The sequence below is a fragment of the Onishia taeanensis genome, from assembly GCF_013349955.1.
GTDB classification, from domain to species: Bacteria; Pseudomonadota; Gammaproteobacteria; order Pseudomonadales; family Halomonadaceae; genus Onishia; species Onishia taeanensis_B.
In genome coordinates this window covers 115343-155738 of record NZ_JABVXC010000010.1, presented here as the reverse complement: position 1 = coordinate 155738, position 40396 = coordinate 115343, and the positions used below count along the sequence as shown (strand labels likewise).

The following is a 40396-nucleotide window of genomic DNA, read 5'->3' as shown; positions in this document are numbered from 1 at the left end:
GTCAAGGAACAGTGTGGTTCGATGAGGCGAAAGACAGGATTCGACGACAGCTACCGCGAAGCGGTTTAGTTCAACAGTGATTATACAGAACACTCGTTTATTAACTTGAACGACCTGGCGCGTTCAAGTCAATAAACGAGCGCGCTACAAGCCATGTAACCCCTTGAAAGCAAAGGTTTCCATAAATTGCTTGGCTACCTATGCAGAATTCGCGCGCCTGCGCGTTTTGCCGGATTCAATAATACTCTGCATCCATCCATGATTCGAGTTGGCCGCATGTGCGTGCGCAATGCACACCACCGTCGGAGATAGGCTTGGTGGGGCGGATGTGCATCTGAAGTGCCGCAGACATTGTCCGTGAGGTTTGAGTTCTGTGGCAGGAGGCTTGGTAAGCCACCAGGCACGCTACCGCCCCTACCTGGGCATATCGTGATGGCGTCCTGCCATCCATGCAGTAGTCCTTTCCCTGGTGCGATGCTGTCGGTCATTTCTGGGCTGTTACTGACCGTGAACAGTCAGCCTATTCATTAGTGGCCTTGGATGCAAAAGACGGCAGGTAAAAGGAGCTGCTTTATCCCGCAGCGGGGGAGTGGGCCGGTCGATTTCAGCTTTCTCATATAAAAACACCCCGAAAGTTGGGGGTACGGCTTTCGGGGTGTGATTGAGGCCTTGCGGGCTAGCAGGAATTGCTGGTTGCCCATAGGAAGCGGCGTTACAGTCCCAGTTCGTGGGTGGCTTCTTCGCGCATCTTGAACTTCTGTATCTTGCCGGTAACGGTCATCGGGAAGGCGTCGACGAACTTCACGTAGCGGGGAATCTTGAAGTGGGCGATCTTGCCCTGGCAGAAGTCTCTCAGGCCTTCTTCATCCAGCTCTTCGCCCTCGATCAGCTTGACCCAGGCCATCACTTCTTCGCCGTACTTGGCATCGGGTACGCCGATCACCTGAACATCCGAGATGGCGGGGTGGGTGTAGAGGAAGTCTTCGATCTCGCGGGGATAGATGTTCTCGCCGCCGCGGATGATCATGTCCTTGATGCGCCCGACAATGGCCACGTAGCCGTCTTCGTCCATGGTGGCGAGGTCGCCGGTATGCATCCAGCGGCTGGCGTCGATGGATTTAGCCGTCGCTTCGGGGTTGTCCCAGTAGCCGAGCATCACGCTATAGCCGCGGGTGCAAAGCTCGTCGCGCTCGCCTCTGGGCACCACAGCGCCGGTGGCCGGGTCGATCAGCTTGACCTCCAGGTGCGGGTGAATGGTGCCCACGGTGGTCACGCGCTTGTCGAGCGGGGCATCGGGCAGGGTCTGGAAGCTGACCGGGCTGGTCTCGGTCATGCCGTAGCAGATGGTCACGCCTTCCATGTGCATCTTGTCGATGACCTGGCGCATCACTTCGATGGGGCAGATGGAGCCGGCCATGACGCCGGTACGCAGCGTCGAAAGGTCGAACTCTGAAAAGCGCGGGTGCTCCAGTTCGGCGATGAACATGGTCGGTACGCCGAAGAGGGCGGTGGCGCGTTCGTTTTCCACGGCAGTAAGCGTCGCTTCGGCGTCGAAGCCGTCGCCGGGGTAGATCATGGTCGCGCCGTGGGTCATGCAGCCCAGGTTGCCCATCACCATGCCGAAGCAGTGATAGAGCGGCACTGGAATCACCAGCCGGTCGCGCTCCGAGAAGCCCATGGCGCGGGCGACGAAGAAGCCGTTATTGAGAATGTTGTGGTGGGAAAGCGTCGCCCCCTTGGGCGCGCCGGTGGTCCCGGAGGTGTACTGGATATTGATCGGTTCATCGAATTGCAGCGCCCCCTGAACCTCGGCGAGCCGGGCCTGGCTGATCGTCTTGGCGCCTTCCAGTAGGCCTTGCCAGGTGAGCATGCCGGGCAGGGCATCGGCGCTATCGAGACAGACCACCCGCTTGAGCGCCGGCAGCTGAGGGCAGTTCAGGCCGCCTTCTTGCGCTTCGGCGAGCTCCGGGGCCAGCTCGGCGATCATCTGTACGTAGTTCGAGGCCTTGAAGCGCCCCTGCAGAATCAGGGTCGCGGTGGCGGACTGGGTGAGGGCGTATTCCAGCTCGTGGGTGCGGTAGCTCGGGTTCAGGTTGACCAGGATGGCGCCGATCTTGGCGGTGGCGAACTGGGTGATGGTCCATTCGGCCCGGTTGGGTGCCCAGATACCGACGCGCTCACCCTGAACGACACCAGCGGCGAGCAGGGCACGGGCGGCCTTGTCGACTTCGGCCTGCAGTTCCCGCCAGCTATAGCGCAACCCCTGGTGCAGGCTTAGCAGGGCATCACGGTCGGGCACCCGCGCGACGGTAGCATCGAAACAGTCGCCGATGGTCTGGCCCTTGAGGGGTGTGTCGCTGGTGCCACTGACATAGCTTGCTACAGGCGGGGTGGTGGGCGAATCCGGGGTGAGGCGTTGGGGTGTCATGCTGGCTCCTGTGGTTATTGTGCTTTTAGAACCGGAGCGCTGCGCCCGCCACGGGGCGCGTGTTGCTGGTATACCAGGCCTAGGCCTGGCTCAAGGTTCCAGCCGCTCCAGTACCGCTCGGCAGCGGGTCTCGACGTCATCGAGCTCATGCTGCATCAGGCGGATATCCTCGAGGCGCTGCTCCATATCGGCCCGTTTCTCGGCAAGAATTTCGAGCATGCGATGAAGCTGGCGGGTGTTGCCGCCGGGCATGGCATCGTAGAGCTCGACGACCTCACGAATCTCGGCGAGGGTGAAGCCGAGCCGCTTGCCACGCAGCGTTAGCTTCAGCCGCACCCGGTCCTTGTCGTGATAGATGCGTCGTTGCCCCTTGCGCTCAGGCGACAGCAATCCCTCCTGCTCGTAGAAGCGGATGGTACGGGGCGTTACCTCGAACATCTCGGCCAGCTCACCGATCGCGAAAGTTCGCTTGCGCTTCAGGGTTCCCGCGGCGCTGTCGGCCGGGGTTGCCTGTGACTCGGTCTGGCTGGGCTTGGGCATAGTGGCGTTCCTTGGCGTTAGCGATGCTGTTGCGATGCATGGGTCAGTACCGGAATGATCGCATGAACGCCGTGGCGCTTCGACTCTCCCAGACTAGTTATGCTTGACGTTAACGTAAAGGGAATATAATGCTGTTGGCCTTAGACCAAGGGGTGGCTTGCGCCCGACCAAGCAAATGCTAGGTTGGTGACATTGCCCGTCGAGGCCGCGGCCCCCGCCATTCTTGCTGTTACTCATGCTATGGAAAGCGTTATGGCCGGGCCGACGCGAGTACCGACAGTCTTAAGGCGCCTGACGTTAACGCCCAGTGCTAACGCCTTGGCGCTTCAGAGGATGTCGATAGGTCTGCCGGCCGGTGACGTCAGAGGAGATCACCATGGATTTTGCACTCACCGAGGACCAGTACGCCCTGCAGCAGGCGGCGGCGGACTTCTGCCGCGCCGAGCTCAGCGACCATGCTGCCGACTGGGATGCCCGTTCGTACTTTCCGGTGGATGTCATCAAGCGCGCTGGTGAAGCCGGCTTTCTGGGCATCTATATCGATGAGGCGCGGGGCGGGCTGGGGCTCTCGCGGCTCGAGGCCTCGCTGATCTTCGAGCAGCTCGCCCAGGGCTGCATTTCGACCACGGCCTATCTGACCATTCACAACATGGCCAGTTGGATGATTGCCAACTGGGGCAGCGAGGCGCTGCGCGAGACCTGGTTGGAGCGGCTGATCAGCGGCGAGCTGCTGGCCTCCTACTGCCTGACCGAGCCAGGCGCCGGTTCTGATGCGGCCAACCTGCGCAGCAAGGCAGTACGCGAAGGCGACGAGTACCGGATCAGCGGCTCGAAGATGTTCATTTCCGGGGCCGGGGCCACCGACGTGCTGGTGGTCATGGCCCGCACCGGCGCACCTGATTCCGGCGCTGGGGGTATTTCCGCCTTTCTGGTGCCCGCCGACAGTGCCGGTATCGAATACGGCAAGAACGAAGAGAAGATGGGCTGGAAGAGTCAGCCAACGCGGCTGGTCAGCTTCGATGATGTGCGGGTGCCGGTCGGTAACCGTCTCGGTGAAGAAGGCGAGGGCTTCCGCCTGGCCATGAAGGGCCTCGACGGTGGGCGGCTCAACATCGCCAGTTGCTCGTTGGGCGCCGCCCAGCAGGCGCTGACGCTGTCGCGTGACTATCTGGGCCAGCGCAAGCAGTTTGGCCGCGAGCTCTCGAGTTTCCAGGCCTTGCAGTTCAAGCTTGCCGACATGGCAAGCGACTTGGTGGCATCGCGGCTGATGGTGCGCCATGCGGCCTGGCGTCTCGACCAAGGCGACCCGGAGGCCACCGCCCACTGCGCCATGGCCAAGCGGGTCGCCACCGACATGGGCTTCAACGTCTGCAACGAGGCCCTGCAGCTGCACGGCGGCTATGGCTATATCAAGGAATATCCGCTGGAGCGGCTGGTGCGTGATACCCGCGTGCACCAGATCCTCGAGGGCACTAACGAGATCATGCGCCTGATCAGCGCCCGGCGCCTGCTCGCCGATGGCGTGATCGAGTCGCTGCAGTGAGGCCTCGCTTGGCAATTGAGCTCTTTATGCCTCACCGATCCTGAGATACGAAGACCGACAAGGAGCCCGACCGATGACCGATGCACCCGTGCTGTTCGAGGAGCGCCCCACCCGCGAAGGGCAGTTTATTGGGGTGGCGACCCTCAATGCCCCTAAGGCACTGAATGCCCTGTCGCTCGCCATGATCGAACAGCTCTCGGCCCGCCTGAGCCAGTGGGCAGAAGACGAGCGGGTCGTCGCCGTCTGGCTGGAAGGTGCCGGCGAGAAGGCATTCTGCGCCGGCGGTGACATCGTCGCGCTGTACAAGGCGATTGAGTCTGGGGAGGGCGGCGCCTTCGCTGAGACCTACTTCACCGGCGAATACGCCCTCGATTACCAGATCCATTGCTACGAGAAGCCGCTGCTGGTGTGGGGCGATGGCATCGTGATGGGCGGCGGCATGGGGCTGATGGCCGGTGCCGGTTATCGGCTGGTCACCGAGACCTCTCTGCTGGCGATGCCGGAGATCAGCATCGGCCTGTATCCGGACATCGGTGCCAGTTGGTTCCTCAACCGTATGCCGCCGGGCATCGGCGCCTACCTGGGCCTGACCGGCGCTCAACTCAATGCGCGGGATGCCCTGGACCTGGGCCTGGCCGACCGCTTCGTGCCTCGGGCGAGCCGCGAGGCCCTGTTCGAGGCGCTGCTATCGGCCGACTTCGACGAGGCCGACGACACCCAGGCGCTGCAGGCGGTGGTGGGGCGTGTGCTCGACCGCTTCGAGGATCGGAGCCAGGCGCCGGCTGCCCAGCTGTGGCCGCATCGCGATCACCTGCAGCGTCTCACCGCCTGCGCATCGGCCACAGATGCCGTCGCGCGCATCCTCGGCGATGATCACCAGGATGACTGGCTCGCCGCCAATCGGGCGCGGCTCGCCGCCGGCTGCCCGCTAAGTGCCCAGCTGGTCTGGCAGATGATCCGGCGTCATTCTCGCACCGGCCTTGCCGAGGCCTTCCGTGAAGAGCTCAACCTCTCGGTGCAGTGCTGTCTGAAAGGCGACCTCGCCGAGGGCGTGCGGGCGTTGTTGATCGACAAGGACAAGACCCCGCGCTGGTCGCATGCAAGCGTCGGCGCTGTGCCCAAGGCCGATGTCGAGGCCCTGCTGCGCCCGCTGTGGAATCCCGAGACGCACCCGCTGCGCGAGCTTTAATACAGCCACGCAGCAGCGACAACAGTAGCGAAGAACAGCCAACAAGCGCGGTACAAAAAACCGGAAGCGCAATAAACGCAATAACAACAATGCATTAATAGCAACGCGTAACAACAACGCATAACAACAACGGTCATATAACAAACCAACAAGGAGCCACGCCATGCGTATCGCCTTTATCGGTCTTGGCAACATGGGAGGCCCCATGGCCACCAATCTGGTCAAGGCCGGCCATGACGTCTGCGTCTTCGATCTTTCGGATCAAGCCATGCAAACCCTCGAGGACGCCGGTGCCCGCCGTGCCGCCAGCGCCGAGGCGGTGACCCAGGAGGCCGAGGTGGTGGTCTCGATGCTGCCGGCAGGCGCCCATGTGAAGGGGCTTTACCTTGGCAATGGCGATGCCCAGGGGCTGCTGGACACTCTCGCCGGTAACCCGCTGATCATCGATGCCTCGACCATCGCTCCGGATGATTCCCGCACCGTGGGCGCCGCCGCCGCCGAACGCGGGTTTGCCTTCGTTGATGCTCCCGTGTCGGGCGGGGTGGGCGGTGCCGTGGCCGGCACTTTGTCTTTCATCGTCGGTGGCAGCGACGAAGGCTTCGAGCGGGCCAAGCCGGTTCTCGAGGCCATGGGTAAGAACATCTTCCACGCCGGCGAAACCGGTGCCGGCCAGGTGGCCAAGATCTGCAACAACATGCTGCTGGGTATCCTCATGAGCGGCACGGCAGAGGCGCTGGCACTAGGCGTCGAGAATGGCCTCGACCCGGCGGTACTCTCCGAGATCATGAAGCAGAGCAGCGGCGGTAACTGGGCGCTCAACGGCTACAACCCCTGGCCCGGGGTGATGGAGAAAGCGCCGGCGTCGAACGGCTACCGGGGCGGTTTTCATACCGACCTGATGGCCAAGGATCTCGGCCTCGCCTGGGAGCTGGCGCTGGGCTCGAAGTCGACGGTGCCGATGGGCTCTCAGGCGCGTAACCTCTTTGCCCTGCATGCGGCCAATGGCAACGGCGGGCTCGATTTTTCGAGCATTCAGCGCCTGTATCGCCGCGACGAAGACTGAGATGAGAGGCGGCGAGGAATCAGAGGTAGAAAGCTAGAAAGGTAGAGAAGTAGAAAGATACACAGCTAAAGAGCGAGAGAGGGCCGGGGCGTCAGACGCTACCGGCCCTTGCGCACATTGGGGCCTTGGCCGGAGTGGGGCACAATGACGTCCCTTTTCGACCGAGGTTGCCATGTCGTCGACACCTTCTTCCCAGCCACCCGCCCGGCGTGGCTCGATGCTCGAAGCGCCCATCGCCCGCACCCTGGTGCGCAAGACGCTGCCGGTGATCGGCGGCATGCTGGCGATGATGACCTTCAACCTGGTCGATGCCTGGTATATCGCCAAGCTCGGCACCGTGCCGCTGGCGGCGGTGTCCTTTACCTTTCCGGTGGTCTTTGCGGTGATCAGCCTGGCGATCGGGCTCGGCATCGGCACCTCGGCGGTGGTGGGGCGCTTACTCGGCCAGGGGCGTCACGACCTCGTGGCGCGCCGCGCCACGGATGCGGTGCTGTTGTCGCTGCTCGTCGGGGCGCTGGTGACGCTTGCCGGGCTGCCCAGCATCGAGGCGCTGTTCTCGCTACTGGGGGCCGACGCCACCCTGATGCCCTATCTCGAGGCCTACATGGGCGTGTGGTACTGGGGAGCCGCCCTGGTGATCGCGCCGCGTATCATCAACAGCGTGCTACGTGCCCATGGCAATACCCTGGCGGCGGGGCTGTCGATGGGCGTTGCCGCGATTCTCAATTTGCTGCTCGACCCACTGCTGATCTTCGGCGCCGGGCCGGTGCCGGCGATGGGCGTGGCCGGGGCGGCCCTGGCCACGGTGCTGAGCTGGGGGCTGATGACGCTTGGCCTGATCTGTCAGCCGCGGTTGCGCGGCCTGATTGCCCTGCGAGGGCTTAGCCTCAGGGCGCTGGTGGAGTCCTGGCGTGTGCTTGGGCGCATTGCCTTGCCGGCGGCGGTAACCAGCCTGTTCACGCCGGTGGCCATGGCACTGGTGACCCGCATCGTCGCCGATCATGGCCATGCGGCGGTGGCGGCTTTCGGGGTCGGCTCGCGGCTGGATGCCATCGCTCAGATCGTGGTGCTGGCGCTTTCCATGACCCTTTCGCCGCTGGTCAGCCAGAACCTGGGCGCCGGCCAACTCGCACGGGTGCGCCGGGCCATCGGCGGCTGCCTGGGCTTCGTGCTGGTCTGGCAACTGGCGATCTGGGCGGGACTTCAGGGCCTGGCGCCCTGGTTGACCGAGCGCTATGCCGAGGGGCCGGAGGTCGGCGAGGTGCTGCGCGCCTTTATCTGGCTGGTACCGCTGGGGCTTGGCGCTCAGGGAGTGGTGATCCTCTCGGTGTCGTCGCTCAATGCCTTGCATCGGCCTCGGGATGCCATGGCGCTTTCCGTGGTGCGCCTCTTCGTGCTGTTCGTGCCGCTGGCCTGGCTGGGCAGCTGGCTAGCGGGTCCGCAGGGCATCTTCGCCGGCATGCTGGCGGCCAATCTGATCATAGCGGGCATCGCCTGGTGGCGGCTGAAGGCGGTGCTGGACCGACAGCGTCAGCCCCAGGGCTGAAAAGTACTGCGCTCGTCCATACGGCGTTAAAAATCGTCTGGAGCGCCAGCCCGGTCAAGATGCTCATTTACTCCAGTAAACTGGTACGCCAGCCCGGTCCGCTCTTTCGCCGATTTTTGCCTTAGCTACGCGCCCCGGTCTTGCCTTCGCTCGTCGACTTTTCAGGCACAGCCTAGAGCCAGTAAGCGGTCGCGACCAAGGTCGGCTTGGCAGGGTAGGATGCTTAATCTACATTATATTTAAATGTCGATATTATTCAGGAGCTCCCCATGAGCCAGATCACGCCGATTACCTGGGACGACCCCTTCCGCCTCATCGACCAGCTCGACGAGGATGAGGGCATGGTGCAGCGCACCGCCCACGACTACTGCCAGGACAAGCTGCTGCCGCGGGTGCTCGAGGCCAACCGCCATGAGCATTTCGATCGCGAGATCATGAACGAGATGGGGGAGCTGGGCTTGCTCGGGGCGACACTCGACGGCTACGGGGGGGCTGGCCTCAACTATGTGAGCTACGGCCTGATCGCCCGGGAAGTGGAGAGGGTCGATTCCGGCTATCGCTCGGCGATGAGTGTGCAATCGAGTCTGGTCATGTACCCGATCCACGCCTTCGGCAGCGAGGCTCAGCGCGAGAAGTACTTGCCCAAGTTGGCCAGCGGTGAGTGGGTCGGCTGCTTCGGTCTCACCGAGCCGGACCATGGCTCCGATCCGGGCGGCATGAGCACCCGGGCGGTGCGCACGGAAAATGGCTGGCGCCTCAACGGTAGCAAGACCTGGATCACCAATTCGCCGATCGCCGATGTCTTTGTCGTCTGGGCGAAGGACGAAGAGGGCATTCTGCACGGCTTCATCCTCGAGAAGGGCACGCCCGGCCTCACCGCCCCCAAGATCGAGGGCAAGTTCAGCCTGCGCGCCTCGATCACCGGCCAGATCATGCTGAGCGATGTCGAGGTCGGCGAAGAGGCCTGCCTGCCCAACGTTACCGGCCTGAAGGGGCCGTTCTCGTGCCTCAATCGCGCCCGCTACGGCATCGCCTGGGGCGCCATGGGCGCCGCCGAGGCCTGCTGGCACGCCGGTCGCCAATACACCCTGGATCGCAAGCAGTTCGATCGCCCTCTGGCCGCCAATCAACTGATCCAGAAGAAGCTCGCCGACATGCAGACCGAAATTGCCCTTGGCTTGCAGGCGGCGCTGCGGGTCGGGCGGATGATCGATGACGGCCAGTTGGTGCCCGAGGCCATCTCGCTGATCAAGCGCAACAACGCCGGCAAGGCGCTGGATATTGCCCGCGTCGCCCGGGACATGCATGGCGGCAACGGCATCAGCGATGAGTATCACGTTATCCGCCACGTGATGAACCTCGAGGCGGTCAACACCTACGAGGGCACCCACGATATCCACGCCTTGATTCTTGGCCGTGCCCAGACCGGTATCCAGGCGTTTTCCGGCTAACGACTAGATACCAGAAAAGACCAAGCGGGGCGTCGGGAACAGGCCGAAGAGGAGGTCCTGCGCCAAGGGTGAGGAGCACCGCTCCGAACGGGCTGGCCATGGATGGCCAGCACCGGCCCTGCAAGCGGCGCAGGATGCGAGAGCGCCGCAGGGCGCAGGTAGCGTACAGGGAGGTGTTCATAGCGCCTCCTCTTAGGCTTGTTGCTGAATCAGCCTGAACGAGCAAGGAGCTCAAGATGACCGGACCCCTGGAAGGGCGCGTCGTGCTGGATATGTCGCGGGTGCTGGCCGGCCCCTGGGCCGGGCAGTTGCTGGCTGACCTGGGCGCCCGGGTGATCAAGATCGAGCATCCCGGCCGCGGCGACGATACCCGCGCCTGGGGGCCGCCCTGGCTCGAGGACGTCGCCGGCGATCCGCTCGAAGCGGCCTACTATCTGTGCGCCAATCGCGGCAAGCAGTCGCTGGCCGTGGATATCGCGAGGCCCGAAGGCCAGGCGCTGATTCGTGCGTTGGCGGGCCGCGCCGATATCCTGATCGAGAACTTCAAGGTCGGTGGGCTCAAGCGCTATGGCCTCGACCACGAGAGCCTCAAGGCCGAGAACCCGGGGCTGATCGGCTGTTCGATCACCGGTTTCGGCCAGGATGGCCCCTATGCCGGGCGACCCGGCTACGACTTCATGATTCAGGCCATGGGCGGGCTGATGAGCCTCACCGGCGAGCCGGATGGCATGCCGATGAAGACCGGCGTGGCGATCACCGACGTGATGACCGGGCTCTATGCCACGGTGGGGGTGCTGGCGGCGCTGGACGAGCGCTCTCGTACCGGTCGTGGGCGCTACATCGATGTGGCGCTACTCGACGTGCAACTGGCTACCCTGGCCAATCAGGCGCTGAATACCCTGGTCAGCGGCCGGGCGCCCGAGCGTCACGGCAACGCCCATCCCAATATCGTGCCCTATCAGGCCTTTGCCTGTGCCGACGGCCATCTGGTGCTGACGGTGGGCAACGATGCCCAGTTCGCGCGGCTCGCCGCACTGCTGGATTATCCGGAATGGGCCGAGGACCCGACTTACGCCACCAATGCCGCCCGAGTTGCCCACCGCGACTGTCTGGTGGCGACGATCGCCGAGTGCCTGGCCGCGCGGCCCCGCGACGCCTGGCTGGCCGACTTCGAGGCCCACGGCATCCCGGCCGGGCCGATCCACAGCGTGGCCGAGGCCCTCGAGGATGCCCAGGTGCGTCATCGCGGCCTGGTCAGAACCCTCGAGCGAGCCGATCAGGACGTGCCCCAGGTGGCCAATCCGCTGCGCTTCGATGGCGTCTCCTGCACCAGCGAGGTGGCGCCGCCGGCGCTGGGGGCCGACAGCGATGCGGTGCTCGCGGACATGGGGCTGTCGGCTGATGATATCGCCAAGCTGCGCGACCTGGGCGTGGTGCGCTGAAGCGACGACACCCGGCTGAGTGAAACCCACACCTCAGCGCGGGCTGAAGCGACGGTGCAGACCGGCCTCGGCGATCATCCGGGTGGAGATCTCCTCGATCGAGAAGCGCGTGGTATCGATATAGGGGATATGCATCTGGCGATATAGCCCCTCGGCCTGGGCCACTTCCTGCATGCACTGATCCATCGAGCAGTAGCGGCTGTTGGGGCGGCGTTCGCTGCGAATCGCCGCCAGGCGGGGAGCGGCGATGGTCAGGCCGAACAGCTTATGGCGGTAGGGCGCCAGGGCACGGGGCAGCTTGAGGGTGCCGTCCTCATCGTAGTCGTCTTCGGTGAGCGGGTAGTTGGCGGCGCGGATGCCGAACTGCAGCGCCAGATACAGCGAGGTGGGCGTCTTGCCGCAGCGCGAAACGCCGATCAGGATGACGTCGGCCTTGTCATACTGGTTGAGCCGCGCGCCGTCGTCGTTGTCCAGGGCGAAGTGAACGGAGTCGATGCGGTTCATGTAGACATCGTCCTGGCCGATCGAGTGAGTGCGGCCCACGGTATAAGTGGAGTGGGTGGCAAGCTCTTCTTCCAGCGGCTTCAGGAAGGTCGAGAAGATGTCGACCTTGAAGCCGGGGGCCGTGGAGACGATGCGCCGCACGTCCTCGTCGACGATGGTGTCGATGATGATCGGCTGTTCGCCGTCTCGGGCGGCGGTGGCACTGATGCTGTTCACCAGTGCCTGTGCCTTCTCGGTGTCATCGATGTAGGGCTTGGTGATCATGCGGATCTCGACGCTCTCGAACTGTGCCAGCAGGCTGCGGCCCAGCGTTTCGGCGGTGATGCCGGTGCCATCGGAGATGAAAAAGGCGGTACGTGGCATGAGGGAACCTTAGATTCTTGCCGTGACGGCGGGTTGGCGGCGACGATTGGGTAGTGGCGTCAGAATCGCTCGATTGTCTCGGTTGATGTCCGCCGCGGCAAGCGCCATGCGGCCCAGCGTCGTTCTCGGCCGGCAGGTTTGCGGTGGAGCGGAGTCAGCGGACTACAAAAAGGCAGCCAAAAGCCGCTGTGTTGTAAAAATCCTCCAGCGACTTCGCTATTAGACCAATGGCGAACATCCCCGGGCCTTGATAGGGTGCTTAGCATTCAGCCATGGCGGCCGTTGATCGCGATGCGGCGATCGTTGCCAGTGAGTGTCACCAGTCGAAAGGGGGTCGCGTGAAAGAGTCCGTGAATCAGTACATTGAGTGGTTCGACCAGCTCGGTATGAATGACGTCGAGCGTGTGGGCGGCAAGAACGCCTCGCTTGGCGAGATGATCTCCAATCTGGCTAATGCTGGCGTCAGCGTACCTGGCGGCTTTGCTACCACCGCTCATGCCTATCGCGAATTCCTCGCCCACGACGGCCTCAACGAGCGTATCAACCAGGCGCTGGCGCGGCTCGATGTCGATGACGTCGAGGCCTTGGCCAAGACCGGTGCCGAGATCCGCCAGTGGGTGATCGACACGCCGCTGCCACCGGCCTTCGAAGCGGCACTTGGCGAGGCCTACGATGCCATGGTCGCCAAGCACCCTAACCTTAAGGCCGCGGTGAGAAGCTCCGCTACCGCCGAAGACCTGCCGGATGCCTCCTTTGCCGGCCAGCAGGAAACCTTCCTCAACATCGAAGGTTTCGCCAACATCAAGCGTGCCGTGCATGAGGTGTTCGCTTCGCTGTTCAACGATCGAGCGATTTCCTACCGGGTACACCGCGGCTATGCCCACGAGAACGTGGCGCTGTCTGCCGGCATCCAGAAGATGGTGCGCTCCGAGACCGGCGCTTCCGGGGTGATGTTTACCCTCGACACCGAATCCGGCTTTCGCGACGCCGTCTTCGTCACGGCTTCCTGGGGGCTGGGTGAGACGGTGGTGCAGGGCGCGGTCAACCCCGATGAGTTCTACGTCCACAAGCCGACCCTGGACGCCGGTCGCCCGGCGGTGCTGCGTCGTAACCTGGGCTCCAAGCTGATCAAGATGATCTACACCGGCGATGCCAGCGCCGGCAAGTCGGTGGAAACCGTGGACGTGCCGCTGTCCGATCGCGGCCGCTTCTGCGTCAACGATGAGCAGGTCATGGAGCTTGCGCGTCAGGCGATGATCATCGAGCGCCACTACCAGCGGCCGATGGACATCGAGTGGGCCCTGGACGGTGACGATGGTCAGGTCTACATCGTTCAGGCCCGCCCCGAGACGGTGGTCTCCCAAGTCGAGGGCGGCAAGCTCGAGCGCTTCCACCTGCGCGAAAAGGGACGCAACCTGATCTCCGGCCGTGCCATCGGTCAGCGCATTGGCAGTGGCGAGGTCAAGGTGATCATGACCCCGGACGAGATGGGCAAGATCAACGAGGGCGACGTGTTGGTCACCGACATGACCGATCCGGACTGGGAGCCGATCATGAAGCGTGCCTCGGCGGTAGTCACCAACCGTGGCGGGCGCACCTGCCATGCGGCGATCATCGCCCGCGAACTGGGCATCCCGGCGGTGGTCGGCTCGGGTGATGCGACCAGCGTGCTGCGCGACGGTCAGGAAGTTACGGTCTCCTGCTCCGAAGGCGATACCGGTCATGTCTACGAGGGATTGCTGGACTTCGAGTGCAAGACCACCAGCGTCGACAGCATGCCCGAGCTGCCCTTCAAGATCATGATGAACGTCGGCAACCCGGATCGTGCCTTCAATTTCTCGAGCCTGCCCAATGCCGGCGTCGGCCTGGCGCGCCTCGAGTTCATCATCAACCGCATGATCGGGGTGCACCCCAAGGCGCTGCTCGATTTCGATACCCTGCCGGTGGAGCTGCAGCAGACCATCGAGCAGCGCACCGCGGGCTACGACGACCCGGTGAGTTTCTACGTCGACAAGCTGGTCGAGGGGATTTCGACCCTGGCTGCGGCCTTCTATCCCCAGAAAGTCATCGTGCGGCTGTCGGACTTCAAGTCCAACGAGTACGAGAACCTGATCGGTGGCAAGAACTACGAGCCCGGCGAAGAGAACCCCATGCTCGGCTTCCGTGGTGCCTCTCGTTACCTGTCGGAATCCTTCCGGCCGTGTTTCGACCTGGAGTGCCAGGCCCTCAAGCGGGTACGCGATGTAATGGGCTTCGACAACGTCCAGATCATGGTGCCCTTCGTGCGCACCACCGACGAGGCCCGTGGCGTGGTCGAGCTGCTGGCCGAAAATGGCCTCAAGCGCGGTGAGAATGACCTCAAGGTGATCATGATGTGCGAGCTGCCGGCCAACGCGCTGCTCGCCGATGACTTTCTCGAGCACTTCGACGGCTTCTCGATAGGCTCCAACGACCTCACCCAGCTGACCCTGGGGCTGGACCGTGATTCCGGGGTGATTGCCCACTTGTTCGATGAGCGCAACCCGGCGGTGCTCAAGCTGCTGTCGATGGCTATCCAGGCCTGCAAGGCCCGGGGCAAGTACGTCGGCATCTGCGGCCAGGGGCCCTCGGATCACCCGGACCTCGCCAAGTGGCTGATGGAGCAGGGCATCGACACGGTGTCGCTGAACCCGGATGCGGTGCTCGAGACCTGGTTCATGCTAGCCGGGGAGACCATCGGCTAAGTCGCCCCTCCACTTATCTCCCCCACGACTCAACCCCCGCCCCTTGGAGGCGGGGGTTTTCGTGAGGGTGGGGGGTAGGCCATCATCAGCGACGGGCTATCGGACAGCGATGATCACTCTCGACCACCGATGTGGTCAGGCGTTGCCCGTCACGTCGTCTGCCAGTTCAGCATCAGTCGTCTTGGTTGATGCTCGCGCTTTCATCCCCACTCTCGCCGAGCCAGCTGGCGACCAGCTCCGGGTGTGCGTCTACCCAGGCCCGGGCGTTGGCTTCATAGTCGCCGCTTTCCTGGTTGGCGGCCAACAGGCCCTGCATGTCCGCGAGAGTCCACTGGAAACGGTCGAGGATAGCGGTGACTTCAGGCTTCTCCTCGGCGAGCCCTTTGCGGGTCACGGTATGGATCTGCTCGTTGCTCGAATAGATGCCCTTGGGGTCCTCGAGGTAGCGCAGTGACCGGTCCGCAAAGACCGGATGCGGAGACCAGGCGGTGACGACGATCGGCTCTTGGCGCGCAATCGCGGTCTTGAGTGTCTGGCTCATGGCGGCATCGCTGCCTGCGACCAACTGCCAGTCTTCGAGGCCGTAGGCCTGCATCGCCTGCTCGGTCAGGCCCATGATGCCGGCGCCAGGATCGATGCCGTGGATGCGCTGGCCAAGGCTATCACCGGCGCCTGACAGGTCCGCTATCGAGGCGGTGTCCGCGTAGCTTGGCACGGCCAGGCCGACGCGGGCCTCGGTCAGGTTGGGGCCAAGGTCATCGACCTTGTCGGCCATGCCTTCGTAGTAGCTGGCCTGAGTGACCGGTAGCCATGCGCCGCTGAAGGCATCCAGCTCGCCGACCGAGAGTCCCTGCCAGATGGCGGCAAGGCTTACCGAGCTAACATCCACTTGATGGCCAGCGTCCTCGAGGACCGCCTTCAAGACATAGGTGCTGGCTTGGCCGGTGGCCCATTCGCCTATGCCAAGACGCAGGCTGTCGGCCTGGGCCAAGGGGCTGACGGCGCCGAGCAGCAGGCCGGCGGAAACGATCAGGGAACGGAACTGCATCTAACTATCTCCAGCAACAACATCGGGGGAGGGGCACGAGGCGCTCATGATAAAGGTTCGTTGGCAATAATGATGCCGTTGTTATCGGCATACAGCCATTGTCCCGGGGTGATGGTCACGCCGGCGAAGGTCACGGCGATGTCCCGCTGGCCTTCTCCGCGCTTCTCGCTCTTGTGGGGGTGAGCGGCGAGGGCCTGGACGCCGATATCTGTCTCGGCCAGCACATCGACATCGCGCACGCAGCCGTACATCACCACGCCCGCCCAACCGTTGCTTGCCGCCTGCTCGGCCAGCATGTCGCCAAGCATCGCGCAGCGCAGCGAGCCGCCGGCATCCACGACCAGCACGGCGCCGTTGCCCGGCTCGGCGACGGCCTCCTTGACTCGAGAGTTGTCCTCGAAGCACTTGACGGTACGCACCGGGCCGCCAAAGGCATCGCGACCGCCAACGTTGACGAAGATCGGTTCGAGCACCTCGACGTCCGGGTGGGCGTCGCAGAGATCGGGCGTGATGATGGAAGTCATGGGATTCTCCTTGAGCTGGAACCCTGATGGTGCCACAACCTTGGCTTCGGGGAACCCCGCGATGGGATATTAGCAACGCCGGGCCTGGGCCCGGCGTTTATGTTCCGCTGACTTACCTTCGCTTGATCAGAAGCGCAGGCCGGCCGAGGCGGTGAAGGTGTCGATCTGGTAGTCGCTGTCCAGGTCGTAGCGCTCGTATTCGGCACGGACCAGGAAGGGATCGAAGTTGAACTGGGCGCCGACGCCGTAGACCGGATCGGTACCGTCGTTATCCTTGAGGTCCAGGCTGGAGTCGCCCAGGTTGCCATCGACGTCGGTTTCCCACTTCGCCAGGCCGGCTTTGGCGAAGGCCGTGAACCAGGGGGTGATCGGCAACTGGCCGACTACGTTGACGCCGTAGGCGTTGGACTCGAGGTCGGTGTTGGCGACGTTGTTGCCTTCCAGGCGGGTGCGGCCAAGGTCGGCGTAGAAGAGTTCGGTGGCGAAATAAGGGTTGAGCTCATAGCCGACGAATCCCTTGAAGACGTTGTCGTCATCGTCGACGTTGAAGTCCTCGGCGCCGGACTCGATGAAGTCGTCGACGTCGTCGCGGTCATTCTCCAGCGAGCTGAAGCCGGTACCCAGGCCCAGGTAGAGCCCTTCGGTATTCGGTGCGGCGAGCACGGCCGGTGCTGAAACGCACAGACCAGTGGCGAGTGAGGCGGTAAACAGGGTGCGGAGTTTCATTGGCTTCTCCTTGATGGCGGTATCTGGATTGACTAGGCGTCCCAGCGTTGTGGCATCTAGCCGAGGAAACACGAGTACGACGATTGAGCGATGAGTACTGGAATATTAGCAGAACACTGTTCGATAACAAGGATGGCTCGGTAACCTCCGGTGAGTTTCTGTTGCGATTGAACACGTTTGGCCAACAAGTATCGCCAACAAAAAAGCGCCCCGCAGGGCGGGGCGCTTCGGTCATCGGCTCCGGGTCATAGCGACTGATTCAGGCGTAATGCCGTCTTCAGCGAGATGAACCGGCGATGGTGCGAGCATCGGCGATTTAAGGGTGATTCGGTCTCAGGCTTCGGCGACCGGAATCACGTTCGAGGCAGCTTTCTGGAACTCCTCGATTTCATGGAAGTTCATGTAGCGATAGATCTCACCGGCCATCGCATCGAACTCACCCATGTAGCCCTGGTATTCCTCGACCGTGGGCAGGCGACCCTCGACCGCTGCCACCGCGGCAAGCTCGGCGGAGGCGAGGAAGACGTCGGCGCCGTCGCCCAGGCGGTTGGGGAAGTTACGGGTCGAGGTGGACACCACGGTGGACTTCGGTGCCACCCGCGCTTGGTTGCCCATGCACAGCGAGCAGCCCGGCATTTCCATGCGAGCGCCGGCACGGCCGTAAATGCCGTAGTAGCCTTCCTCGGTCAGCTGGTGCTGGTCCATCTTGGTGGGCGGTGCCAGCCACAGCTTGGTTTTCAGGCTGCCCGCGGGCTGCTTTTCGAGCAGCTTGCCGGCGGCGCGGAAGTGGCCAATGTTGGTCATGCACGAGCCGATGAAGACTTCGTCGATCTGGCGGCCGGCGACCTCGGACAGCAGGCGAGCATCGTCCGGATCGTTCGGAGCGCACAGCACCGGTTCCTTGACGTCTTCGAGGTCGATCTCGATGACTTCGGCGTACTCGGCGTCCTTGTCGGCGCGCATCAGGCTCGGATTGGCCAGCCACTCTTCCATGGCCAGGATGCGACGCTCGATGGTGCGACGGTCGCCATAGCCGGCATCGATCATCCACTTGAGCAGGGTGATGTTGGACTTCAGGTACTCGGAGACCGAATCCTCACCCAGGGTGATGGTACAACCGGCGGCGCTACGCTCGGCGCTGGCGTCGGACAGCTCGAAGGCCTGCTCGACGGTCAAGTCTTCAAGCCCTTCGATTTCCAGGACGCGACCGGAGAAGGCGTTCTTCTTGCCGGATTTGTCGACGGTCAGCAGACCCTTCTGGATGGCGTAATAGGGAATGGCGTGGACCAGGTCACGCAGGGTCACGCCCGGTTGGCGCTTGCCCTTGAAGCGCACCAGTACCGATTCCGGCATGTCCAGCGGCATCACACCGGTGGCGGCGGCGAAGGCCACCAGGCCTGAGCCCGCCGGGAAGGAAATGCCCATCGGGAAGCGGGTGTGGGAGTCGCCGCCGGTGCCCACGGTGTCGGGCAGCAGCATGCGGTTCAGCCAGGAGTGGATGATGCCGTCGCCCGGACGCAGCGAGACGCCGCCGCGGTTCATGATGAAGTCAGGCAGAGTGTGGTGGGTTTCCACGTCGACCGGCTTCGGATAGGCGCTGGTGTGGCAGAACGACTGCATCACCAGGTCGGACTGGAAGCCCAGGCAGGCCAGGTCCTTGAGCTCGTCGCGAGTCATCGGACCGGTGGTGTCCTGGGAGCCCACGGTGGTCATCTTCGGCTCGCAATACATGCCCGGACGCACGCCGTCCATGCCGCAGGCCTTGCCGACCATCTTCTGGGCCAGCGTGAAGCCCTTGCCGGTGTCGGCCGGCTGTTCCGGAAGACGGAAGACATCGGATGGCTCGAGACCCAGGGATTCACGGGCCTTACCGGTCAGGCCGCGGCCGATGATCAGCGGGATGCGACCGCCGGCACGCACTTCGTCGAGCAGCAGCTGCGTCTTGAGCTCGAAGGTGCTGACTACTTCGTCGGTGTCGTGCTTGCAGACCTTGCCTTCGTACGGGTAGACATCGATGACGTCGCCCATCTCGAGCTTTTCAACGTCCATTTCGACGGGCAGGGCACCGGAGTCTTCCATGGTGTTGAAGAAGATCGGGGCGATCTTGCCGCCGAAACAGAAGCCGCCAGCGCGCTTGTTAGGGACGTTGGGGATGTCGTCGCCGAAGAACCACAACACGGAGTTGGTGGCAGACTTGCGCGAGGAGCCAGTACCGACCACGTCGCCGACGTAGGCGACCGGGAAGCCCTTGGCCTTCACTTCTTCGATCTGCTTGAGCGGGCCGGTGGTACCGGGCTCTTCCGGGTTGATGCCGTCGCGCGGGTTCTTGAGCATGGCGTTGGCATGCAGCGGAATATCCGGGCGTGACCAGGCATCCGGGGCCGGAGACAGATCGTCGGTGTTGGTCTCGCCGGGCACCTTGAAGACCGAGAGGGTGATCTTCTCTTCGAGGGCCGGTTTGGCCAAGAACCACTCGGCGTCGGCCCAGGACTGGATGATGTCCTTGGCCACGGCATTGCCTGCCTTGGCGCGCTCTTCCACATCATGGAAGGCATCGAACATCAGCAGGGTGTGCTTGAGCTGTTCGCCGACTTCCTTGGCCAGGCTCTCGTCGTCGAGCAACTCGACCAGCGAGACGATGTTGTAGCCGCCCTGCATGGTGCCAAGCAGCTTGACCGCATGGGTCTTATCGATCAGCGGGGACTCGGCTTCGCCCTTGGTGATGGCGGTCAGGAAGCCTGCCTTCACATAAGCGGCCTCGTCGACGCCCGGCGGCACGCGATCGGTCAGCAGTTCGAGCAGGAATTCTTCTTCGCCGGCCGGCGGATTCTTCAAAAGCTCGATCAGTGCGGCGGTCTGCTCGGCATTCAGCGGCTTGGGCGGCACGCCCTGGCTGGCGCGTTCTTCGACATGTTGGCGATAGGCTTCAAGCACGGAGGGACCCTCATCAAGTTAATCTTCCAGAGCGTATCCTGCCGACGACATGTGGCAAAAAATGGCCGTCGATCCTGACGCTCCGGGACTTTCGTTATGCGTCTTGCGGGAGGCATGAAAGTGTACGTGAATTTGTCGACAATGTTAAGCGAGCCCCCGTTGTCAGGCCTCGTACCTTGGTCGTGGGGTTGGCAGTTGATGCCTGGATGGCGTGGTCTTGCGCGGCCTGTGGTGCTGTCGATGAGGCGCGCCGAAGCGTAATCGAGCTCTTGCCAGATCTCTTGTAAGAGGCCTGGCGAGACCCATGGCGAGAGAACCGGCAAGAGTGTCGTGTCATCGTCGAGCCGGGTAAGATAGTGGGCAGCCAAGAAGGAGAGTCATGACACGCCGAATCATTTCGCCCTGCGTTGGGCTGTGTTCGACCACCGTCGGTGACGATGTATGCCGAGGCTGCCAGCGTCATGCCGACGAAATTCGCGACTGGCCCGCTTATGAGTTTGATGAGCGGGATCTTCGCCTTGCCGAGTTGGATGCGTTGCGGGTGGCGGCGGCCGGTGAGCTGCTGCGGGTGGTGGATGCCGATATGCTCAAGACCCAGCTAGAGCGCCATCGCATTCGCCACCGTGACGACCAACCACCGCTCTCTCAGGCGGTGGAGTTGCTACGGGTGGGGCGTGATCGCATCAACGACCTGTCACGCTATGGGCTCGAGACAGTGGGAGAGGGGCAGGGGCTGTCGCCCGCCGCGCTACACGCCCAGTTGGTGCCGCGTTTGATGGCAGCGGCCGAGGCCCGGCGTCAGGCATCGATATGAGGCGTGTCGTGACCGTGGCGCCTCTCTCCTGGAGCGCTTCTCAACCGTGCTCGTCGGGACTTGAAAGCGCCGTGACGGCTCTTCGCCATGAACCGACATTCTGTTAGGTAGAGCCGAACCTTGCTCGCCTTGTTACATGATCCCAACCATCACTCTGACGATCCGAGAGACAATGCAAGATACTGTGGAAGATCTGCTGCCCGCCGAGCTGCGGGACTTTTTGGCCTGCGAGACGCCTGATGCCTGGATCGCGGCGGCGCTTGCCCACCCGGACCTGCTGCTGATCGATCATGCGCAGTGCGAAAAGAAGGCCGCCTCGACGGCAATGAGCCTGATGTATCGCTATGTCGATCGCCCGCTACTGTTGACCAAGATGTCACAGTTGGCGCGGGAGGAGCTTTTGCACTTCGAGCAGGTGATTCGCGTTATGGAAACCCGTGGCATCGAGTATCGCCACCTCAGCGCGTCACGCTACGCCGAGGGGTTGCGTCGCCATGTGCGCCGCGAGGACCCGCAGCGGCTGGTGGATATCCTGATTATCGGGGCCTACATAGAGGCGCGCAGCTGCGAGCGATTCGCCCGCCTGATCCCTCATCTCGATGCCGAGCTTGCCAAGTTCTACCGCAGTCTGGTTAAGTCAGAAGGGCGCCATTACGAAGATTATCTGATGCTGGCCCGTCGCTATGCCGCAGAGGCGAATGATACGAGCGTGGAAGCGCGCATTACTTTCTTCGCCGACTGTGAACGCCAGCTAATCTGTGAGCCGGATGAAGTATTCCGTTTTCACAGTGGCGTACCTGCCGCAGCTTGAGGGAGCGCCTGCGTTAAGGTGTTGAGACAGCAGGAAGATGCGCGTGAAGGCCAGCCAGAGGTGTGACCCGGTCCAGGATGCCGGGGACGATACGCAGTCGCGTAAACACAAAAAAGGGTTCGGCAGGCTCACGTCGCGTAAGGGTGTCGTAGTTGTCCGAGCCAGCAGGATAATAACGCAGGTACCAACACGATGCAGGAACCCTCAGTCAACGAGCAGTTAGCGCTTTTCGGACACTTTTCCCTGACCCTGGGTGAGGACTGCCTGACCCAGTTCAGCTATGACAAGGTCAAGGCCCTGCTGGTCTATCTCCTGCTCCATGACCAGCCGGTCAACCGGGCGACCCTGGCCGAACTCCTCTGGCCGGACCAGGGCCTGTCATCCGGCCGAACCAATCTGCGTCATGCCCTTCACTGTCTTCGCCAGTCACTGGGTGACGAGGCCGACCAGGTGCTGGTGGTCTCCCGCCAGACGATCGCCTTCAAGCTGCCCGAGCACTGGGCCTTTGACCTTCATGAGCTGCATGATCTGCTCGACGGAGTGGCGAGCATTCCCACACTGGAAGCCATTCTCGATGCCTATCGTGGCGATCTCGTCGAGGAGCTGCAGCTCACGCCTTGCGCCGAGTTTCAGCGCTGGCTGCTTCAGGTGCGCAACGAGTGGCGACAGCGGGTCATTGCCTTCGCCGAAACGGTTATCGAAGAGCATGACGCTCTGCCCGAAGCGCTGTTACGCACCCTGGTCAGCCGGTTTTCCGGCTACGGTCCTTTTCACGAGTGCCTGGTACGGCAGCTGGCAGAACAGGGGCAGTCAGCGGCCGCCCATGAAGAGTACAACGCCTATTTGCAGCTGTTGGCGCTGTCCGGTCAGCAGCCAGACCTCAGCTTTCTCCAGTTGGCCAGATACTGGTCTGATAGCCAGTCGGAGCTGTCGTCGATCACGCCACAGGGGGCGTTCTCTCGGGCCATGGCTCCCAACAGCACGCCCCTTCAGGAAGATGAAATCGAGCAGCGTCAGCTGTCGGTCATGGCGATTCGCTTGAAGCTTGAAGGCGATTGGCAGGACCGCTCGGAGACCTGCGCCTGTCTGCGCCTGCAGATCGAGTTGCTGCGCTGGCTGGAAGAGCAGTGTCATCACTTGGGCGGCTTCTGGCTAACCGGCGCTACCGGCGGGCTGGGCCTTGCCTGCTTTGGCACCCATGGTCCGGCGCATCAGTTGGCGGAACTGGTTGCCCTCTACGAGCACTGCCGCACCACCTTGCCTGAAGAAAGTCAGCGGCGCTGGTCCGGTGAAGGTGAGATGCCGACATTTACCCTGTCCGCCGGGCTCAACAGCGGTCGGGTGGTCTATGTCCCCGAACGCCAGCTAGTCGACCCGCTCGGTCAGGTAACCCAGCGTTCTCTGGAATTGATGGGCGCGGCCGATGGCAGTGAACTGGTGATCTCTCACGAATCCAGCCAGCACATGCCGCCGGCGCTGGACCTTCAGCCACGCCTGACGTCGCGGCTGGTAGCCTGCGATGGCAAGGTCCAGTTGCGGGCGCTGGTCCTTGGGGTCAACGAGGGCGGCCGCGATGCGATGCCGCCCAGCCTGGTGGGACGCGAGTCCGATTTGCGCAAACTGCGCGATGCCCTCGCTCGGGCAGGCATCGGCCTGCGCCAGAGCGTGCTGGTGCGCGGCCCCTCGGGCATGGGCAAGTCGGCGCTGATGGTGGCGTTTCGCCAGCTCGAACAGAGTCGCGAGGCGGCCATCTGCTGGCAGCCTGCGACACGCATGGCGGCTCAGACACCCTACAGCGTGGCGCGGACCCTGCTGCGCTGGCACATGGAAGAAGAGCCCAGCGAAACGCTGCTGGATGAGCTGTTGGAGGGGTATCCGGCGCTGGAACTCGATGACAACCAGCGCCGGCTGCTGGCCGAGGCGCTGGGCATTTGCCACAGCGACGAGACGATACTGATTCAGAGCGGCGAGGCGGTCGAGTTGGTGGCCCGGCTGCTGCAGCAACTGATCGAGGCCCTGACCCAGGACCATCCACTGGTCTTGATGCTCGATGATCTGCAGTGGCTCGATGAGCCGTCCTACAAGGTGCTGGCTTCCCTGCAAACGCGCTTGCCGATCAATTGTCCGCTGCTGCTGGTGGCGAGCCACCACGGTCGCGAGTCGTTGCCTTCCAAGTTGCACTGGGATCAGCAGATCACGCTGGGTCGCCTGGACAGCCAGCAATCTTCGAACCTGCTTTCACAGCTGGCGCGACGCTATCGCCTGCACCTCAGTCCGCGCCTGCGCAGTCAGTTGATCGAGCGCTGCGATGGGGTGCCGCTGTATTTGCAGGAGATATGCCGTCGCCTGGACATGGAGCGTCGAGAAGGGCGTAGCGTACAGATAGACGAGTTGCCGCAAGGCTTGCTGGGCCTTTTGGCGAGCCGTATCGATCAGTTGGATGCCGACCGGGAGGTGGCCCAGATAGCCGCTGTGCTGGGGCGTCAGTTCCGTGTCGACTTCCTTGCCGAGTGCAGCGGCTGGGAGGCCGCGCGCCTCAAGCAGGCGCTGGAACAGATGCTGCGGCTCGAGGTCATCGAACCCTGCACGTCCTCGCCGGAGTGTGAATATCAGTTCAGCCATCAACTCCTGCAGGAGGCGGCGTACCTTTCATGCCCGCGTGACGTCAGGGTGTCCATTCACCGCCAGGTGGTCAGCCTGATCGAAGAGCGCTTCCCGATCTGGATCAGCCGCCACCCGGGCGACTTCGCCACTCACCTGCGGCGCAGCGGTCACTATGCGCGCGGTGCCCGTTACTTCGAGCTGGCGGCCCGCGAGGCGCTCAAGGTCAGCGCCAATCGTACGGCCCTGAAGATGGCCGATGAGGGCCTGGCCAGCCTGCGGCAGGTCGAGGATAGCGCTGAGCGCGAGATCAGCCTGCTGACCGTGCGCGGTCAGGCGGCTTTCGCCATGGAGGGGCATGCCTCACCCACGGCACACGAAAGCTTCGTGCGTGCGCGAGACTTGCTGGCGACCCAGCAGGATGAGGCCGACGACGAGAGCGATCTCGAGCAGCGCTTCCTGGTCAAGTGGGGGCTCTGGGTCGGCTGCAGTCAGCGGCATGCCCATGCCGATGCCTTTTCGCTGGCCTCTCAGCTGGCGGGGCTGGCTGCCCGTCTCGAGGACCCTCGCTATCTGCGTCTGGCCGACTATGCCCGAGCCAGCTGCGAGTACTGGGCCGGCAGCATCCGCCAGGCCTACGCGCACCTGGAAGAGGTCGATCCGCTGCATCAGCCGATGATGATCGAGTGGCTACCGTTCTCCGATCACCCACAGGTGGCCGCGGCCTGCTATCAGGGCTGGGCGCTTTGTCTGCGTGGCGATTATCGCCGAGCAGAGGTGCAGGCAGAGGCGGCGATTCGTCTCGCCGAAAGCCTCAATCATCCTGGCTCGCTTGCCATGGCCCTGATGTATGCCGCTGCCGTTTATCGCCAGCTGGGGCATGTGCACCTGGTCAGTCGCCGGGCGCAGCGTGCCTTCGAACTCACCGGCACGCCGGATTTGCACCTGTGGCAGATGTCGTCCCAGAGCCTCTTGGGTTGGGAGAAGGCGCTGGCGGGTGATCGTGAAGGGCTCAAGGTGATCGAGGCCTGCATGGAAGAGTTCGATGCCATTTCCGGTCGTCATCGTTACCAGACACCGATGCTGTGGTGGGTCGATGCGCTGGTCGTATGTGAAGAGTTTGCGCGCGCCGAAGACTATCTCGATCAGTGCCTGCTGGTAGCGCAGGAGCGTAGCTCGCTCTATATGCCGGAGCTGGCCATTCAGTTGGCGCGGGTGCGCCATCGTCTTGGCCATCCGGTCGATGAAGTGCGTTGCCTGGCCGAGCAGGCGCTAGAGCAGGCCCGCGAGCACGATAACCTGCACCAACAGCTTAATGCCCTGGAGCTTTGGCTGACGCTGGTGGACCCGCAGGATGTGACCGCGCGTGATGCGTTCCGCAAGCTTCTAGGTAGTGTGAGCGTCAGCGATGCGCCGGTACTCATGCGCTGGCGGACCCTGCTTGATCATCGCCTGGAGGCGCCGGCTCGGGCGGAAAGCTAGCGGCGACTTGAGGCCGGGGCCTAAGGCCCAAGGCGAGACTCCTGGTGCGCCCCTGCCGCACTATGTGAGCTTAAAGAAAAGCTTAAAGAAAATAGCAGGCATGACGAACAAGGGCCCATCCGCGTGGCGGATGGGCCCTTGTGTTTCTGGCCGAAAAGCGTCGGTTGGGCCGAAACGTTTCGAGGTGTCAGGTCATGCTTTCCCACGCGGCGATTCGTGCCAGCGCCTCTTCGCGATCGCTGCCGCAAAGCTCCGGGTCGAAGTCAAAACGCGCGCAGACGGCAGGGCGACTGGGGTCGCCAAACAGCTGGCAGAGGTTGTCATCATCGAGCTGCACGCAACGCACCCCGGCCGGCTTGCCCTCGGGCATGCCGGGGATCGCTGAGCTGATCGAGGGCGCGATACAGCAGGCGCCGCAGCCCGGGCGGCAGCTGCCGGTGGCCTGAGTGCTGACAATCAGTTGGCTCATGGCCTTCGCTCCGCTATGGCTCCCTTGCCGATGCCCTCGAAGGCCTGGACCCGCGTATCCTTGCCGGTTTCCCCAGCGATCTCGACGGCAAGCCAGGCGGCGATCTGCTCGATGGTGGTGGCCGTCGGCAGGACCAGGCACCGCTCGCGGGGCAGGCGCAAGAAGAAGTCGCCCTGTGGCGCCCGATAGCGAGTCGTGAGCTCACCCTGAGCAATGCCCTCGTCTTCGATATCGCTCTCATCGACCAGATAGCGATCTGCCATGCGGCCGGCCCACTCGGCCTCCAGCGCCGGGGCGCGTCCACCTGCCTGCCAGATATGCAGCGGTGAACGATGCCCGTGGGCGATGCGCTGGCAGTTTCCTGCGTGGCGGCGCAGGCCATGGCTATAGGTGTAGGCGGCACCCGACAGGGCTTCATCCTCGAAGGTGAGGCGAATCGCGCTGACCCGCGGCGGTGGCTCGCGGAGCATCTCGGCGGCAAAACGGTCGGCCAGGGCGGTCTTGTCGATCTCTGCCCAGGGCACCAGGGTAAAGGCCTGATGCGGACCGCGTACCTCCATGGCATAGGGCGTGGTGGTGCGGATGGCGAGGCCTTCCGGGCATTCGCTGACTGTCACGCCCGGTGCCTCGGTGGGCACGATCAGGGTATGGTCGGCACCGTCGTCCAGCCGCGACTTGATCCACGGCTTGACGTGGCCAAAGTCGAACAGCATGCCGTCCTCGCCGAGCTCGCCATCGAGCTCGACATTGACCTGCCAGCTGATACCGATCAGGCCACGTGTTGGACACCACAGCGAGGCGTCGAGATGGGTCAGGCCATTGACGAAGAGGGTCATCAGTCGATCCCCGCGATCTTGTGAGTCTGCAGCGACAGCTGCCATTGAGGTGCACTCAGGCAGTAGTCGACGACGTCGCCCATGGTATTGCCGTCTCCGCCCAGCGGGGCGAGGTCCATGGGCTGCAGATAGAAGTGTCGAAAGTCGAGCCCGGCGAAACGTTCGGGTGGGGCGTCCTGTTGCGGATAGACCAGTTTCAGCTCGTCGCCTGCCGTGATGGCAAGCGAGGTGTCGCCCTTGGGGCTGACACACAGCCAGTCGATACCGGCCGGCGGCGTGAGCGTGCCATTGGTCTCCACGGCGATTTCGAAATCGCGGGCATGCAGGGCCTCGATCAGCGTCGCGTCCAGCTGTAGCAGCGGCTCACCACCGGTGAAGACCACATAGCGCTGACCGCCTGGCACTGGTGGCCAAAGCGCGGCAAGGTGATCGGCGAGCCCATCGGCGTTGCGAAAACGACCGCCATTCTGCCCGTCGGTGCCGACGAAGTCGGTATCGCAGAAGCGGCAGGCGCTGGTGGCCCGGTCCTGTTCGCGTCCCGACCAAAGATTGCAGCCGGCGAAGCGGCAGAAAACGCTGGCACGCCCGGCCCGGGCACCTTCGCCCTGCAGGGTATAAAAGGCTTCCTTGACGCTATACATCGCGGCGACCTTCGCTGTTGTCAGCGCTGGCTTCTGGGTCAGTGGCGGACCGCTGTGATGCGGCAGTTTTTTCATCAGAGCCGGGCTGCGGTGATGCGGCGGCTTTTTCATCAGAGCCGGGCCGCTGAGAATAGCTCAGCGGGTCGTTCAAGCCATGCCGTGCAAAGGCGGCCAGGCGCTCGCGGCAGCTGCCACACTCGCCGCAGGCCAGTGTCTCCCCCAGGTAGCAGGTCCAGGTGTTGGCGTAGTCCAGCCCCATGGCGAGGCCGTCGGCCAGTATCTCGTCCTTGCCCTTGTGCAGGTAAGGCGCCTCGATGGCCACCGGGGAAAAATTGGCGATGGCCGCCACGTTGTTCATCTTCTCGACGAACTCGGGCCGGCAATCCGGGTACAGCACATGATCGCCGCCGTGGGCACCGTAGAAAACCCGCTCGGCACCGATGTTCACCGCCTGGGCGATGGCCAGCGACAGCAGGATCATGTTGCGGTTCGGCACCACGGTGGCGCTCAGGTTGTCGGCATCGTAGTCGCCGCCGGGCAGTGCCTGGGAGGCGTCGGTGAGAGCTGAGCTATCGATCAGACCGTGAATGGCGCGGATATCGACGATCTGATGAGCGATTCCGAGCTCTGCACAGACCTGTTTGGCGGTGTCCAGCTCCCGGGCGTGACGCTGCCCGTAGTTGAACGACAGGGCGTGGAGCTCATAGCCCTCGCGGCGGGCCCGGTGCAGCACCGTGTAAGAGTCCATGCCGCCGGAGTAGATCACCACGGCACGGGGAATAGAAGAGGTCATGGAGATGTCCTTTCGGAGAATTTGTTTAGGCCGCAGCCTGGCGGCGCGGACGCCCGGGATCCGGTCCGGACGAGCCGCGCATTGTAGAGACTGGCGTCGCCGCTGTCATGCTTTCGCCATGTCTCTGACATGGACTGGTCATGGCATTTGCCCAGGATATCGACATCACCGGAGGAACCCCGATGCTCGATATCGAACGCCTGATCGACGACAAGTACCCCGCCCTGAATGGTCGCGCGCCCTTGGTACGTCAGCCTGCCATGGGGTTGTTGCGACGCTTGATGCATGAGGATGAGGTCAACGACTTTCTGGCGCGGCACCGCGACGCTGGCCCCTTCGAGTTCGTTGATCATGTGCTGGAGCATTTCCGCTTCAGTTACATGACCTCGGCCAGAGATCGATGCAACATCCCCAGCGAAGGGCGAGTCGTGATCGTCGCCAACCATCCGCTGGGGACGTTGGATGGCCTGGCGCTGCTCAAACTGGTTGGGGAGGTGCGCCGCGACGTCAAGGTGATGGTCAACGACCTGCTGTGGGAATTCGTGCCGCTGCGGCCCTTGCTGTTGCCGGTCGACAACCTGACCGGCAAGGGGTACCGCAAGACGGCGCGTGCCGGTAACGAAGCGCTGATGGCAGAGCAGGCGGTCATCGTCTTCCCCGCCGGTGAGGTGTCCCGGGCAGGGCCCGCCGGCATCAAGGACGGCCCCTGGTTGAGTGGCTTTCTGCACTTGGCCCGCAAGACGAATGCTCCGATCTTGCCGGTGCACGTGGGCGGGCGTAATTCCGCGCTGTTTTATTCGCTTTCGATGATCTATCGGCCGCTGGGCGGGCTGCTGCTGGTCAATGAGATGTTCAAGAAGCACGCCGTGGATCTGCCGATCCGCATCGGGGAACCCATTCCCCTGGCGCGATTCGACCTGCCGACGCTGACCAACCGCACCAAGCTCAAGCTGCTGCGCAAGCACGTCTATCGGCTAGCCAAGAATCGCGCTCCGCTTTTTGTCACCGAACGACCGATCGCTCACCCGGAGCCGCGCCAGGCCTTGCGTGCCGAGCTCGATGAGGCGCAGTGTCTGGGCACGACCAAGGACGGCATGCGGATTCTGCTGCACGACTATCGCGCGGATTCCGTGGTGATGCGTGAGTTGGGGCGATTGCGCGAGCTGACCTTCAGGCGCGTGGGCGAGGGTACCGGCGAGCACCGTGACCTGGACGACTATGACCGTCATTATCAGCACCTGCTGGTATGGGACGACAAGGCCATGGAGATAGCCGGCGCCTACCGTCTGGCGAGGGTCGGTGAGGTATTGAATACCCATGGCGCCGAAGGGCTATATTCGGCGTCATTATTCGATTTGTCGGAGCAGTGGCTGGCAAGCGTCGGCGAAGGAATAGAGCTGGGGCGCAGTTTCGTGCAACCTCGCTACTGGGGGCGGCGTAGCCTGGACCTGCTTTGGTTTGGCATCGGCGCCTACTTGAAGGCCAATCCGTCGGTCGCCTGGATGGTCGGCCCGGTATCGCTCTCCAATGCGATTCCACGAGCCGCTCTGGAGCTGCTGGTGTATTACTACCAGCACTATTATGGCGCCAAGGAGTCAGGTGTTCGCGCTCGCGCGCCGTTTCGGGTCTCGTCGTCCACGGTGGAGGAGGCCAGGGCGCTGTTTTGCCACCAGGATGCTGCTGCGGACTTCAAGGTGCTCAAGCAACAGCTCGGCATGCATGGCGTGACGGTGCCGGCGCTCTACAAGCATTACACCGAGCTGTGCACGTCTGGCGGTGCGCAGTTCCTGGACTTCAGCGTCGATGCCGACTTTGGTTACTGCGTGGACGGTCTGGTGCGGGTCGAGGTCGCAAAAGTGAAGGCGAAGAAGCGGGCGCGCTATATGGGGGAGTGAGGCCTGCCAAGTGGAACGGTTTACAAGCGGAATCTGATGGGACGTTGCAGGCCTGAAGAGAAGCGCTGACGGCTGTCGTGTGGCGTAAGGGTGCTGGTCTTGATGAGACGAGCTGGTTACCCTCGGCATATCTGCGCACCAGCAACCGGAACTCGACTATGGCCACCATCGAACACAGCGCGACATTGCCGGCGACGCCGGAGCGGGTCTTCGAGCTACTCAAAAGAGTCGAGGACTTCGCCGAGTATTCCGATCTGATCGAGTCCATCGAGCCCCTCGGCGATGATCGCTACCGCTGGCATGTCCGGGCGGTGGGCGTCGACTGGACCTTCGACGTGGCGATTACGGAATCCCGTTCGCCGGAGCGTTTGGCCTGGGAATCCATCGACGGGGTGAAGAATCAGGGCTGTTATCGATTGACGCCAGTGCCTGAGGGTACGCATGTCTCCCTCACCCTCGATTACGTGATCAAGAACCGCCTAGTGGAGCGGGCCGTCAACAAGGCGGCCCGCCCGCTGGTGGGTAGGGTCAGCCGACAGATCCTCGAACGCGTGGAGGCGCGGCTGTAGAAGTTGAGGGAGTTGAGGAAGTTGAGATAGTGATTCGTCAAGACCGACGAGCTTTTCTCAATTCCCGCGCAGCGCCGCATTCAACTGATCGACCACCTCTGCCCAGTCGGCGTCTTCTTCAAGGGCGCTACGAACCAGCTCCGCCTGCGAGCGATTCCAGAAGGGGGCTTCGGCCAGCTCGACGTCGTCGGGAAGTGGCGCATGACGCTCGATAAAGGCCTGGATGGAGGCGTCATCGGCGGGCAGGCCGAGCTGCTCGAATAGTTCACTGAAGGGGTGTGCGCCATGTTCCATGTTGATGCTCCTTGTGACGGGTCAAGACTGTGTCGGTGATCCCATGCCTTCAGGATCGTGGGTCCTAAGGACTGCTAAACTCGAAGATCCTGCCATTCGGCGTGATACCGAGTGTCTATGCTTTTGCCTGTGTGACGTCTATCTCTCAGCCTGCCAGACTTTCTCTCCGGTGCCACCTGTTTATGCCTGAGGTGGGCGAGCCCATTCAAGGGGGCGCCCCTTGGCTCAGCGTTCGCCGACAAGGTTGGTCAGGAAGTGCCGACGTCGATCCGTATCGCTGAGCGGCTGGGCCAATAGGTGAATCAGCTTGGTCATGGCGGCCTCGGGTGTCATGTCATCGCCTGAGAGTACCTCTGAATCCTTGAGGCCTTGGCCGGCCGCATAGGAGCCGATCTCGATTCGGCCCTGCGGGCACTGGCTGATGGCGGCGACCAGCTTGCCTTCACCCCGGGCCTGGGCGAGCACTTCGATGAACGCTGGGTCTGCGGCAATATTGCCTCCCCCCCAGACTTCCAGCAGGGCACCGCTGACGGCGTCATCGAGCAGCATCGTGCCGAGTTGTCGTGCGGTGATGCCTGGCCATAAGGTGACTCTTACCACTGGCGAGGGGCCTAGGGTGTGATAGTCCGCTAGCTCGAAACGCTGGGCGCCGCGCTGGTGGTCGGCAAGTCCGCGGCCGGGATAGAGTACCGGGGCACCGTCGACCAGTTCGCCGAGCAACGGATAGTTGGGGCTGATGAAGGCGTCTTCTGCTTGCGTTTGCCACTTGCGGGCGCGCACGCCGCGCAGCAGGCGTCCGGCGAAGTAGAGCGCGACTTCCTGGAGCGCCGGCTGAGCGGCAAAGCGCAGGGCGCCCTCAACGTTGGCGAGCGCATCGCTAGCCTCGGCTTCCAGTGGGTGCATCGCACCGGTCACCACCACTGGCTTGTCGATGCCCTGCAATTGGAAGGCCAGGCTGCTGGCGGTCCAGCTAAGCGTATCGGTACCGTGCAGGATGACGATGCCGGAATAGGCTTGCTGGTGATCATCGATCAAGGCAGCGAGCGCCTGCCAGTCGGCAGGCGTTGCGCTGCTCGAGTCGATGGGCGATGGCATGGCGATAAAGTCGAAGTCCGGCAGGCTGGCGCGCCGGGCTGGGTGCAGTGTGCTCAGCGCATCGCGAAGACGAGGCTCGAAGTTGCCGCCTGGAGCGAGGCCTTGAGGGGTCTCGACCATGCCGAGAGTGCCGCCCGTATAGAGGATCAAGAGGGGGGAACGGGGCTCGTGCATGGGGGCTCCTGTCAGCGGTTAGGGGGAATAGCCATGATACCCGATGCAGACTGTGCTGTGATCGGGGGCGGCGCCAGTTGGCGGTCGAGGAAATCAAGCCCTGTCTCGATGGCTGGGCCGGCCGTGAGGAAGGTGGTGTAGTGGCCGCGTAACGTTAGTCGATACAACGTATTGGCAATGCCGCGGTCGTTCAGGGCCGCATGGAAGACCTCGGCTTGCTCAATCGGCACTAGGCCGTCGAGATTGCCATGAAAGAGGAAGAAGGGTGGGGCGCTATCGCCAAGCTGGTGTAGCGGTGATGCTTGGCGATAGCGATCCGGATACTCGGCCTGAGTGCCACCGATGAAGTCGGTGAGCAGTCGGCCGTCGTCGAACCGCAGAAGGTCGGTCGGCGTGCCGCCGGCCAACACGCCAGCAAGCCTTGTGTCGGGGCCACCAAAGGGACTGTCGAGTGGGTTGTCGCTATTCATTACGGCTAGCAGGCTGATGAGGTGCGCACCGGAGGAGTAGCCGACGCCAATGATGCGGTCGGTATCGATACGCCAGCGCTCGGCCTGGTCATTGATCCAGTGCATCGCCTGTTGCAGGTCATGAAGCTGCGCTGGGAAGCGGTAGGTTGGTGCAAATCGGTAGTCGATGTTGATGGCCACGTAGCCACGCTGAGCGAGGCGCTCGGCAATGGCGTCCATGTCGGCCCGTTCGCGACGCTGCCAGCCCCCGCCATGAACGACCAGGGCGGCGGGCCTGAGGCTGGTGCCATTCGCAGTGACCGGCAGGTGAACATCCGCCTGTAAGGGCTCTGGCCAGCTCTTTGGCGTGTAGGTCGCGGCCTCGAGGCGACGGGTATCGATGGCGGCGGGTGTCTCGTCGAGGCCCAGCGGATAGGCCGTGCAGCCAGCCATCAGCAATGAATGCAGTAGCAACAGGAGTGTGGTGGCCAGGCGGCGCGATAGCCGGGAGGCGGCGTGCATGGCGGGGCTCCGCAAGTGATGAAATGAGCCTAATGTAAAACCCTTGTATCGATATTGTACAGAGATGAGCAAAAAAGACGCCTGCTTGGCGCCTTCTTCGTGAAGCGATGCACTATTCCGAAAAGATTATTCCGCAAAGACTATTCCGCAAAGACTGTCTCGGGCGGGGCCGTGAAAGACGGCTTCAGGCATCCGTCAGGGCGCTTTCTTGGGTTTTCTGCGTGATGCTGTCAAGCGGGCCCAGGCGGGCGACCATGGCTTCGACCATCTTTGCCGAGTGCTCGGCGGCCTGGTCGATGAACGCCTTGAAGGAGATATTGGACTCCTGGCCTGCAATGTCTGACAGGGCACGAATGACCACGAAGGGGCATCCATAGAGATGGCAGGTCTGGGCGATGGCCGCTGCCTCCATCTCGGCGGCGAGCATGGTCGGAAAGCGACCTCGGGTACGTGATACCGCGTCCGGGCAGGACATGAAGATGTCGCCGGTCGCGATCAGCCCTTCGACGACCCTCAGTTCGCCCAGGGATTCGACACACTCCCTGGCGATCGCGACCAGCCGGCTATCGGGAAGATAGGCGGCCGGCATCTGCGGGACTTGACCATGTTCATAGCCGAAGATCACGGCATCCACATCGTGATGGCGTACCTCGGAGGAAATCACCACATCGCCTACGGCGAGGTCTTCGCCAAAGCCACCGGCGGAGCCGGTATTGATGACTGCGTCGGGCTTGTAAACGTCGAGCAGCAGGGTGGTGCCTACCGCCGCATTCACCTTGCCGATGCCTGACTGCAGGATCACCACCTCAACGCCTTGCAAACGTCCGGTGTGGAAGGTGCAGCCGACATGCTCACGAGTGCGCCGATCTTCCATATGAGAGGTCAGCAGGGCTACCTCTTCGGCCATGGCGCCGATGATGCCAATCTTGTTCATGCGTGTGTCGCCCTTGGTCAGCGGATCATTCAAAAATAAGCTGCCATTCATCGCGCTTGGCGAGGAAGCCGCGGGCGATCTCTTTGGCGCCTTCGAGGCTGTGGCTGGCGGCCCAGCCACACTGCATTTCGTTGCAGGCCGGCACTTCCTTGGCCTCGAGCACGTCTTCGAGAGTCTTTTCGATCAGCGTGAGAATGCCGTCGTAGTCGTCGTGGTTGATCATCGCCCAGTAGAAACCGGTCTGACAGCCCATCGGGCTGATGTCGACGACCTTGTCGGTGTGGTTGCGCGACATTTCTGCCATTAGATGTTCCAGAGAGTGCAGCCCCGGCATGTCCATGTGGTTCTGGTTCGGCTGGCAGATGCGCATGTCGTACTTGTAGATCTCGTCGCCATGCAGGCCGACGGTTACGCCGGCCAGGCGGACGTAGGGCGCTTTGACCTTGGTGTGGTCGAGATTGAAGCTTTCGACGTTCATCTTCTGGTCGCTCATGTCACCTGACCTCGTCTAGCAAGTTGATTAGCCATTCCCCCGGTGACGATCCACCTAGGGCGAAAAAAGGAGATTCTAACGCAATGAGTCGGCTGGCGCCTACTCAGGGCCGCTGCCTGTCATTCGGCCGTGATGGGATCGTGGAGTTCAGCGGCGTACAGGGTGTTCTCGAGCAGTGAGGCGACTGTCATCGGGCCGACACCACCAGGGACTGGCGTAATGTAGCTGGCGCGTTCGGCGGCCGGGGCAAACTCCACATCACCGATCAGCTTGCCATCATCATTGCGGTTAATGCCCACGTCGATGACGATGGCGCCTTCCTTCACCCACTCGCCCTTGACCAGTCCCGGCTTGCCGACGGCTACCACCAAGAGGTCGGCGCGGCGCACCTGAGCCTCCAGGTCCCGGGTAAAACGGTGACAGACGGTCGTCGTGCAGCCGGCCAGCATCAGCTCCAGGGACATCGGTCGGCCGACGATGTTCGAGGCACCAACAATGGTGGCGTCCAGTCCGCGAACGTTGAGGCCAGATTCCTGCAGCAGCGTCATGACTCCCTTGGGTGTGCAGGGGCGCAACAGCGGAAGGCGCTGAGCTAGGCGACCGAGGTTGTAGGGGTGAAAGCCGTCGACATCCTTGTCGGGATGAATGCGCTCGAGAATAGGGCGCGGGTCCAGGTGCTCGGGCAGCGGCAGCTGTACCAGGATGCCGTCAACGCGCTCATCGTCATTCAGCTCGTCGACCAGTGCCTCCAGATCGGCTTGGCGGGTGTCTGCGGGCAGCTGGTGGCGGAAAGAGATAATGCCGGCTTCTTCGCATGCGCGATGCTTGTTGCGGACATAGACTTCGGATGCCGCGTCTTCACCGACCAGGACCACGGCCAAGCCTGGACTGCGTGCGCCGGATTCGTGACGGGCCGCTACCTGGCGGGCAACCTGTTGACGAACATGAGCGGCAATGGCCTTGCCATCGATCAGTTGGGCGGTCATCGGCGTTTCCTAAATAAGTTAAGTCGGCGGGCCGGAGGGGGAGGCCCGCAGCGGGCGACGAAAGATTGAGAGCGTAGATTTTCGCATGAGCTGGCCTCGAGTCAAAGCATGCTCGTGCGAGAGTGTGCGCTAAGGGCTTGACCAACGGGCAAGGATGCGTAAAATACGCTCCGCATTGAGGCGGCAGTTTTCGCGTCAATGTTGTGCAGCTCGATGCCGACGGGATGTAGCGCAGCCTGGTAGCGCGCCTGCTTTGGGAGCAGGATGTCGGGGGTTCGAATCCCTCCATCCCGACCACGTAACCTTTTGATTTTTTTATATAAAGGTCTTGGCAAGGGTTGCAGGCAAGAGTCTAGAGGCTTTAGAATGCGCTCATAGCTCAATCGGATAGAGCAACGGCCTTCTAAGCCGTAGGTTGCAGGTTCGAGTCCTGCTGGGCGCGCCACTGGAAAGTCGGGTGGTCGGCAGCAAGGCGAGTGTCTGTAAAGCAAGTCGATATGGTGGATGTAGCTCAGTGGTAGAGCCCCGGATTGTGGTTCCGGCTGTCGTGGGTTCGATCCCCATCATCCACCCCATATCGATCAGTTGCAGTGTGTTTTTGGTAATGGTGGATGTAGCTCAGTGGTAGAGCCCCGGATTGTGGTTCCGGCTGTCGTGGGTTCGATCCCCATCATCCACCCCATTACCCATCCCTTCTGAAGTGCCTTAATCTCTGCATATGCAGGGTCTTCCTATATCCAGGTTCGCGACCAGCGGTCACGAGTCTTTTTCGTATATCTGATTTTCATGTGTCTGGTTGCGCGCCAAAGGTGTCGTGCCCGGGGCGTCGCGTCTTGGGCGCCATATCCGCAAGGTGTCAGGGGTGTTGTTTTCAATGCCCTGAGTCCAAGGTTTTTGCCGCAATCCCCCTTGTAACAGGCAACAGCGCCCCCATAGTCATGGCATCGCGCTTGCCAGCGTGCATCGGGGTTCTTAGAATTGATCCCCTTTGACCATTCAACGCTTTTTCGAACGCCCCAGTGGTAGAGGACTATTCATGCAAGTTTCCGTCGAAACGACCTCCCAGATCGAACGTCGCGTCAAGGTTCAAGTGCCAGCGGCTGAGATCGACCAGGCCGTCGAGGCTCGCCTCAAGGACACCGCCAAGAACGCTCGCCTGAATGGCTTCCGCCCCGGCAAGGTGCCGATGGCCGTGGTCCGCCAGCGCTATGGGCAAGATGCGCGCAATGAAGTGGTGGGCGAGGTGATGCGTGAGCGTTACGTTCAGGCGATTACTCAGGAAAACCTCAACCCGGCGGGTTACCCGCAGATCGAGCCGACCGTCAATGAAAGCGGTCAGGATCTCGAGTTCGTCGCCACGCTGGAGATTTATCCGGAAGTCGAGCTGGCGAGCATCGAAGGCGCCGAAGTCGAGCGTCCGGTGGTCGAGGTGACAGATGCCGACGTCGAGCAGATGATCGAGACGCTGCGCAAGCAGAATGCCTCCTGGGCCGAGGTCGATCGTGCCGCCGAAGACGGCGATCAGGTCACTCTCGACTTCCAGGGCTTCCTGGGCGACGAGCCGTTCGAAGGCGGCAGTGCCGAGAACCATGACTTGGTGATCGGTTCCGGCAGCTTCATTCCTGGCTTCGAAGAGCAGCTGATTGGTGCCAAGGCCGGTGACGAGACCGAGATCAAGGTGACCTTCCCGGAAGATTATCAGGCCGAGAACCTGGCCGGTCAGGAAGCGACCTTCAAGGTCAAGGTCCATAAAGTCAGTGGCCAAGAGCTGCCGGCGATTGACGAAGCCTTCATCCAGCAGTTCGGTGTTGAAGGCGGCGATGTCGATACCTTCCGCGCCGAGATCAAGAAGAACATGACTCGCGAAGCCGCTCAGGCCGTCGACAACCGCGTCAAGCAGCAGGTTCTGGATGCGTTGAAGAAGGCCAACGACATTCCGGCGCCGCAGGCCCTGGTTCAGCAGGAAACCGACGCTCTCAAGCGTCAGGCCGCTCAGCAGTTCGGTCTGGGTGAAGATTTCGATGTCTCCCAGCTTCCCAACGAGCTGTTCGCCGAGCAGGCCAAGAGCCGTGTTCAGGTCGGCCTGCTGCTGGCAGAAGTCATCAAGGTCCACGAAGCCGATGCGTCTGACGACGAGATCAAGGCCAAGGTCGAGGAGCTGTCTCAGCAGTACCAGGATCCGCAGCAGGTCATCGATTACTACATGAGCAACGACCAGCTCAAGAATCAGCTGAAGTCGTCGATTCTGGAAGAGAAGGCCGTGGCGGTTCTGCTTGAGCAGGCCACTGTGAAGGATGTCGAGATGTCCTACGAGCAGGCTCTGCAGGCGGCCCAGCAGCAAGCTGAAGCGGCCGAGGAAGAAGACAACGACGCCAAGGCGTGATCGACGACGGCATTCGTTGGCAGCCTGGCTTCGGTCGGGCTGCCAAGCATGCTTTACTGTCTCCATGACGCCGCATAGGCGGGGTCGTAATCCAGTCATCGGATGAAGGACGTCACACAATGGGCAACGAGTTCGATATTCAAAACGCTGGCGGCCTGGTGCCGATGGTGGTCGAGCAGAGCGCACGCGGTGAGCGCTCCTACGACATCTACTCGCGCCTGCTCAAGGAGCGTGTGATCTTCCTAGTGGGGCCGGTGGAAGACTACACGGCCAACCTGGTGGTGGCGCAGCTTTTGTTCCTGGAGTCCGAGAATCCGGACAAGGACATTCATCTGTACATCAACTCGCCGGGTGGTTCTGTCACGGCGGGCATGTCGATTTATGACACCATGCAGTTCATCAAGCCGGACGTTTCCACCGTCTGCATCGGTCAAGCGGCGAGCATGGGGGCGCTGCTGCTGACCGGCGGCGCCGCGGGCAAGCGTTATTGCCTGCCGAATTCACGCATGATGATCCACCAGCCGCTGGGCGGTTACCAGGGTCAGGCCACGGATATCGAGATCCACACCAAGGAAATTCTCAGTATCCGTCAGCGTCTTAACCAGATCCTTGCCGACCATACCGGCCAGGATATCGAGACCATTGCCAAGGACACCGACCGTGATAACTTCATGAATGGTGCCCAGGCGACAGAATACGGTCTGATCGATGCCATGCTGGAGAAACGCCCGGCATCCTGATAGCGTGGACGTCATCTCCAGCCACGATATGCAACTCCGGCGGCCCTTAAGGCCGCCGTCCGTAGAGAGGTACGCAAATGGCCGACGGCAAAGGTAAGGACGAGAGCGGCAAGCTGCTGTACTGCTCGTTTTGTGGCAAGAACCAGAACGAAGTTCGCAAGCTGATCGCTGGCCCGTCCGTCTATATCTGCGATGAGTGCGTCGACCTGTGTAACGACATCATCCGCGAGGAGGTCCTCGAGGCCGATGCCGAAAGCGATGAAGATCGCCTGCCGGCACCGCGTGAGATTCGGCACACCCTCGATGATTACGTGATCGGTCAAGACCGCGCCAAGATGGTGCTGTCTGTGGCGGTTTACAATCATTACAAGCGTCTGCGTGCCGAAGTGAAGAGCGAGGAAGTGGAGCTTGGCAAGTCCAATATCCTCCTGATCGGTCCGACCGGCAGCGGCAAGACATTGCTTGCCGAGACGCTGGCGCGCTTGCTCAATGTTCCCTTCACCATCGCCGATGCCACGACCCTCACCGAGGCGGGCTATGTCGGTGAAGATGTCGAGAACATCATCCAGAAGCTGCTGCAGAAGTGTGACTACGATGTCGACAAGGCGCAGAAAGGCATTGTCTACATCGACGAGATCGACAAGATCTCCCGCAAGTCGGATAACCCCTCGATCACTCGGGATGTCTCGGGCGAGGGCGTTCAGCAGGCGCTGCTCAAGCTGATCGAAGGCACCACGGCCTCGGTGCCGCCCCAGGGAGGGCGCAAGCACCCGCAGCAGGAATTCTTGCAGGTCGATACGGGTAACATCCTGTTCATCGTCGGCGGTGCTTTCGCCGGTCTGGACAAGGTTATCCGAGAGCGCGCCGAGAAGGGTGGTATTGGCTTCAATGCCGAGGTCAAGAGCAAGGACGAGAGCAAGGGTGTGGGTGATGTATTGCTCGACGTCGAGCCCGATGATCTGGTCAAGTTTGGCCTGATTCCCGAGTTCGTGGGTCGCCTGCCGGTCATCGCGACACTCACCGAGCTCTCGGAAGATGCCTTGATCCAGATCCTCACCGAGCCCAAGAACTCGCTTGTCAAGCAGTACGTCAAGCTGTTCGAGATGGAAGGTGTGGAGCTCGACTTCCGTGAAGAGGCGCTGCGTGCCGTTGCCGAAAAAGCCATGGCTCGCAAGACCGGTGCACGCGGACTGCGCTCGATCCTCGAGGCGGTGCTGCTCGATACCATGTACGAGATTCCGTCGCTTGAGGGTGTCACCAAGGTGGTGATCGACGACTCCGTGATTCGCGGTGAGAGCGAGCCGCTGCTGATCTACTCCCAGCAGGAAGACAGCAAGGTGGCGGGCAAAGACGGCTAAGGCCGTTCCCCTCCGGAGCAGGGGCCGCATCTG

Annotated in this window: 31 protein-coding genes, 4 tRNA genes and 1 pseudogene; 19 read left to right on the top strand and 17 right to left on the bottom strand. The window is 62.5% G+C overall.

From position 1 onward, the window contains the following. Window positions 1–712 precede the first annotated feature (712 nt). Both HUS66_RS12610 and HUS66_RS12605 read right to left on the bottom strand, forming a co-directional pair. Window positions 713–2428 (bottom strand): AMP-binding protein, encoded by a 1716-nt coding sequence (locus HUS66_RS12610; protein WP_175071255.1) that lies wholly within the window; start codon window positions 2426–2428, stop codon window positions 713–715. 90 nt (window positions 2429–2518) lie between these two features. Beyond that, window positions 2519–2968, bottom strand: coding sequence for a MerR family transcriptional regulator (locus tag HUS66_RS12605; RefSeq protein ID WP_175071254.1), 450 nt, complete (start codon window positions 2966–2968; stop codon window positions 2519–2521). Between the two features lie 376 nt (window positions 2969–3344). Here HUS66_RS12605 and HUS66_RS12600 point away from each other — a divergent pair, with 376 nt between their 5' ends. The 6 genes and pseudogenes from HUS66_RS12600 (at window position 3345) to HUS66_RS12575 (ending at window position 11202) form a co-directional block, all read left to right on the top strand. Next, window positions 3345–4511 (top strand): acyl-CoA dehydrogenase family protein, encoded by a 1167-nt coding sequence (locus tag HUS66_RS12600; protein ID WP_175071253.1) that lies wholly within the window; start codon window positions 3345–3347, stop codon window positions 4509–4511. 73 nt (window positions 4512–4584) lie between these two features. Next, the gene (locus HUS66_RS12595) at window positions 4585–5700 is read left to right on the top strand and encodes an enoyl-CoA hydratase/isomerase family protein (RefSeq protein WP_175071252.1); all 1116 of its coding nucleotides are present in this window, start codon (window positions 4585–4587) and stop codon (window positions 5698–5700) included. Window positions 5701–5854: 154 nt separating this feature from the next. Then, window positions 5855–6763: pseudogene (gene mmsB, locus HUS66_RS12590) on the top strand (3-hydroxyisobutyrate dehydrogenase); the annotation flags it as partial. 172 nt (window positions 6764–6935) lie between these two features. After that, complete coding sequence (locus tag HUS66_RS12585) at window positions 6936–8309, top strand: MATE family efflux transporter (protein WP_175071250.1); 1374 nt, start codon at window positions 6936–6938, stop codon at window positions 8307–8309. 269 nt (window positions 8310–8578) lie between these two features. After that, window positions 8579–9760: an acyl-CoA dehydrogenase gene (locus HUS66_RS12580; protein ID WP_175071249.1), complete on the top strand. Its 1182-nt coding sequence runs from the start codon at window positions 8579–8581 to the stop codon at window positions 9758–9760. Window positions 9761–9996: 236 nt separating this feature from the next. After that, window positions 9997–11202 carry a CaiB/BaiF CoA transferase family protein gene (locus tag HUS66_RS12575; RefSeq protein ID WP_175071248.1) on the top strand — a complete coding sequence of 402 codons (1206 nt, stop codon included), beginning with the start codon at window positions 9997–9999 and terminating at the stop codon, window positions 11200–11202. 33 nt (window positions 11203–11235) lie between these two features. On the opposite strand, the gene ppsR is transcribed toward HUS66_RS12575, so the two are convergent. Further along, on the bottom strand, window positions 11236–12069 hold the full coding sequence (gene ppsR, locus HUS66_RS12570) for a posphoenolpyruvate synthetase regulatory kinase/phosphorylase PpsR (RefSeq protein ID WP_175071247.1): 834 nt from the start codon (window positions 12067–12069) through the stop codon (window positions 11236–11238). A gap of 350 nt (window positions 12070–12419) precedes the next feature. Between ppsR and ppsA the strand changes: the two genes are divergently transcribed. Beyond that, window positions 12420–14792, top strand: a complete 2373-nt coding sequence (gene ppsA, locus HUS66_RS12565) for a phosphoenolpyruvate synthase (RefSeq protein ID WP_175071266.1) — start codon at window positions 12420–12422, stop codon at window positions 14790–14792. A gap of 172 nt (window positions 14793–14964) precedes the next feature. On the opposite strand, the gene HUS66_RS12560 is transcribed toward ppsA, so the two are convergent. From HUS66_RS12560 to acnB, 4 genes are all read right to left on the bottom strand, one after another. Further along, entirely contained in the window at window positions 14965–15840 is an 876-nt protein-coding gene (locus tag HUS66_RS12560; protein WP_175071246.1) for a glycine betaine ABC transporter substrate-binding protein, read from the bottom strand. A gap of 44 nt (window positions 15841–15884) precedes the next feature. Next, window positions 15885–16364 carry a ribonuclease E activity regulator RraA gene (gene rraA / locus HUS66_RS12555; RefSeq protein WP_175071245.1) on the bottom strand — a complete coding sequence of 160 codons (480 nt, stop codon included), beginning with the start codon at window positions 16362–16364 and terminating at the stop codon, window positions 15885–15887. A 126-nt stretch (window positions 16365–16490) separates the two neighbouring features. Beyond that, a complete protein-coding gene (locus HUS66_RS12550) occupies window positions 16491–17090 on the bottom strand; it encodes a porin family protein (protein ID WP_175071244.1) in 600 nt (199 codons plus the stop codon). Window positions 17091–17423: 333 nt separating this feature from the next. Then, complete coding sequence (gene acnB, locus HUS66_RS12545) at window positions 17424–20024, bottom strand: bifunctional aconitate hydratase 2/2-methylisocitrate dehydratase (RefSeq protein ID WP_175071243.1); 2601 nt, start codon at window positions 20022–20024, stop codon at window positions 17424–17426. A gap of 379 nt (window positions 20025–20403) precedes the next feature. Between acnB and HUS66_RS12540 the strand changes: the two genes are divergently transcribed. The 3 genes from HUS66_RS12540 (at window position 20404) to HUS66_RS12530 (ending at window position 25732) form a co-directional block, all read left to right on the top strand. Continuing rightward, on the top strand, window positions 20404–20838 hold the full coding sequence (locus HUS66_RS12540; RefSeq protein ID WP_175071242.1) for a DUF1289 domain-containing protein: 435 nt from the start codon (window positions 20404–20406) through the stop codon (window positions 20836–20838). A 172-nt stretch (window positions 20839–21010) separates the two neighbouring features. Then, the gene (locus HUS66_RS12535; RefSeq protein WP_175071241.1) at window positions 21011–21649 is read left to right on the top strand and encodes a tRNA-(ms[2]io[6]A)-hydroxylase; all 639 of its coding nucleotides are present in this window, start codon (window positions 21011–21013) and stop codon (window positions 21647–21649) included. A 192-nt stretch (window positions 21650–21841) separates the two neighbouring features. Continuing rightward, a complete protein-coding gene (locus HUS66_RS12530) occupies window positions 21842–25732 on the top strand; it encodes an AAA family ATPase (RefSeq protein WP_175071240.1) in 3891 nt (1296 codons plus the stop codon). A 187-nt stretch (window positions 25733–25919) separates the two neighbouring features. Here the strand turns inward: HUS66_RS12530 and HUS66_RS12525 are convergent, their stop codons facing one another. From HUS66_RS12525 to queC, 4 genes are read right to left on the bottom strand one after another with little or no spacing between them, the layout of a single operon-like run. Next, window positions 25920–26201 (bottom strand): YkgJ family cysteine cluster protein, encoded by a 282-nt coding sequence (locus HUS66_RS12525; RefSeq protein WP_175071239.1) that lies wholly within the window; start codon window positions 26199–26201, stop codon window positions 25920–25922. After that, entirely contained in the window at window positions 26198–27037 is an 840-nt protein-coding gene (locus HUS66_RS12520; RefSeq protein WP_175071238.1) for a 6-carboxytetrahydropterin synthase, read from the bottom strand. Before HUS66_RS12520 ends, HUS66_RS12525 begins: the two co-directional genes overlap by 4 nt. Continuing rightward, complete coding sequence (queE, locus tag HUS66_RS12515) at window positions 27037–27678, bottom strand: 7-carboxy-7-deazaguanine synthase (protein ID WP_175071237.1); 642 nt, start codon at window positions 27676–27678, stop codon at window positions 27037–27039. The genes HUS66_RS12520 and queE overlap by 1 nt, the downstream gene beginning before the upstream one ends. Beyond that, window positions 27671–28471 carry a 7-cyano-7-deazaguanine synthase QueC gene (gene queC, locus HUS66_RS12510; RefSeq protein ID WP_175071236.1) on the bottom strand — a complete coding sequence of 267 codons (801 nt, stop codon included), beginning with the start codon at window positions 28469–28471 and terminating at the stop codon, window positions 27671–27673. Before queC ends, queE begins: the two co-directional genes overlap by 8 nt. A 140-nt stretch (window positions 28472–28611) precedes the next feature. Between queC and HUS66_RS12505 the strand changes: the two genes are divergently transcribed. Next, a complete protein-coding gene (locus HUS66_RS12505) occupies window positions 28612–30366 on the top strand; it encodes a lysophospholipid acyltransferase family protein (protein ID WP_254628812.1) in 1755 nt (584 codons plus the stop codon). Between the two features lie 158 nt (window positions 30367–30524). Continuing rightward, on the top strand, window positions 30525–30935 hold the full coding sequence (locus HUS66_RS12500; protein ID WP_175071235.1) for an SRPBCC family protein: 411 nt from the start codon (window positions 30525–30527) through the stop codon (window positions 30933–30935). 57 nt (window positions 30936–30992) lie between these two features. On the opposite strand, the gene HUS66_RS12495 is transcribed toward HUS66_RS12500, so the two are convergent. From HUS66_RS12495 to folD, 6 genes are all read right to left on the bottom strand, one after another. Next, window positions 30993–31229 carry a DUF2789 domain-containing protein gene (locus HUS66_RS12495; protein WP_175071234.1) on the bottom strand — a complete coding sequence of 79 codons (237 nt, stop codon included), beginning with the start codon at window positions 31227–31229 and terminating at the stop codon, window positions 30993–30995. Window positions 31230–31454: 225 nt separating this feature from the next. After that, window positions 31455–32498 (bottom strand): asparaginase, encoded by a 1044-nt coding sequence (locus HUS66_RS12490; RefSeq protein ID WP_175071233.1) that lies wholly within the window; start codon window positions 32496–32498, stop codon window positions 31455–31457. An 11-nt stretch (window positions 32499–32509) separates the two neighbouring features. Then, window positions 32510–33469 (bottom strand): alpha/beta hydrolase, encoded by a 960-nt coding sequence (locus HUS66_RS12485; protein WP_175071232.1) that lies wholly within the window; start codon window positions 33467–33469, stop codon window positions 32510–32512. Between the two features lie 184 nt (window positions 33470–33653). Continuing rightward, window positions 33654–34403, bottom strand: coding sequence for a 5'-methylthioadenosine/S-adenosylhomocysteine nucleosidase (gene mtnN / locus HUS66_RS12480; protein ID WP_175071231.1), 750 nt, complete (start codon window positions 34401–34403; stop codon window positions 33654–33656). A 25-nt stretch (window positions 34404–34428) separates the two neighbouring features. Next, window positions 34429–34896: an S-ribosylhomocysteine lyase gene (locus tag HUS66_RS12475; protein ID WP_175071230.1), complete on the bottom strand. Its 468-nt coding sequence runs from the start codon at window positions 34894–34896 to the stop codon at window positions 34429–34431. 119 nt (window positions 34897–35015) lie between these two features. After that, a complete protein-coding gene (gene folD, locus HUS66_RS12470; protein WP_175071229.1) occupies window positions 35016–35882 on the bottom strand; it encodes a bifunctional methylenetetrahydrofolate dehydrogenase/methenyltetrahydrofolate cyclohydrolase FolD in 867 nt (288 codons plus the stop codon). A gap of 220 nt (window positions 35883–36102) precedes the next feature. Between folD and HUS66_RS12465 the strand changes: the two genes are divergently transcribed. The 7 genes from HUS66_RS12465 to clpX all read left to right on the top strand — a co-directional run bounded on the left by HUS66_RS12465 (window position 36103) and on the right by clpX (window position 40363). Continuing rightward, a tRNA-Pro gene (locus HUS66_RS12465) sits at window positions 36103–36179 on the top strand. A gap of 71 nt (window positions 36180–36250) precedes the next feature. Then, window positions 36251–36327, top strand: a tRNA-Arg gene (locus HUS66_RS12460). 55 nt (window positions 36328–36382) lie between these two features. Continuing rightward, window positions 36383–36457: transfer RNA gene (locus tag HUS66_RS12455), tRNA-His, on the top strand. A gap of 32 nt (window positions 36458–36489) precedes the next feature. Beyond that, window positions 36490–36564, top strand: a tRNA-His gene (locus tag HUS66_RS12450). A gap of 354 nt (window positions 36565–36918) precedes the next feature. Further along, entirely contained in the window at window positions 36919–38265 is a 1347-nt protein-coding gene (tig, locus tag HUS66_RS12445) for a trigger factor (protein ID WP_175071228.1), read from the top strand. 119 nt (window positions 38266–38384) lie between these two features. Beyond that, window positions 38385–39005, top strand: coding sequence for an ATP-dependent Clp endopeptidase proteolytic subunit ClpP (gene clpP, locus HUS66_RS12440; RefSeq protein ID WP_175071227.1), 621 nt, complete (start codon window positions 38385–38387; stop codon window positions 39003–39005). Window positions 39006–39082: 77 nt separating this feature from the next. Continuing rightward, window positions 39083–40363 carry an ATP-dependent Clp protease ATP-binding subunit ClpX gene (clpX, locus tag HUS66_RS12435; RefSeq protein ID WP_175071226.1) on the top strand — a complete coding sequence of 427 codons (1281 nt, stop codon included), beginning with the start codon at window positions 39083–39085 and terminating at the stop codon, window positions 40361–40363. The last annotated feature ends 33 nt before the right edge of the window (window positions 40364–40396 follow it).

Excerpts from the sequence above, each read along its gene's own strand:
- HUS66_RS12610 (WP_175071255.1), bottom strand. The coding sequence starts at position 2,428 with ATGACACCCCAACGCCTCACCCCGGATTCGCCCACCACCCCGCCTGTA.
- HUS66_RS12605 (WP_175071254.1), bottom strand. The coding sequence starts at position 2,968 with ATGCCCAAGCCCAGCCAGACCGAGTCACAGGCAACCCCGGCCGACAGC.
- HUS66_RS12600 (WP_175071253.1), top strand. The coding sequence starts at position 3,345 with ATGGATTTTGCACTCACCGAGGACCAGTACGCCCTGCAGCAGGCGGCG.
- HUS66_RS12595 (WP_175071252.1), top strand. The coding sequence starts at position 4,585 with ATGACCGATGCACCCGTGCTGTTCGAGGAGCGCCCCACCCGCGAAGGG.
- HUS66_RS12585 (WP_175071250.1), top strand. The coding sequence starts at position 6,936 with ATGTCGTCGACACCTTCTTCCCAGCCACCCGCCCGGCGTGGCTCGATG.
- HUS66_RS12580 (WP_175071249.1), top strand. The coding sequence starts at position 8,579 with ATGAGCCAGATCACGCCGATTACCTGGGACGACCCCTTCCGCCTCATC.
- HUS66_RS12575 (WP_175071248.1), top strand. The coding sequence starts at position 9,997 with ATGACCGGACCCCTGGAAGGGCGCGTCGTGCTGGATATGTCGCGGGTG.
- ppsR (WP_175071247.1), bottom strand. The coding sequence starts at position 12,069 with ATGCCACGTACCGCCTTTTTCATCTCCGATGGCACCGGCATCACCGCC.
- HUS66_RS12560 (WP_175071246.1), bottom strand. The coding sequence starts at position 15,840 with ATGCAGTTCCGTTCCCTGATCGTTTCCGCCGGCCTGCTGCTCGGCGCC.
- rraA (WP_175071245.1), bottom strand. The coding sequence starts at position 16,364 with ATGACTTCCATCATCACGCCCGATCTCTGCGACGCCCACCCGGACGTC.
- HUS66_RS12550 (WP_175071244.1), bottom strand. The coding sequence starts at position 17,090 with ATGAAACTCCGCACCCTGTTTACCGCCTCACTCGCCACTGGTCTGTGC.
- HUS66_RS12540 (WP_175071242.1), top strand. The coding sequence starts at position 20,404 with ATGACACGCCGAATCATTTCGCCCTGCGTTGGGCTGTGTTCGACCACC.
- HUS66_RS12535 (WP_175071241.1), top strand. The coding sequence starts at position 21,011 with ATGCAAGATACTGTGGAAGATCTGCTGCCCGCCGAGCTGCGGGACTTT.
- HUS66_RS12530 (WP_175071240.1), top strand. The coding sequence starts at position 21,842 with ATGCAGGAACCCTCAGTCAACGAGCAGTTAGCGCTTTTCGGACACTTT.
- HUS66_RS12525 (WP_175071239.1), bottom strand. The coding sequence starts at position 26,201 with ATGAGCCAACTGATTGTCAGCACTCAGGCCACCGGCAGCTGCCGCCCG.
- HUS66_RS12520 (WP_175071238.1), bottom strand. The coding sequence starts at position 27,037 with ATGACCCTCTTCGTCAATGGCCTGACCCATCTCGACGCCTCGCTGTGG.
- queE (WP_175071237.1), bottom strand. The coding sequence starts at position 27,678 with ATGTATAGCGTCAAGGAAGCCTTTTATACCCTGCAGGGCGAAGGTGCC.
- queC (WP_175071236.1), bottom strand. The coding sequence starts at position 28,471 with ATGACCTCTTCTATTCCCCGTGCCGTGGTGATCTACTCCGGCGGCATG.
- HUS66_RS12505 (WP_254628812.1), top strand. The coding sequence starts at position 28,612 with ATGGCATTTGCCCAGGATATCGACATCACCGGAGGAACCCCGATGCTC.
- HUS66_RS12500 (WP_175071235.1), top strand. The coding sequence starts at position 30,525 with ATGGCCACCATCGAACACAGCGCGACATTGCCGGCGACGCCGGAGCGG.
- HUS66_RS12495 (WP_175071234.1), bottom strand. The coding sequence starts at position 31,229 with ATGGAACATGGCGCACACCCCTTCAGTGAACTATTCGAGCAGCTCGGC.
- HUS66_RS12490 (WP_175071233.1), bottom strand. The coding sequence starts at position 32,498 with ATGCACGAGCCCCGTTCCCCCCTCTTGATCCTCTATACGGGCGGCACT.
- HUS66_RS12485 (WP_175071232.1), bottom strand. The coding sequence starts at position 33,469 with ATGCACGCCGCCTCCCGGCTATCGCGCCGCCTGGCCACCACACTCCTG.
- mtnN (WP_175071231.1), bottom strand. The coding sequence starts at position 34,403 with ATGAACAAGATTGGCATCATCGGCGCCATGGCCGAAGAGGTAGCCCTG.
- HUS66_RS12475 (WP_175071230.1), bottom strand. The coding sequence starts at position 34,896 with ATGAGCGACCAGAAGATGAACGTCGAAAGCTTCAATCTCGACCACACC.
- folD (WP_175071229.1), bottom strand. The coding sequence starts at position 35,882 with ATGACCGCCCAACTGATCGATGGCAAGGCCATTGCCGCTCATGTTCGT.
- tig (WP_175071228.1), top strand. The coding sequence starts at position 36,919 with ATGCAAGTTTCCGTCGAAACGACCTCCCAGATCGAACGTCGCGTCAAG.
- clpP (WP_175071227.1), top strand. The coding sequence starts at position 38,385 with ATGGGCAACGAGTTCGATATTCAAAACGCTGGCGGCCTGGTGCCGATG.
- clpX (WP_175071226.1), top strand. The coding sequence starts at position 39,083 with ATGGCCGACGGCAAAGGTAAGGACGAGAGCGGCAAGCTGCTGTACTGC.